The sequence below is a fragment of the Aureimonas sp. D3 genome (assembly GCF_001463805.1).
GTDB classification, from domain to species: Bacteria; Pseudomonadota; Alphaproteobacteria; order Rhizobiales; family Rhizobiaceae; genus Aureimonas; species Aureimonas ureilytica_A.
The window spans coordinates 168,586-221,763 of sequence record NZ_BBWM01000002.1; the positions used below are offsets into that span (position 1 = coordinate 168,586).

63 protein-coding genes and 1 tRNA gene (2 of these 64 cut by a window edge) are annotated in these 53,178 nt (G+C 66.8%); 18 read left to right on the top strand and 46 right to left on the bottom strand.

Annotated features, from left to right (window positions below):
- The 23 genes from AUL36_RS00910 to AUL36_RS01020 all read right to left on the bottom strand — a co-directional run.
- Positions 1-1,082, bottom strand: the 5' portion of a protein-coding gene (locus AUL36_RS00910) for an ATP-binding protein (RefSeq protein ID WP_244496993.1). The gene continues 322 nt to the left of window position 1, outside the view; the window shows 1,082 of its 1,404 coding nt (coding positions 1-1,082); its start codon is at positions 1,080-1,082; the stop codon falls past the left edge of the window.
- Between the two features lie 5 nt (positions 1,083-1,087).
- Positions 1,088-1,750 (bottom strand): response regulator transcription factor, encoded by a 663-nt coding sequence (locus AUL36_RS00915; protein WP_058600709.1) that lies wholly within the window; start codon positions 1,748-1,750, stop codon positions 1,088-1,090.
- Positions 1,751-1,785: 35 nt separating this feature from the next.
- Complete coding sequence (locus AUL36_RS00920) at positions 1,786-2,109, bottom strand: hypothetical protein (RefSeq protein WP_062216999.1); 324 nt, start codon at positions 2,107-2,109, stop codon at positions 1,786-1,788.
- 82 nt (positions 2,110-2,191) lie between these two features.
- Positions 2,192-2,398 carry a hypothetical protein gene (locus AUL36_RS00925; protein ID WP_058600711.1) on the bottom strand — a complete coding sequence of 69 codons (207 nt, stop codon included), beginning with the start codon at positions 2,396-2,398 and terminating at the stop codon, positions 2,192-2,194.
- Positions 2,399-2,420: 22 nt separating this feature from the next.
- A complete protein-coding gene (locus tag AUL36_RS00930) occupies positions 2,421-6,296 on the bottom strand; it encodes a baseplate multidomain protein megatron (protein ID WP_062217001.1) in 3,876 nt (1,291 codons plus the stop codon).
- A 3-nt stretch (positions 6,297-6,299) separates the two neighbouring features.
- Complete coding sequence (locus AUL36_RS00935; protein WP_062217003.1) at positions 6,300-6,737, bottom strand: NlpC/P60 family protein; 438 nt, start codon at positions 6,735-6,737, stop codon at positions 6,300-6,302.
- On the bottom strand, positions 6,737-7,624 hold the full coding sequence (locus AUL36_RS00940) for a DUF2163 domain-containing protein (RefSeq protein WP_062217006.1): 888 nt from the start codon (positions 7,622-7,624) through the stop codon (positions 6,737-6,739). Before AUL36_RS00940 ends, AUL36_RS00935 begins: the two co-directional genes overlap by 1 nt.
- Positions 7,621-8,244, bottom strand: coding sequence for a DUF2460 domain-containing protein (locus AUL36_RS00945; RefSeq protein ID WP_062217177.1), 624 nt, complete (start codon positions 8,242-8,244; stop codon positions 7,621-7,623). Before AUL36_RS00945 ends, AUL36_RS00940 begins: the two co-directional genes overlap by 4 nt.
- A gap of 5 nt (positions 8,245-8,249) precedes the next feature.
- Positions 8,250-8,855 carry a phage tail tape measure protein gene (locus AUL36_RS00950; protein WP_244496994.1) on the bottom strand — a complete coding sequence of 202 codons (606 nt, stop codon included), beginning with the start codon at positions 8,853-8,855 and terminating at the stop codon, positions 8,250-8,252.
- Between the two features lies 1 nt (position 8,856).
- Positions 8,857-9,084: a phage tail assembly chaperone gene (locus AUL36_RS00955; RefSeq protein ID WP_058600715.1), complete on the bottom strand. Its 228-nt coding sequence runs from the start codon at positions 9,082-9,084 to the stop codon at positions 8,857-8,859.
- Entirely contained in the window at positions 9,081-9,416 is a 336-nt protein-coding gene (locus tag AUL36_RS00960; protein WP_062217009.1) for a gene transfer agent family protein, read from the bottom strand. The genes AUL36_RS00955 and AUL36_RS00960 overlap by 4 nt, the downstream gene beginning before the upstream one ends.
- The gene (locus AUL36_RS00965) at positions 9,416-9,829 is read right to left on the bottom strand and encodes a phage major tail protein, TP901-1 family (RefSeq protein WP_062217012.1); all 414 of its coding nucleotides are present in this window, start codon (positions 9,827-9,829) and stop codon (positions 9,416-9,418) included. Before AUL36_RS00965 ends, AUL36_RS00960 begins: the two co-directional genes overlap by 1 nt.
- 78 nt (positions 9,830-9,907) lie before the next feature.
- On the bottom strand, positions 9,908-10,321 hold the full coding sequence (locus tag AUL36_RS00970; RefSeq protein ID WP_062217016.1) for a DUF3168 domain-containing protein: 414 nt from the start codon (positions 10,319-10,321) through the stop codon (positions 9,908-9,910).
- Positions 10,322-10,348: 27 nt separating this feature from the next.
- Positions 10,349-10,567: a hypothetical protein gene (locus AUL36_RS00975; protein WP_062217019.1), complete on the bottom strand. Its 219-nt coding sequence runs from the start codon at positions 10,565-10,567 to the stop codon at positions 10,349-10,351.
- Complete coding sequence (locus tag AUL36_RS00980; protein ID WP_062217022.1) at positions 10,564-10,896, bottom strand: phage head closure protein; 333 nt, start codon at positions 10,894-10,896, stop codon at positions 10,564-10,566. The genes AUL36_RS00975 and AUL36_RS00980 overlap by 4 nt, the downstream gene beginning before the upstream one ends.
- A gap of 1 nt (position 10,897) precedes the next feature.
- Positions 10,898-11,458 carry a head-tail connector protein gene (locus AUL36_RS00985; RefSeq protein WP_062217024.1) on the bottom strand — a complete coding sequence of 187 codons (561 nt, stop codon included), beginning with the start codon at positions 11,456-11,458 and terminating at the stop codon, positions 10,898-10,900.
- Between the two features lie 74 nt (positions 11,459-11,532).
- Complete coding sequence (locus AUL36_RS00990) at positions 11,533-12,783, bottom strand: phage major capsid protein (RefSeq protein WP_062217027.1); 1,251 nt, start codon at positions 12,781-12,783, stop codon at positions 11,533-11,535.
- Entirely contained in the window at positions 12,771-13,325 is a 555-nt protein-coding gene (locus AUL36_RS00995; protein ID WP_082655396.1) for an HK97 family phage prohead protease, read from the bottom strand. The genes AUL36_RS00990 and AUL36_RS00995 overlap by 13 nt, the downstream gene beginning before the upstream one ends.
- Positions 13,322-13,669: a DUF6107 family protein gene (locus AUL36_RS01000; protein ID WP_058600937.1), complete on the bottom strand. Its 348-nt coding sequence runs from the start codon at positions 13,667-13,669 to the stop codon at positions 13,322-13,324. The genes AUL36_RS00995 and AUL36_RS01000 overlap by 4 nt, the downstream gene beginning before the upstream one ends.
- A 19-nt stretch (positions 13,670-13,688) precedes the next feature.
- On the bottom strand, positions 13,689-14,882 hold the full coding sequence (locus AUL36_RS01005) for a phage portal protein (protein ID WP_062217030.1): 1,194 nt from the start codon (positions 14,880-14,882) through the stop codon (positions 13,689-13,691).
- 54 nt (positions 14,883-14,936) lie between these two features.
- Entirely contained in the window at positions 14,937-16,193 is a 1,257-nt protein-coding gene (locus tag AUL36_RS01010; RefSeq protein WP_062217185.1) for a DNA-packaging protein, read from the bottom strand.
- Between the two features lie 62 nt (positions 16,194-16,255).
- Entirely contained in the window at positions 16,256-16,639 is a 384-nt protein-coding gene (locus AUL36_RS01015; RefSeq protein WP_062217034.1) for a hypothetical protein, read from the bottom strand.
- A gap of 110 nt (positions 16,640-16,749) precedes the next feature.
- Positions 16,750-17,253, bottom strand: coding sequence for a YcgN family cysteine cluster protein (locus AUL36_RS01020; protein WP_082655418.1), 504 nt, complete (start codon positions 17,251-17,253; stop codon positions 16,750-16,752).
- A 166-nt stretch (positions 17,254-17,419) separates the two neighbouring features.
- Between AUL36_RS01020 and AUL36_RS01025 the strand changes: the two genes are divergently transcribed.
- The 3 genes from AUL36_RS01025 to AUL36_RS01035 all read left to right on the top strand — a co-directional run bounded on the left by AUL36_RS01025 (position 17,420) and on the right by AUL36_RS01035 (position 20,866).
- Positions 17,420-19,606, top strand: coding sequence for a transglycosylase domain-containing protein (locus tag AUL36_RS01025; protein WP_062217037.1), 2,187 nt, complete (start codon positions 17,420-17,422; stop codon positions 19,604-19,606).
- Positions 19,607-19,692: 86 nt separating this feature from the next.
- Entirely contained in the window at positions 19,693-20,280 is a 588-nt protein-coding gene (locus AUL36_RS01030; protein ID WP_058600726.1) for a DUF1214 domain-containing protein, read from the top strand.
- Complete coding sequence (locus tag AUL36_RS01035) at positions 20,273-20,866, top strand: DUF1254 domain-containing protein (protein ID WP_062217040.1); 594 nt, start codon at positions 20,273-20,275, stop codon at positions 20,864-20,866. Before AUL36_RS01030 ends, AUL36_RS01035 begins: the two co-directional genes overlap by 8 nt.
- A 209-nt stretch (positions 20,867-21,075) precedes the next feature.
- On the opposite strand, the gene AUL36_RS23600 is transcribed toward AUL36_RS01035, so the two are convergent.
- Entirely contained in the window at positions 21,076-21,273 is a 198-nt protein-coding gene (locus tag AUL36_RS23600) for a hypothetical protein (RefSeq protein ID WP_156418216.1), read from the bottom strand.
- A 311-nt stretch (positions 21,274-21,584) separates the two neighbouring features.
- Here AUL36_RS23600 and AUL36_RS01040 point away from each other — a divergent pair, with 311 nt between their 5' ends.
- Together AUL36_RS01040 and AUL36_RS01045 are read left to right on the top strand one after the other, a co-directional pair.
- On the top strand, positions 21,585-22,649 hold the full coding sequence (locus AUL36_RS01040) for a hypothetical protein (RefSeq protein WP_062217043.1): 1,065 nt from the start codon (positions 21,585-21,587) through the stop codon (positions 22,647-22,649).
- A gap of 116 nt (positions 22,650-22,765) precedes the next feature.
- Positions 22,766-23,503, top strand: a complete 738-nt coding sequence (locus tag AUL36_RS01045) for a hypothetical protein (protein ID WP_062217046.1) — start codon at positions 22,766-22,768, stop codon at positions 23,501-23,503.
- Positions 23,504-23,663: 160 nt separating this feature from the next.
- Here the strand turns inward: AUL36_RS01045 and AUL36_RS01050 are convergent, their stop codons facing one another.
- The 3 genes from AUL36_RS01050 to AUL36_RS01060 are packed head-to-tail and all read right to left on the bottom strand — an operon-like array spanning position 23,664 to position 26,536.
- Positions 23,664-24,002 carry a DUF1491 family protein gene (locus AUL36_RS01050; RefSeq protein WP_062217049.1) on the bottom strand — a complete coding sequence of 113 codons (339 nt, stop codon included), beginning with the start codon at positions 24,000-24,002 and terminating at the stop codon, positions 23,664-23,666.
- 10 nt (positions 24,003-24,012) lie between these two features.
- Positions 24,013-24,762, bottom strand: coding sequence for a peptidoglycan-binding domain-containing protein (locus tag AUL36_RS01055; RefSeq protein WP_058600732.1), 750 nt, complete (start codon positions 24,760-24,762; stop codon positions 24,013-24,015).
- 46 nt (positions 24,763-24,808) lie between these two features.
- Complete coding sequence (locus AUL36_RS01060) at positions 24,809-26,536, bottom strand: sensor histidine kinase (RefSeq protein WP_062217051.1); 1,728 nt, start codon at positions 26,534-26,536, stop codon at positions 24,809-24,811.
- A 356-nt stretch (positions 26,537-26,892) separates the two neighbouring features.
- On the opposite strand from AUL36_RS01060, the gene AUL36_RS01065 reads away from it, so the two are divergent.
- Both AUL36_RS01065 and AUL36_RS01070 read left to right on the top strand, forming a co-directional pair.
- Positions 26,893-27,645, top strand: coding sequence for a DUF5330 domain-containing protein (locus AUL36_RS01065; protein WP_062217054.1), 753 nt, complete (start codon positions 26,893-26,895; stop codon positions 27,643-27,645).
- 63 nt (positions 27,646-27,708) lie between these two features.
- Positions 27,709-28,134 (top strand): SufE family protein, encoded by a 426-nt coding sequence (locus AUL36_RS01070; RefSeq protein WP_062217058.1) that lies wholly within the window; start codon positions 27,709-27,711, stop codon positions 28,132-28,134.
- 6 nt (positions 28,135-28,140) lie between these two features.
- Here the strand turns inward: AUL36_RS01070 and AUL36_RS01075 are convergent, their stop codons facing one another.
- Positions 28,141-28,611 (bottom strand): DUF6456 domain-containing protein, encoded by a 471-nt coding sequence (locus AUL36_RS01075; RefSeq protein WP_062217061.1) that lies wholly within the window; start codon positions 28,609-28,611, stop codon positions 28,141-28,143.
- Complete coding sequence (locus AUL36_RS01080; RefSeq protein WP_062217064.1) at positions 28,611-29,015, bottom strand: helix-turn-helix domain-containing protein; 405 nt, start codon at positions 29,013-29,015, stop codon at positions 28,611-28,613. Before AUL36_RS01080 ends, AUL36_RS01075 begins: the two co-directional genes overlap by 1 nt.
- A gap of 222 nt (positions 29,016-29,237) precedes the next feature.
- Between AUL36_RS01080 and AUL36_RS23605 the strand changes: the two genes are divergently transcribed.
- Complete coding sequence (locus AUL36_RS23605) at positions 29,238-29,753, top strand: hypothetical protein (protein WP_156418217.1); 516 nt, start codon at positions 29,238-29,240, stop codon at positions 29,751-29,753.
- On the opposite strand, the gene AUL36_RS01090 is transcribed toward AUL36_RS23605, so the two are convergent.
- The 3 genes from AUL36_RS01090 to AUL36_RS01100 all read right to left on the bottom strand — a co-directional run bounded on the left by AUL36_RS01090 (position 29,657) and on the right by AUL36_RS01100 (position 31,957).
- On the bottom strand, positions 29,657-30,043 hold the full coding sequence (locus AUL36_RS01090; RefSeq protein WP_062217070.1) for a winged helix-turn-helix domain-containing protein: 387 nt from the start codon (positions 30,041-30,043) through the stop codon (positions 29,657-29,659). The genes AUL36_RS23605 and AUL36_RS01090 overlap by 97 nt on opposite strands.
- Before the next feature lie 77 nt (positions 30,044-30,120).
- Entirely contained in the window at positions 30,121-30,804 is a 684-nt protein-coding gene (locus AUL36_RS01095; RefSeq protein ID WP_082655402.1) for a dihydrofolate reductase family protein, read from the bottom strand.
- An 85-nt stretch (positions 30,805-30,889) separates the two neighbouring features.
- On the bottom strand, positions 30,890-31,957 hold the full coding sequence (locus AUL36_RS01100; RefSeq protein WP_062217073.1) for an NAD(P)-dependent alcohol dehydrogenase: 1,068 nt from the start codon (positions 31,955-31,957) through the stop codon (positions 30,890-30,892).
- Between the two features lie 213 nt (positions 31,958-32,170).
- Between AUL36_RS01100 and AUL36_RS01110 the strand changes: the two genes are divergently transcribed.
- Together AUL36_RS01110 and AUL36_RS01115 are read left to right on the top strand one after the other, a co-directional pair.
- On the top strand, positions 32,171-33,094 hold the full coding sequence (locus AUL36_RS01110; RefSeq protein ID WP_062217079.1) for a ribokinase: 924 nt from the start codon (positions 32,171-32,173) through the stop codon (positions 33,092-33,094).
- On the top strand, positions 33,094-34,062 hold the full coding sequence (locus tag AUL36_RS01115; protein ID WP_062217082.1) for a sugar kinase: 969 nt from the start codon (positions 33,094-33,096) through the stop codon (positions 34,060-34,062). The genes AUL36_RS01110 and AUL36_RS01115 overlap by 1 nt, the downstream gene beginning before the upstream one ends.
- Positions 34,063-34,116: 54 nt before the next feature.
- On the opposite strand, the gene AUL36_RS01120 is transcribed toward AUL36_RS01115, so the two are convergent.
- From AUL36_RS01120 to AUL36_RS01150, 7 genes are all read right to left on the bottom strand, one after another.
- On the bottom strand, positions 34,117-36,363 hold the full coding sequence (locus AUL36_RS01120) for a xanthine dehydrogenase family protein molybdopterin-binding subunit (protein WP_062217085.1): 2,247 nt from the start codon (positions 36,361-36,363) through the stop codon (positions 34,117-34,119).
- Positions 36,363-37,346, bottom strand: coding sequence for an FAD binding domain-containing protein (locus AUL36_RS01125; RefSeq protein WP_062217095.1), 984 nt, complete (start codon positions 37,344-37,346; stop codon positions 36,363-36,365). Before AUL36_RS01125 ends, AUL36_RS01120 begins: the two co-directional genes overlap by 1 nt.
- Positions 37,343-37,846, bottom strand: a complete 504-nt coding sequence (locus tag AUL36_RS01130; protein ID WP_082640248.1) for a 2Fe-2S iron-sulfur cluster-binding protein — start codon at positions 37,844-37,846, stop codon at positions 37,343-37,345. Before AUL36_RS01130 ends, AUL36_RS01125 begins: the two co-directional genes overlap by 4 nt.
- Positions 37,847-37,983: 137 nt before the next feature.
- Positions 37,984-39,144, bottom strand: coding sequence for an anhydro-N-acetylmuramic acid kinase (locus tag AUL36_RS01135; protein ID WP_062217098.1), 1,161 nt, complete (start codon positions 39,142-39,144; stop codon positions 37,984-37,986).
- Positions 39,145-39,243: 99 nt separating this feature from the next.
- Positions 39,244-40,095: a DUF2793 domain-containing protein gene (locus AUL36_RS01140; RefSeq protein WP_062217100.1), complete on the bottom strand. Its 852-nt coding sequence runs from the start codon at positions 40,093-40,095 to the stop codon at positions 39,244-39,246.
- Between the two features lie 96 nt (positions 40,096-40,191).
- Positions 40,192-41,154 (bottom strand): DMT family transporter, encoded by a 963-nt coding sequence (locus AUL36_RS01145; RefSeq protein WP_062217103.1) that lies wholly within the window; start codon positions 41,152-41,154, stop codon positions 40,192-40,194.
- Positions 41,155-41,267: 113 nt separating this feature from the next.
- Positions 41,268-41,879 carry a DNA-3-methyladenine glycosylase gene (locus AUL36_RS01150; RefSeq protein WP_062217106.1) on the bottom strand — a complete coding sequence of 204 codons (612 nt, stop codon included), beginning with the start codon at positions 41,877-41,879 and terminating at the stop codon, positions 41,268-41,270.
- A gap of 192 nt (positions 41,880-42,071) precedes the next feature.
- Here AUL36_RS01150 and AUL36_RS01155 point away from each other — a divergent pair.
- A tRNA-Met gene (locus AUL36_RS01155) sits at positions 42,072-42,148 on the top strand.
- 167 nt (positions 42,149-42,315) lie between these two features.
- A complete protein-coding gene (locus AUL36_RS01160; RefSeq protein ID WP_062217194.1) occupies positions 42,316-43,272 on the top strand; it encodes a Gfo/Idh/MocA family protein in 957 nt (318 codons plus the stop codon).
- A 7-nt stretch (positions 43,273-43,279) separates the two neighbouring features.
- Here AUL36_RS01160 and mnmA read toward each other — a convergent pair whose 3' ends face one another.
- Complete coding sequence (mnmA, locus tag AUL36_RS01165; RefSeq protein WP_062217109.1) at positions 43,280-44,434, bottom strand: tRNA 2-thiouridine(34) synthase MnmA; 1,155 nt, start codon at positions 44,432-44,434, stop codon at positions 43,280-43,282.
- Positions 44,435-44,688: 254 nt separating this feature from the next.
- Here mnmA and sciP point away from each other — a divergent pair, with 254 nt between their 5' ends.
- Positions 44,689-44,979: a CtrA inhibitor SciP gene (sciP, locus tag AUL36_RS01170; protein WP_026358527.1), complete on the top strand. Its 291-nt coding sequence runs from the start codon at positions 44,689-44,691 to the stop codon at positions 44,977-44,979.
- Positions 44,980-45,224: 245 nt separating this feature from the next.
- On the opposite strand, the gene AUL36_RS01175 is transcribed toward sciP, so the two are convergent.
- A complete protein-coding gene (locus AUL36_RS01175; protein ID WP_058600785.1) occupies positions 45,225-45,584 on the bottom strand; it encodes a flagellar FliJ family protein in 360 nt (119 codons plus the stop codon).
- Positions 45,585-45,958: 374 nt separating this feature from the next.
- Here AUL36_RS01175 and ctrA point away from each other — a divergent pair, with 374 nt between their 5' ends.
- Positions 45,959-46,654: a response regulator transcription factor CtrA gene (gene ctrA / locus AUL36_RS01180; RefSeq protein WP_058600945.1), complete on the top strand. Its 696-nt coding sequence runs from the start codon at positions 45,959-45,961 to the stop codon at positions 46,652-46,654.
- Positions 46,655-46,922: 268 nt separating this feature from the next.
- Here the strand turns inward: ctrA and AUL36_RS01185 are convergent, their stop codons facing one another.
- Positions 46,923-47,297, bottom strand: a complete 375-nt coding sequence (locus AUL36_RS01185; protein WP_058634415.1) for a response regulator — start codon at positions 47,295-47,297, stop codon at positions 46,923-46,925.
- Positions 47,298-47,410: 113 nt separating this feature from the next.
- Positions 47,411-48,046: a histidine phosphotransferase ChpT gene (gene chpT / locus AUL36_RS01190; protein ID WP_062217111.1), complete on the bottom strand. Its 636-nt coding sequence runs from the start codon at positions 48,044-48,046 to the stop codon at positions 47,411-47,413.
- 289 nt (positions 48,047-48,335) lie between these two features.
- On the opposite strand from chpT, the gene AUL36_RS01195 reads away from it, so the two are divergent.
- Together AUL36_RS01195 and AUL36_RS01200 are read left to right on the top strand one after the other, a co-directional pair.
- Entirely contained in the window at positions 48,336-48,929 is a 594-nt protein-coding gene (locus AUL36_RS01195; RefSeq protein WP_062217114.1) for a DUF1134 domain-containing protein, read from the top strand.
- A 162-nt stretch (positions 48,930-49,091) separates the two neighbouring features.
- On the top strand, positions 49,092-50,186 hold the full coding sequence (locus AUL36_RS01200) for a hypothetical protein (protein WP_062217118.1): 1,095 nt from the start codon (positions 49,092-49,094) through the stop codon (positions 50,184-50,186).
- On the opposite strand, the gene AUL36_RS01205 is transcribed toward AUL36_RS01200, so the two are convergent.
- A complete protein-coding gene (locus AUL36_RS01205) occupies positions 50,119-50,943 on the bottom strand; it encodes a TrmH family RNA methyltransferase (protein ID WP_062217121.1) in 825 nt (274 codons plus the stop codon). The two genes, AUL36_RS01200 and AUL36_RS01205, sit on opposite strands and share 68 nt — an antisense overlap.
- 99 nt (positions 50,944-51,042) lie before the next feature.
- Between AUL36_RS01205 and AUL36_RS01210 the strand changes: the two genes are divergently transcribed.
- Both AUL36_RS01210 and AUL36_RS01215 read left to right on the top strand, forming a co-directional pair.
- Positions 51,043-51,765, top strand: coding sequence for a DUF2161 domain-containing phosphodiesterase (locus tag AUL36_RS01210; protein ID WP_244496995.1), 723 nt, complete (start codon positions 51,043-51,045; stop codon positions 51,763-51,765).
- Positions 51,762-52,289: a metallophosphoesterase family protein gene (locus tag AUL36_RS01215; RefSeq protein ID WP_062217124.1), complete on the top strand. Its 528-nt coding sequence runs from the start codon at positions 51,762-51,764 to the stop codon at positions 52,287-52,289. Before AUL36_RS01210 ends, AUL36_RS01215 begins: the two co-directional genes overlap by 4 nt.
- Here the strand turns inward: AUL36_RS01215 and AUL36_RS01220 are convergent.
- Positions 52,272-52,661, bottom strand: coding sequence for a response regulator (locus tag AUL36_RS01220; RefSeq protein ID WP_058634421.1), 390 nt, complete (start codon positions 52,659-52,661; stop codon positions 52,272-52,274). The two genes, AUL36_RS01215 and AUL36_RS01220, sit on opposite strands and share 18 nt — an antisense overlap.
- A 403-nt stretch (positions 52,662-53,064) precedes the next feature.
- A protein-coding gene (locus tag AUL36_RS01225; protein ID WP_244496996.1) for a YbaN family protein crosses the window boundary here: on the bottom strand, positions 53,065-53,178 show its 3' end. 360 nt of this gene lie beyond the right edge of the window; the window shows 114 of its 474 coding nt (coding positions 361-474); the start codon falls outside the window, past its right edge; its stop codon occupies positions 53,065-53,067.

The window sequence follows — 53,178 nt, forward strand, 5'->3', positions numbered from 1 at the left end:
TCCAGATCCTGCTGCTCGCCGGCAAACACCAGCCGCTCCGCCGCCGGATCGATCCGGGCATCGATGCGAAAGCCGGGGTTGAGCTTCACCATCACGCGCAGCAGCCGATCCACGACGGGGCGAACCGGCGTGCGGGCGATCGCGCTTTCGCCACCGGCCGCAATGCGGGCGCGGTCGAGATAGTGCTGGACATGGGCCTGCATCCGCTCGCCCTGCTCGCGCAGCACCCGCCCCCGCTCGCCGCCGATGGCGCCGGCTTCGTTCAGGAGCACGGCAACCGGCGTCTTCAGCGCATGGGCGAGATTGCCGACCTGCGTTCGGGCACGCTCGATGATGCGCCGGTTGCTGTCGATCAGCGCGTTCATCTCGGCGGCCAGCGGCTGAATTTCCGTGGGGAAGCTCCCCTCCAGCCGCTCCCGCTCGCCCGCGCGCACGGATGCCAGCGAGCGCTGGACGACGGAAAGCGGGCGCAGTCCATAAAGAATGGCAAGAGCATTGATCACGGTCGAACCCAGCCCGAAAAGGCCGAGATAAAGGGTCAGCGAGCGGTTGAAGGCCGCAATGTCGGCGTCGAGCGTGCTCGCATTGCCCATCACGCGAAAGCGCGCGGCGTGGTTCTCGCCATCCAGAACCACCTCGGCCTCTTCGACATAAAGCGTCTCGCCGTCGAGCCCGGGTACGCGGTAATCGCGGCGATATTGCATGTCGAAGGGCGCAGCCGTCTCCGGCACGTCGGCGATCCGCGCCCGCCCGAGCGAGAAGGATGTGAGCCGTCCCGTCGTATTGGCGCTGGCTGAGAGAACCTCCCAGTACCAGCCCGACAAGGGCTGCGAATAGGCGAGATCGCCGAGATCGGGCACGCCGCGCAGCGCGCCGTTCTCGTCCACCGTCACGGCGTTGACGAGGTTGAACAGCTGTGCGCGCACCACCGCTTCGAAGCCCGATTGAGCCGTGCGCTCGTAGAGCTGTGAAATCAGGCCGCCGATCACCAGAAAGGCCGCGATGGCCCAGAGGCTCGACATGCCGACGACGCGAACCGTCAGGCTGCGGCCCCAGCCGCCTGGGCCCTTGAAAATCGGCACGGCCCCTATCCCGAGCTCCGCATCCGATAGCCGAGGCCGCGAACCGTCTCGATCAGATCGATGCCGAGCTTGCGGCGCAGCCGGCCGACGAAGACTTCGATCGTGTTGGAATCGCGGTCGAAATCCTGATCGTACATATGTTCCGTCAGCTCGCTGCGCGAAACGATCTCGCCCTGATGATGCATGAGATAGGCCAGAAGCCGATACTCGTGCGAGGTCAGCTTCAGGGGCGTCCCATCGATCGTGGCGCGAGAGGATTTGGTGTCGAGGCGCAGCGGCCCGCAATGAATTTCGGACGAGGCGTGGCCGGCCGCACGGCGGATCAGGGCGCGCAGCCGGGCCAGCACCTCCTCCATATGGAAAGGCTTGGCGACATAATCGTCCGCACCCGCGTCGATACCCGCCACCTTGTCGCTCCAGCGATCGCGCGCCGTCAGAAGCAGAACCGGCATGGTGCGCCCGTCGCGCCGCCAGCGTTCCAGAACGCTGATCCCGTCCATCTTCGGCAGGCCGACATCGAGGATCACGGCGTCGTAAGGCTCGGTGTCTCCGAGAAAATGTCCGTCCTCGCCGTCCGAGGCGCTGTCCACGACATAGCCAGCCGCGCGCAACGCTTCGCCCAGTTGGCGGCTCAGTTGCGCGTCATCCTCAACGACCAAGATACGCATCGGCTCTCCGGTTCGGCGTTTCGATTCGTGCCGATCTATTGCGGAATCGTGATCGTCTGACGGCGGGGCCGGCTGCCATCGCGCGCCGGCACCAAGACCGTGACGACGCAGACCGTCCGCCCGCCTTGATCGGCGATCTGGACCGACAGAACCTGGCCGCCGCTCTGCGCGGCGGCCTGCGCGGCGGCGGCGGAGCAGCCGCCTTGGGCCAGAAGCTCCGGCCGCTCAAAGGTGGCGGCCGGGCCATGCGTCCAGGCCGCCGCCGATCCCGACGCGGACCAGTTCGCGGAGGCAGGCGCGGCCGCCGCCCAAAGCGAAAGGCCGGCGATGAGAAGGGAGAGAGGCGTTCGACGGGTCATCGGCTTTCCCGGTTCATGTCCTCCTTCTTCTAGGCGCTGGCCGCTGAATGTCGAATGAATGTCGGAAATTCGCCTCTTTCCGTCAGCGGATTTCCGATCGCGCCTGGAAGCGCCCGAGGATTGCCACCGCCGCGCCGATCGCCGAGGCCAAAGCCGCCAGTGTGCCGGCCAGCTGGTCCTGCGAGAGCCCGTCCAGTTCGAAGCCGCGCAGCGCCGCGAGGCTCGCGCCCATCGAAACGAGCGCGCCCCAGACCGTCTTGGATTTCCACCAGTCTTTGGTGTCGTTCATATATCCTCCTGAAAGTGCTGTTTCATGCCAATGTTGCAAAAGAGATGCGCCTCGCCTCACCAGGGCCGACACTGGCGCTGACCTGCGCCACGGCGATGTCGAGCCGTGTGCCGCCGGATGGGAGCACCGCGCGCCAGACCGAAGCCTCGACCCGCAAGGCCGGCTCCCCGGCGTCGAGAGCGAGGTTCGAGCCGCCTTCGGCCGACAGGGTTACGCGATAGGCCTCGCGCTCCTCGCCGAGCGGCATGTCCGCCTCGTCCCAGCCTTCGACAGCGGCTCGGCTGCGGCGAACCCATTGGAGCGACAGCGTTCCATCCGCTGCGATCCGCCCGGTCAGATGGCAAGGCGACAGCGGCTGAAGCGCGCGCCGGCCGAGCGCAACCGTCTGCCGGTCGGCCGCCTCGTCACCCAAGGGTCGGCCGGAGGGCGCGGCCAGCCAATGCCGCTCCATCCCGAGACCGGAAACGGCGGCGGGAACCGGCGCACAGGCCCCGTCCAGGAGAACGAAGGCCGCGCCCTTCGGATGCCCGGCCCGCATTGCCGCCTCCGTTCCGTTGAGCGCACGCAGCAGATGGCGCAGGCGGAAGCGCGCCGGCGCGACCTCTTCGGACTCGCCGAACTGGATCACTTCCCAGGCCCCCGAGGCCGAGCGGATCGCCGCCCGGTTCGCGCCCGCCATCAGCGCCGCCTCCGGCACGGAGGACAGGGCACCGAAAGCGAGTTCCACGACAGGTGCATGGGTGCGGTCGAAGACGCCTTCGCGCCCCGCCCCGAGCGGCTGGGCCAGCGCACCGAGCGTCGCGGGTCTCCCGATGCGGGCGAAGCTTTGAAACCCCGTATCCGTCACGGAAGCGAAGAGGTCGAGCGGCACGAAGGGCCGGCTCATGGCCGCCACCGCCGCGCCGCCGATCCCTTCGATCTCGGGCAGGTCCATCCAATGCACCACAGGGCGGGAGGCGAAGGCGGGCTGGACGGAAGCCGGAGCTTGCACATTCCCCGCCTCCACCGGGCGCGGAACGAGACTGCGAAGGCGGGACGCCTCGACGCGCCGAAGCAAGCCATCCTCGATCCGCTCGATCCGCCAGACGTGCTCGCCACCCGGCAGACGAACATGGTCCCCCGGAGACAATCCCAGCGCTGCGGGAGACAGCGCGAAGCTTGCAGTCTCGCGCTCGCCTGTTTCCCGGTCGAGAAGATCGGCGGCGAGCCGCCGGGCCTGCCCCTCCGAGAGAACGATCGGCAGTTCGACATCGACCTGCTTCGGCCGGTCGGCATCGCCGAGCGCCGCTTCCGCCACGCCCGATTGATAGGCCCGCGCCGGGTCGCTGAAGCCGACCAGAACCTCCTCCGCCATCTCGCTCGGCTCGGCTCGGCGAACCTCCAGGGGCGGCGCATCCCCCTCGTCCGCCAGCGCCTCCAGCAAGACGTCCCGCCCCCGCCGCGCCATGGAGCGAAACCGCAGGCGACCGCCTTCCGACCGTGCTTCGACGCCCGCTAGGCGCAGCAGTTCTTCCAACTCGGCCCGCGCCGAGCCCGGCCCCGGCACGAGAAAGCCGCCGAGATCGCCATCGACCTCCGCCGTATCCCCCAACGCGAACCCGTGATCGTGCAAAAGATGATCGATGAGCCCGTCCAGCGGCGCGCGGCCGAGACGGCCGGTCAGCCAATGGCCACGCTCCCAATTGCCGCCATCGGCCCAGACATCGGCCCGGTCGGGAAAGGCGGGAGCCGGCCGCGCGTCCCAGCACCAGACATGAATGGTCTCCGGCGGCACCATGCGGCCGCCATAGATCGGCGACACCGGATTGTTAGCCGCCTCGAAGCCGGCCGCCGCCGGGTTCCAATGGCGCAGATGCGCTTCCAGAAAGCGGCGCTGCGCGAGATCGTCCCGCCCGCCGTTGGAGAAATGCGGCCAGGCGCTTTCCGCCGATTTCGGATCGTAGAAAACGTTGGGCTGGTTCGCCCCTTTGTCGATCGCCGGGCAGCCGAGTTCGGTGAACCAGATCGGCTTCGACATCGGCACCCAGGCCGTCGGTTGCGCCTGCTCCACGCCGCCGCGTCGCTCCACATGCGGGTTCGACCACCAGCTTTTCAGATCCTTGGCACGGAAGACCCAAGGCTTGCCGAGCCCGTCGCTGATCGGGCTGCGCTGCCCCGCGCGCCGCGCCGCTTCGCTCGGATAGAACCAGTCGAAATATTCGCCGCTTGCGACCCCCTGTCCCAGCGCCTCCCGATCATAGGGCGACGGCATTTCTCCCGCCGCGTCGCCGTCGCGCCAGTCGGCGAGCGGCAGGTAATTGTCGATCCCAATCGCCCCGATCGCCGGGTCGCTCCAGAGCGCATCGAGCTGAAAGAACACGTCGCCCGAGCCGTCCTGCGGCTGGTAGCCGAAATATTCGCTCCAATCGGCGGCATAGGTGACGAGCGTCGCGGGCAGAAGCGCCTTCACCTCCCGCGCCAGCGTCACCAGCCCGTCCACGAAGGGAAAGCGTCCCGCCTCGTCGCGCAGAGACGTGAGCCCGCGCATTTCGGAGCCGATCACGAAGGCATCGACCCCGCCCGAAAGCTTGGCCAGATGCGCGGCATGCAGGATCATGCGCCGGTAGGACCATTCGGGCGCGCCGCCATAGGTCACCTCGCGTCCCGCCACCGCGAAGTCGGACACCTTCGCCTGTCCCAGAAAACGCGCGATGTCGCCCCGTGCCGCAGCCGTCCGATCAGCCGAGCCTTTGCGACCCGGTGCCAGATCGAGCGTCATCCGGCCGCGCCATGGATAGGGTGACTGCTCCGCCCCACCATAGGGATCGGACTGTCCATTGCCAGCCGGCACGTCCATCATCAGGAAGGGATAGAGCGTCACCTTCAGCCCGCGCCCGCGCAATTCGGCGATAGCCCGTAGCACGCCCGCATCCGATGGCGTGCCGCCATAGGCCGGCGCGCCATCGATCTGGCTGACGAGCCGCGCCTCGTCCCGCGTCACGCCGCCCCCGCGCCAAGGCACCGTCTCGTCGCGTTGGCGCACCTCGACGCCCGGTCGCACGCTCGCATGGCCGACACGCAGATCGTCCGCGAACCAACTCACCACGAGCGCAGCGCGCTCCAGGCGTGGGCAAAGCGCCGTCAACTCATCCAGCGAGGCAGTGAGATCGCTCGGGCCATGCAGCATATTGCGGTTGATGAGCCGATCCTCGCCGGGGCCGACCCGCTCACGCACGGCCAAGGGGTCGAGCCCGTGTTCCGTCGCGCCGGGAATGATCGTGATGGCCCGCAGCCCCGCTTCCAACTCGCCGACGGGCCGGATCACCTCGCAGGACATCTGCGGAATACGGTTGCCCCATCGCTCCAGCGGCAGTCGCTCGAACACGATATAGGCGAGCCCGCGATAGGCCGGCGCATTGCCTCGCCCCTGCCGGGCCTCGATCAGCGGGTCGGGTTCCTGGTCCTCCGTTCCTTTGTGCAGGCGCCACGTCACCAGCGGTAGGTCGAGTTCCTCGCCATCGGCCCAGATGCGCCTGACATGGGCGATCGGCCCTTCGCACAGGCCGATCGCGACATTGCCGAAATAGCTATAGGTCGTCACCTCGCCGCGCCCGCGCGCGGAACCCTTGCCGCCCGTGCGCTCGGTGGTCGCCACTTCCTCGAAGCGTGTGGTCCAGATCACCTGCCCTGCGATCCGGGCCGTGCCGTAGAGGCGCGCGACGCCCGCCCCCTCGTCCGCCTCCATGATGCGGCTCGCCGTCAGACGCGGCCCCTGCCGCTTCGTGCGTGCGCCAAACAGCGCGCCATCGATGGCCGAGCCGCCCAGCGCCCCGATGGCCCGCCCGGCCATCGCCCCGAAGGGCCCGCCGATCAGGCCGCCGAGCGCGCCGCCGGCCGCCTGCAAGAGGATGGTCGCCATGGATCAACTCCGCTCGATGAACTGGAAAAACCCCGCGATCCGCCCGGCCCAGCCCGGCGTCAGCGGCGAGGAGACGACCGAAGCGCCCTCATAGGCATGGATCAGCCGCAGGCTTGGGCCCGCGCTCTCGTCCAGAATGCCGCAATGCTGCGCCGGCCGGCCGCGCCGCCAGCGAAACAGCACGAGATCGCCCGGCGCGGCCGACGCGCGCTCCACGGGATGAAAGTAGCGACGCGCCGCCTCCATCATCGGGTCGCCCGAACCCGTCTCGGCCCAGTCCGTGCTGTAAGGGCCGGGGCGCTCGGGCTCCGCGCCATAGACCTCGCGCCAGATTCCGCGCACGAGGCCGAGGCAATCGCAGCCGACGCCCGCCCGGCTGCCCTGATGGCGATAGGGCGTTTCGAGAAAGCCGCGCGCGGCGGAAAGAACCCGCGCCCGCATCACGGCACCACCGGCGAGCCGTCATGCAGCCCGTCGCTCTTGGCGATGTTCAGCGCCGCGTCCGCGCCCGGCAGATGCGGGAAGCCGCGAAAGTTCACGCTGTTGCCGAAGCGATCCCGGCAGGTGGCGAAGGCCCGGTCGCAGCCGGCCAGGAGACGAAGCCGGCTGCCGATGGCGGGAACCTGCGCGGGCATCCGCGCGAGAAACGCCAGCAGCGTCCCCACCTCCGCACCGTCCATCAGCCCCCGCAGCGGCACCGCCTCGCCGCTCGCACCCAAGAGAATTCGACCCTGCGCGAAGAGCCCCTGATCAGCTCGCGCGATCGGCTCCACCGGCCGGATCACGAGCCGTTCGGCGCTACCCGCCACGAGATCGACAGGCCGTGTCCAAGGGCCGAGATCGACGCCGCAGCGCCGGTCCCCCAACACAGCGTCGCAGCGTCGGCGATAGGTGCGCCCGCGCTGCCGGTCGAGCCGCGCCGCGAGCCCGCGCAACTCGGCACGAAAGCCACCCGGCCCGCGCGTCACCTCGCCGAGATCGGCGCTGTCCATCAGGACGTGATGGGCGGGCTCCTGCCAATCGACGCGAAACGTCTCGACACTCGCGCCGTCGAACAAGCCCCGCTCCACCTCCTCCTCGCGGATCGCCTCGTCGGCAAAGCCGCCCTCCACGGCCTCCGTTCCCGCGCTTAAGCCGCGCGCCGTCTCGCTTTCGCCCGATGTCCAGCCCGTGCGGGCGCGAAACAGCGTGCCGGCGAATTGGAGGTCTTCGTCATGGTCGGTGAAGCCGAACACCGCTCCGTCCCGCCGCGTCAGACGCCAGGCGCTCGCCAGCGTCGTCGCCGGCTGCTTCAGCCGTGCCTGAAAGGCGTCGGACAGCACTTTCACGGGCGGATCTCCACAAGCGGAATGGACGGAATGTCGCCGGCTTCGAAGGCAGCGAGATTGACTGCGAGATGGTCGATGTCGAAGCGCACGGGCACGTCGAATTCGAAACCCGCCGTGATGGTGCGGCCCGCCGCCGGCGGGGCCTTGAGGGTCACGAGGCCCGTTGCCGGATCGACTGCGGCCTCGGCGGGCGCGCCATCCACCGCGACGCGGACACTGGCCGCGACCGGCGTTCGGATCGGCCTGACATAGGCCCCCTCGCCCTCGCCATAGCGCTTCACGAGTTGGAAGCTCGATGTGGAGCCGTCCCCCGTTCCGATCCGCTGGTCGAGCGCCGTCACGCCCTGCCCCCAGCGCGCGGACGAGGCGTCGAGCGGGTCGCGAAAGCGAAAGCCCACCAGCCGCCCGCGCCGCGCCTCGAAGAAATCGAGAACGCGCATGAGGTCGCCGAGGCTCTTCACGCCCGATCCCGCGTCGTAGCGCCGCCAGGAATGGCGGCCGCGCTGGTTGCGGTTCTCATAGCCGGTGGAGAGGCGCACGATGTCGGTTCGCCGTTCCGGCCCGCCCGAGGTTCCGAAGGCCACCGAAATCGGGAACCGCTCCTCGCTGAAAGAGGCGATGCCCATCAGAGCCCCCGCTGCCCGCGCAGCGCCGCGCGCGCCAGCATGGCCTGAAGCTGCGTTTCGGCCTTGCGGAAGCTTGCAGCGTCCGGCGTCGACACGTTGAAGACGACGGAAGTGACACCGCGCCGACCGCCCTCGACGGCAACGCCGAGCGAGCCGTCGGCGCCGCGCTTCAGCGGCATGATCGCCTCCGCGCCCGCCTCGCCCATCAGCCCGACCTGCCCGCCGGCCGGAAAGAAGCTCGGCGCGCGCACGACGCCGCCCTTGGCGAAGGGCACGATCCCGCCCGTCTGCCCGCCGCCCGGTGCAGAACTCGCACCGCCGGAGAGCCCGGAGAGAACCTGCCCGAACGCGTTGCCAGCCAGTTGCGTCAGCGGTTTCAAGGCGGCGTCCAGCGCGATCGCCGAGATGCGCCCGCCCAGCCCCCTCAAGACGCCATCGAGCGAGCGCCCGCCGCCGACCGCGCCTTTCAGCGCCGTCGAGAGCGCCGCGCCAAAGCGATCGGCGCGGGCGGAGAGATCGGTCAGCGCCCGCTCGAAGCCGCTCGTGTCGGCTTCCACCGCAATACGCATCGTATCGACGGCGTCCCCGCCGTTTCCAACACTCATGTCATCTCCAGTCGGGATAAAGGGCCAAAAGCTGGTCGAGCCGCTCGCGGCTCGGCGCGGCCGCACGGGTTCGGGAAAAGGGCGCGACGAGGGCGGCGAGTTCGCGCGGCGTCAGAGCCCAGAAATCGCGCGGACTGAGGCGAAACGTGCCGAAGCAGAGCGCCATCGCCTCGTCCCAAGGAAAAGCCGCCGCGTCCGGCTGCGGCCCGGCCGGCGCGGCGGCGCTCAAGGGCGGGCGGTGGTGTCTCCCCCCAGCCCGAAGGCCGCTTCCAGAAGCGCGCTCGCCGCCCCTACAGCGCCCGCCGCGCCGCCCTCGAAGCGCATCGCGCCGACCTCCGCATCGCTCACCGCCTCGCCCGCACCGCGAAGCCCTGCGCCGATGATGCGCGTCAGGTCGAAGGCCGACAGCCGACCGGAGCCGAAGCGCGCCGCCAGCGCGGAAATGTCGTCCAGCGCGAAGGCGGCCTCCAGTTCGGCCAGCGCGCCAAGCGTCAGGCAGAGCACGCGCTCGCGCCCGTCGATCACAGCGGCGATCTCGCCGCGCCTGCGATTGGCCGCCATCACAGCGCCTCGAAACTCAGCGCACCGGCTGATTCCAGCGTCAGCTCGAAGGCGATTTCGCCATTGTGCTCGCCGGAATATTCGAGCGCCGTCACCTGAAACGGCCCGCTCACTCGGCCGAAATCGGGAATGATCGCCTGAAAGGCCCCGATCCGCCCTTCGAAGAAGAGCTTGCGCACCGCCATGTCGGAGGCCGCGTCCTTGAAGATGCCCGCGCCCGACAACGCCGCGCGCTGCACGCTCGCCCCGCCCAGAAGCTCGCGCCAGCGCCCGGCGCTGTCGCTATTGGTCACGTCCACCGTTTCCGCGTTGAACGAGATGCGCCGCGAGCGAAGCCCCGCCACGGTCTGAAACGTGCCGCTGCCCTCCGCGTCGAGTTTGAGAAGAAAGTCCTTGCCCCTTTGCGCGCCCATGCGAACCGTCCGAATTCGAGCAACAAAAAAGGGCGGCTCGAAAGCCGCCCTCGCGTGAGATGAAACTGAGTGGAGCGATTAGGAGGCCAGCGGCTCCGTCACCGCGCGAAAGCGCATGATGCCGTGATAGGTCGGCGAATCCGCCTCCTGCCGCGCTTCGGCGAATTGAAGTTGGAGATTGACCAGCCGGTGCGTTTCCAGCGGCAGCGTCGCGTCGTTCAGCCGTTCGGAGATCTTATCCATGATCTCGTAGGTTTCCTGCTTCGACCCGCCCTTGGCCCAGACATGCAGGGTCAGGATATGCTCTGCCCCATCTTCGGTGCCGGTGGACCAGTCGATGACGGCCGTGCGACCCAGCGTCAGATAGGGAAAGCTCGCCTTTTCCGGCACGTGGTCGAACACTTTCGGCCCACCGAGAAGCTTGGTCAGCGCCGGGTCGCCCGTCAGCGCTCCCACGATGGTCGTCTGCAATTCCGCGCTGGGATGCGACATGCTCCAAAGCCCTTCCGATGTCCGCGATCACACCTGATACATTTCATAATATGACGTGACAGTGCCGCCCGCCATGTCCGATTCGTTAATTTTTCGTGAGGGTTTGGACGCCGCATCGGAGGCTGCTGCAAAAGCTGCGGCGCGGCCCGCCTCCTCGATCCGCTTCGCCAGCCTCGCGCGTAGCGCACGTGCCATCGCCCGTCGCAGCGCCTCCTTGCGCAGCGTCGCGCGCACCGCCCCGATCACGCCTCCTCCTCGCAGCGGCACACGAGCCAGCGTCTGGTCTCGTCGGGGTCGAGCAGGCTGCGGATCAGGAGCCGCCGCCCGCGCAGGCGAAAGGCCATGCCGCGCTCCAGCCCGGCGCGAAAGCGCAGCGTCACGCGGTGCGTCAGCGTGCCGATCCGCTGGCCGAACCGCTCCTCCGCTTCGGCCTTGAGCGGCTCCACCCGCACGGAGGTTTCCGCCACCTCCACCCATGTGTCGCGCGCGCCACCGAACGCGTCCGTGACCGGCTCGTTGCGTTCGATCGCCGCGCGCTGCGTGAGAAGGCTCGGGTCGAGAAACTGCGTCGCCATGTCAGAGCCTCGGCGCGCGAAAGGGCGACATCAGCGCCCGCGCCAGCGGCGGCATGAAGGCCGGCTGCAAACCGGAGCCGACCGCACCCCGCGTCTCAAAGCTCGCCGCCGCCAGCCTGATGATGGCGAGCTTCAGCGCGTCCGGCACCTCGGCCTTCGCCTGCCCCGCGCGGATTTCGACCTCGACCCCGTTCTGCGCGCGGTGCGCGAGGCCAGGCGGCAGGATCAGCCTCGCGCCGAAGGGCATGGCCTCCAGACGAAATGAGGCGATGTCGAGCGGAGTCGCGACGCCCACCTCGTCATAGCCCACCGCCCCAATGAGCGCACGCACCGGCCGGCGGCGGATCGCGATCTCATCCTGCGCGGGCTCCACCTCGAAGGCGAGCCGCACACGCCGCTCGGTCAGGACCAGCCCCGTTTCCGCCTCCACCGCCTGCCGCGCCGCGCGAAGGCAGGTGCCGGCCAGCGCGTCTTCGTCGTCGCGGTCGATCCGCAGAAAGGTCTTTAGCTCGGCCAGCGAGACCGGCTCCGTGCTCGCGGTTTCCAGTTCGATCCAGATCATGTTGCGCCAGCCTCCTTATACCAAAGAAAAAGGCCGGGCTTGCGGCCCGGCCTCCTGTTGTTTCGTCGCTCGGCTTAGTTGGCGGAGAAGCGCAGATATTTCGCTGCGTCGAAGTCCTGGATGCCGCCGCCCACGCGCTTGGTCGTGTAGAACAGGACGTAGGGCTTGGCGGAATACGGGTCGCGCAACACGCGCACGCCCTGCCGGTCCACCACGAGATAGAAGCGCGAGAAGTCGCCGAAGGCGATGGCGTTCGCCCCGGCCGTCATATCCGGCATGGCCTCGGCCTCGACCACTGCAAAGCCCATCAGGCTGGCCTTGCCGCCCACGGCGACTGGGGGCTGCCAGAGATAGTTGCCCTCGGCGTCCTTCAGCTTGCGCACGGCGCTCTGCGTGCGCCGGTTCATCACGAAGGAGGCGTTCTGCCGGTAGCCGGCCTTCAGCGCATAAACGAGGTCGATCAGCGCGTCGGAGCCGGACGCGGCGGCGAAATTGCCGGCCGCTCCCGAGGCGACGGTGCCGACCGTGCCCCAGGCCCATTGGGCTTCCGGCACCGTGTCATACGCCATGAAGCCCTTGGGCTTGGCCGCGCCGTCTCCGGTCACGAAGGCCGTGCCCTCCTGCGTGGCGAAGGCCTGCTCGACCTCCTCGCCGATCCACGCGTCGATATCGACCGCCGCGTCGTCCAGAAGCGCATTGGTCGCCGCCGGCATGGCGTAGAGTTCCATGGTCGGGAACACGAGTTCGCCCAGCGCCGGCTGCGCCGTCTGCGGCCGCGCATCCGCTTCGCCGACCCAGCCCGTCTGCGCCCCGGCCAGCGCGAAAGGTTTCTTCAACACCGCCGCCGAGACGGTGCGAATGCCCGCGATGGCGCGGATGGGCGAGGCATTGGCGAGGCGGCGGCCGATCTCGGCTTCCGTCTCGGGCGGCACGAGGAAGCCACCATCCGCGCCGACCAGGCCCGACATGGCCTTTTCCTCCAGCCGGCGCATTCGCCCCTCGTCGCCGGCCCGCACATAGGCCTCGAAGGCGGAGCGATGCTCGCTCGGCAGCGCCTGCCCGCCCTCGCCACCAACAGGCGGGCGCAGGTTGCGCAGCACCAGCTTTTCCATGCGCTTCTCGTGCTCGTCCATCGCCTTGGACAGGCGATCGACCTTTTCCTCCGTCAGCGGGTCGGGGCCCATGCGGCGCTCGAGCTGGCCGAGCCGTTCGTCATTGGCCTCGCGGAAGGCGTCGAAGGCGCGCATGAGCTCGTCGAGCGCATCCGCGCCCTCCGCGCCCGTGCCTGCCTTGGTCTCGATCGCGCCGTTCATCATCGTCTGCATGGAATCTCCTTGAGAGAAGCGGAAAGGGTGGCCTCCGCGATCCGCCGTGCGGCGTCCGCGAAACGGGGAAGGAGATCGCCGCGCGCTTCGCGCACCCGCGCCGCTTCCTGCATGGGGAAGGTCACGATGGAGATCTCCAGAAGGTCGATGTCGAGAAGCAGCCGCCGCGCACCGTCTCGAAGCGGCCGGCTGTGCCGGGCGCGAAATCCGATCGAAAGCCCGTCGAGCGCCTCCTGGCGCAGAAGGGCGAAGGCGTCGCGCCCCTGCGCCGTGTCGAGCGCCAGACGCCCTTCGACATAAAGGCCGCGCGCATCCTCCACGAGCTTGGTCCAGACGCCGATGGGCTGCGCCGGGTCGTGCTGCCAAAGCATCCGGATGCCGCCCGGCCCCCGCTCCCGCAAGGCGCGGGCGAAGGCCCCTGCCCGGATGCGATCGCCCGACAGATCCGTCCGCTCGAAGACGCTGGCATAGCCCGAAACGAAGCCGGCCGGCCGGTCGTCTCCCGGCGCGCCGCCGCGCCGGATGGTCGGCACGCTCCTCACGCGCCGCCCCCGCGCCGCCCGGCGGCGGCCATCAGGCCGTCGGCGAAGCGCTGGAGCACGCCGAGCGCCCACCAGGCGCAAAGGCTGGCGGTGGCCGAGCCGATCAGCGCCATCTCCGCCGCGCCGATGCGCTCGGTGAAGCCCAGATGATCGGACAGGGCGAGCCCCGCCGGCCCGCCGAAGACGAGGCCCGTCACCGCGCCCGCCAGAAACCGCACCGCCGCCTCGCGCCGGCCGGCCGGCAAGAGATAGGCGACCGAAATCACCGAGCCGCCCACCGCTCCGGCGAGCTTGGCGATCCAGAGCGTCAGCGGCGAAACCATCTCGCCCGTCATCGTGTCCATGGTCGATCCTTTCGGGAGGTCAGCGGCGGCGCGGCCCATAGCCGACCGCCTCGCGCTTCTCGTCGTCGTCGAGGAAGCCGGCCGCGCAGAGCCGCGCCCAGAGCGCCTCGCGCTCGGCCGAGAGCCCTTCGATCCGGTCGGCGTCGAAGCCGAGCCGCAAGCGCCGGCCGGGCTCGAACCCCGCGCCCAGCCAGTCGCCCAGCGCCGCCAGAAGGCGCGCGAGAAGCGGCAGGACGGTCAGGCGAAACAGGGCGCGGTTGGCTTCCGCATAATTCGCATAGGTCGCATCGCCGGGAATGCCGAGCAGCATGGGCGGCACGCCAAAGGCGACGGCGATGTCGCGCGCCGCGCCGTTGCGCGCCTCGATGAAGTCCATGTCGCGTGGGCTCAGCGCCATGCTCTTCCAGTCGAGCCCGCCTTCCAGAAGCATGGGCCGCCCGGCGCGCGCCGCGCCGGCATAGCCGCTTTCAAGCTCCGTCTTCAGCCGGTCGAACTGGTCGGACGACAGGGAGCCGCCATCGCCCGGCTGATAGACCAGCGCGCCCGAGGGCCGGGCCGAATTGTCGAGAAGCGCCTTGTTCCAGCGCGTCGCGGCATTGTGCAGGTCGAGCGCCGTCTGCGCGGCCTGAAGCGGAGCGAACCCCTCGCCCTCGCCCAGCGGATGAAACAGTCGGATCGCCAGAACCGGGGCCATCCCCTCCTCGGCCTCAAGGCTCATCCGGCGCAGGCTGGTGCCGGCGCGATATTCCACCGCCTGCGGCCAGCCATCCGCCCCGCAGAGAACGCGCACCCGGTCCGGCCGCAGCGCATGAAGCTGGCGCGGCTGCCCATCGAGGGTCAGCGCCTCGACATGCGCCGTGCCCGAAAGAAGGAGATGCCCGCAAAGCGCTTCCAAAAACCCCGCCCCGTCCTGCGCGGGGTTCGGCCGGCGCAGGAGATCGAGGATCGGATGCGTCTCCACCTCCTGCGCCCCGTCATAGAGCAGCACCGGCACCGCCGCCGCCGTCTCGGCCACGAGCCGGACGCAGCGATAAACGATCGGGTTCTGCATGAAGCCGGCGCGCGACAGGCCGGCATAGGAGCGCTCGCTCCATTGCGCGGTCTCCGCCGCCCCGCCGAAGACGAGCGAGCCGCCCGTCGATTTGCGTTCGGGCACGCGCGCGCCCTCGCCGCCGAGGCGCGTCAGCGCCCGCAGCCGTGAAGAGAGTGTCATGATGTCTCCGCTGTCAAAGGATGGGGCGCGCCGTCGGGCAGCCGCCCGGCCGCTTCAAAGGCTGCGAATGCGCGGCGTCTGCGCCGGCGCGGTCAGTGCCGTCACGGCCCAGACCAGCGCGTCGAGCCGGTCCGGCGAGCGTCCGGTCGACAACCCGTCCGGCCCGAAATCGCACATCTCGTCCTCCAGCTCGGCCAGACTGCCGACATGGTGGACGCGGTTCTGCTCGTAAAGCGCGGCGACGGGCTCGGCCCGCAGCCACTTGCCGCGCATGGCACGAACGCTCGACACGGGCACGTGGGGTGCGACGGCCTGGATCACCGATGTCACCATGTCGCCGCCCTGGTTCACTTCGACCACGAGCCGGTCGGCCTCCAACTCGCCGAACAACGCGACCGCCCGCGCCGCCCATTCGGGCGGCTTCAAGCCGCGCCGGCTGCGATCGGCCAGAACATAGACCTGCCCGTCCTCTCCCAGTCCGGCCGCGACGATGCCGCAGGCGTCCGAGCGATGGGTCGCCGTCGCCGGCGGATCGACAGCCACGACCACGCGCCGCAGCGCCGGCGCGGTGCGCCGCCGGTTGCGGTCGATCGTGGCGCGGTCGAACAGCGCGTCCTCGCGCCCTTCCACAAGCTCGCCGTCGAGTTCCTGCCGTCCGAGCCGCGAGCCGCCATAGCGCGCCTGCATCGCCTCGAAGAAGCCGGGCGCGAGATGGGCGCGGTTCTCGGCCGTACGCATATGGGTCACGCACGTTCCGGGCTCGGCCATCAGGCGTTTGAGAAGCGGCACGGCGCGCGGCGTCGTGGTCAGCGCCATGCGCGGGTTCATGCCCAGGCGCAGGGCCAGTTGCAGATTGTCGAAACAGTCTTCCGCATGAGTCCATTTGGCGAGTTCGTCGCCCCAAGCCGCGTCGAACTGATAGCCGCGCAAAGCGTCAGGGTCTTCCGACGAGAAGATCTGCGCCACCGCGCCATTGGCAAACACCAGCCGGCGGCGCGTCGCCTCGAACACGGGCGGCGTCTCGTAGTGCAGCCTGCGCAGCCCGCTCTCGCCTTCGATCATCACCTCGCGCGCGTCGCCCAGCGTTTCGGCTAGAAGCGCGATCCGTCCGTGAACGCGGCCGGCCAGCGGAGCGAGGCCCAGCGCCAGCGCGCGCACCCATTCGGCCCCCGCCCGCGTCTTGCCGGAGCCTCGGCCGCCGATCAGCAGCCATTGTCGCCAGTCGCCGGGCGGGGGAAGCTGCGCCGGCCGGGCCAGCGCGGCCCATTCCGGCATGGCGCGCGCCAGAACGCGCCGGGGCTGGCGGCCGATCTCCGCTTCCACCGCCTGCCAGAACTCGCCTTCGCTCAAAGCTCCCAGTGCCTCTTCCCCGCTCAAGCGCCGGCACCCGAAGCACCCAGCCCGTCGAACAGGCTCGCGCCCAGCGGCCGGCGCGCGTCGAGCGCGCGCAGGCGCTTCAGCATTTCTTCGCGCAGCCGCTCGGTCGCGGCATCGTCGCCCTCCGCCTGCGCGGTCAGGCCCAGCGTCTCGATCTGGCGCAGTTCCAGAAGCTTCTCCAAACTCCTTGTCAGATGGCCGATCGCCTCGATCCGCGCCTTCGTGTCCGCCGGGCGCGATGCGCCGTCCGCTTCCGTCTCGCCCTCCGCGCCCCGCTTTCGCTTGGTCGGCCGCGCCACCTCCAGCGCCGTCATTTCCTGCGTCAGGGCCCGCAGCAGCCGATCCGACAAAAGCTTGCCGGCTTTGGTTCGTCCCGCCATGCCACCCCCTCGAATGCAAAAAGCGGCTGCTCCTGCCGGAACCGCCGCATTTGAACCCACTCTCTCGATTGTGTCTGAAGACTACCCGAGCACCGTGACGCAGTCAAGGACTATTTTCCTATTTTAGAATCATCGCCCGACAGCTCGCCGACATAGCCATCGCCTGGGTCCTCGCCCGGCCAATCGGCCAGATGGTCCTCGTAGTCCTCGGGCTCCAACCCTTCCTCGCTCACCGTCTGGCCCTGAACCGAGACGCCCGCCAGATGCACGGTCTCAGGGTCGCCCGAAATCAACGGGTGCCACCATCGAAGATCCCGCCCTTCCGCCACCAGCCGATAGCCGCAGCTCGGCGGCAGCCAGGGGATGGAGCGCACCGTCGCGGGGTCGAGCGCCACGCAGTCCGGCACGCTCTCGAAGCGGTTCGCATAATTGGAGCAGCGGCAACTGTCGCCGTCCAGGAGCTTGCAGGCGAGATGAGTCCAGATGATCTCGCCGGTGTCCCAATCCTCCAGCTTGTTCAGGCAGCAGCGCCCGCAGCCGTCGCAGAGGGATTCCCACTCCTCCGACGTCATTTCCTCCAGCGTCTTGCGCTTCCAGAAGGGTATGTTGCTCAAAGACCGCACCTGACGAATTGCTTCATGATTTCCGCTTTCGACCTTGTTCCGCCACGCAATCTCCACACCTCTTCCCTCAGGAAGTATCGCTAGGACAAGGCATTCGATTGTCTCTCGAATCGCTTCCTGTAGAATGAGCCGAAGGGCCAGAGAAGCCTGCCGGAGGATGGTGTCGCCCGTGCCCAGACCAGTTCCCCCCAAGCCCGGAAAACGCAAGCTTCCCTTCGGCCTGATCGAGATCGACGCCTGGCTGGACAGCAGCTTGTGGCGGTTTTTTCATGGCATTTCCAGGTTCTGGGAATCGGTCACGATCTTTTCGCGTCGCTTTCGCGTGCGCGGGCCGAACCGGATTGCTGTCGAACTGTGCTGCGAGGCACTGACGCTCGGCCTCGTCGGCTTCGTCCTGCTGCTCACGCTCGCCCAGCCCGCCATGAAGATGACGCGGCATGGCTTGCCCCAGCAGGCGGATTTCTCCGTTCAGTTTCTGGACCGGCACGGCAACGAGATCGGCCGGCGCGGCATCCTCAAGGCCAATGCCGTTCCCATCGACGAGATGCCCGATCATTTCGTGAAGGCGGTTCTGGCGACCGAAGATCGCCGCTTCTTCGAACATTGGGGCATCGACTTTCTCGGCCTCGCCCGCGCGCTGGGCGAGAACGCGCGCGCCGGCGGCGTGGTCCAGGGTGGCTCGACCTTGACCCAGCAGCTCGCCAAGAATGTCTTCCTGTCCAACGAGCGCTCGCTGGAGCGCAAGATCAACGAGGCCTTCCTCGCGCTCTGGCTCGAAGCCAATCTGACCAAGCGCGAGATTCTCGGCATGTATCTCGACCGCGCCTATATGGGCGGCGGCACCAATGGCGCGGCGGCGGCGGCGGAGTTCTATTTCGGCAAGAATATTCGCGACGTGAACCTGCCCGAAGCGGCCATGCTGGCGGGCCTCTTCAAGGCGCCGACGCAATATGCCCCCCACAACAATCTCCCAGCCGCGCGCGCCCGCGCCAATGTCGTGCTCGGCGCCATGGTGGATGCCGGCTTCATGACCGAGGGCCAGGTCGTCGCCGCGCGGCGTCACCCCGCCACCGCCGTCGACCGGGCCTCGGCGCTCCCCGCACCCGACTATTTCCTCGACTACGCCTTCGACGAAATCCAGCGCATCGCCTCCGACTTCCCCCAGCGCACCTTCGTCGCCCGCACCACGATCGATATGGGCCTCCAGAAGCTTGCGGACGAAAGCGTCGATTTCCACCTGCGCCAATTCGGCAAGACCTATGGCGTGGAAGAAGGCGCCATGGCCGTGCTGGACGACGAGGGCGGGCTCGTCGCCTTGGTCGGCGGCCGGGACTATGGCTTGTCGCAGTTCAACCGCGCGACGCGCGCGCTCCGCCAGCCGGGCTCTTCCTTCAAGGCCTATGTCTATGCGAGCGCGATGGAGAACGGCCACAAGCCGACCGACTTCATCGTCGATGGCCCCGTTCGCGTTGGCAATTGGATGCCGCAGAACTACGGCAATTCCTTCGCCGGCCGCATTCAGATTCAGGACGCCATGGCCCGCTCGCTGAACACGGTCGCCGTCAAGCTCAGCCAGGAAGTGGGCCCCGGCAAGGTCGCCGCGCTCGCCAAGTCCTTCGGCGTCGAGACCCCGCTGCGCGGCGACAAGACGATCGCGCTCGGCACCAACGAGGTCACGGTTCTGGATCAGGCCACCGGCTATTCCGTCTTCCCGGCGGGCGGCCTGTCCTCGCAGCGCCATTCCATCGAGCAGATTTCGCTCGCCGACGGAACGATCCTGTGGGACGCCCGGCGCGATCTTCCCCCGCGCCACCGGGTCCTCTCCGAACAGGCGACCAAGAGCATGAACGAGATGTTCGTGCGCATTCCCGAGGTCGGCACGGCCCGCCGCGCGCGCCTTTCCATGACCCGCGCCGGCGGCAAGACGGGCACGACGCAGGGCTATCGCGACGCCTGGTTCGTCGGCTTCACCGGCAATTTCACCGCTGCCGTCTGGTATGGCAACGACAGTTTCAAGCCGACCAACAAGCTGACGGGCGGCGGTCTGCCCGCCATGACGTGGCAGCGCTTCATGGAATCGGCGCATCAGGGCATCGACCTTCGCCCGATCCCCTTCATCGACAATCCCATTCCCGCGCCGGGCTCGATCGAGGTGGCCAAGACCGAGGGGGCCGGCGACATTCCGCGCATCACCCGCCCGAGCCTCGTCAACAATCAGACGCAGAAGGTTTTGGCCGATCTGGAGCGTCTGATGCAGTCGGCCGCGCCCGTTCCGCCGGGCAAGCTGGCCTCGGCCGCCGCGCGCAGCACTGCCCGCCCCCAGCCCGCTGTCGCCAATCCGTGACGCGTGGTTCGGACAGGCCCATTGCCCTGGCTGGTACAGGCCAGGGCTCTGGCGCGCGGCACCATTCGCGGCGATAAGGTCGGACGATGCGTTTTCTGTTCTTGATCCTTATCGCTCTCGCGATCGCGCTTGGTCTCGGCTCCTACTCGGCCGCCTGGATGATCGATCATTTCGAGGGCACCGAGATCGTCGTGGTCGGCCCTTGGCATGCCGACCGGACGGCCGGCTCGCCCAATGCCGATCCCTATGCCAAGGCGCGTCAGGCGCGTTCGGGCAATCTCACGCTCGGGCTCGGCGAAGGCGTCGCCTTTCGCGCGCGCGTCGATTCCCAAAACCGGGAGTTGCGGCGCGAATGCACGTACCAGCTGGAGGGCGCCTATCCCCCGGCACGCATCGCGACGCTCGCGGCCTATGACTTCGAAGGGCGGCTGATCGAAGCCGGCAACAACCGGCCGAACCACCTCGTCTCGCTCCATTGGATGCGAAACGACCGCAACGAGGCGATCATCTCGGTCGGTCCCGTGGCCCGGCCTGGAAACTGGCTGGCCACCGTCGGAGACGGCGGCTACATCCTGGCCCTCACCTTCTATGACACGCCGGTGAGCACCGACAGCGGCGCCGCGCCGATCGCCATGCCCCATATCGTGAGAACGGACTGCCAGACGAATGGGTAAGCTGCTTCTGGCCATTCTGGTCGGCCTCGTCGGGGCCGGAATCGTCCATATCGCGATCGTCTTCGCCATTCCCGGCCAAGCCGACAACGACGCCTGGAGCCGCCTGTCGCGGCTCGGCCCCTTGTTTCAGACCGTGCGGATCGGCTTCGAAGAACCCGAAAGCGATCGGCACGCGGCCTCCCCCGCCGGCTTCGTCTTCGTGGACCCCGCCTTTATCGACGTCGCCTGCCGCTTCTCCTTGAAGAATGGACCCGCGCGCCTGTTTTCGGACGAGAAGACGCGCTTCTGGACGGCGTCGATCTACGCGCACAATGGCGACAATCTTTATTCGATCAGCGAGCGCGTGGCCCTCGAAGGCCGGCTCGACCTTCTGGTCGGCACCAGCGAGCAGCTCGATCTCGCGCGCATCGAAGGCTCGTCCGGCGATATTCCGACGGTGCCTGTCGCGGTTGCGGGTCAGGACGGCTATCTCACGGTTCGCGTTCTCGTACCGTCCGAGAGCGAGCGCCCCTTCGTGGATCGTTTCGCCCGTTCGGTTACCTGCCGCCCGGCAACGCCCGAGGAAGCCGGCACCACGGAGCCCTGACGGGGCCAGCGCGTTCTGACCACCTCTTTTCAGGCGGCATGAGATATCAGACGCCTCGTCTCACCGCCGAACCAAAACCCACGGTTTTCGGAAGCGCGGGCATGTGGCTAAGCTTCGGCTACCAGCCCCATTCCAATCCTTATCGAGCGAGACGGCCGAACGCTCAGCGCGCCTGCAAAGTTCGCTCGGCATCAGCTCCCTGAGATGGATCAAGCATCCGCTTCGTCCGCCGCCTTGAAGCTTCGGCGGGCCAGTGCGCGCTCGTCGCTGCGGACGGGCACGAATTCGGCGATCCGCTCCCGCCGGATGCACGGCAGGATCACGATGTTCCCGCCTTCCGGCCCCCGCCATGGGCGGCCTGCCAGATACGGTCTTGGCGACGGTACGAGTTGATGAACCTCAGCCATGTGTTTCCCCTCCTTGATTGAGCCTGACGTCCACTCCTTCCAACGACGCCATGACCTGTGACGGAGCCCCTGGATCGGCGGGCTCATCAGTCGAACCGCCCGTCCTTGAGACTCGATTTATGTCCCGCCGATCGGGAAGCAACCCGACGATTGGCGGGGCAAAGCGCGAGACTGAACCCAGCCTTGCAGGCCCGAAAGATCCCCGCCTTTGCTGATGTCGATTACACGTTTGCAAGGTTAACAGGTTGCTAAGAATTTTGCTCTAATCCTGACGGTTGCATGGCCGCCACACCCTACCCCCTCGGAGCACTATGAAGGACGCAGCACCGCGTATCTTCCGATCCCTTGAACGCCAGTTCGGCCAGGGGGAATTCGACACCGTCGTGGCTGCCGCTGTGGCGACCTTCGGCTCGTTGCGAAATCCGAGCGCCGCGCAGGTGGAGGATCTCAGCCGCCTCGTGGTTCCGCTCTGGAACCGCATCCGAACCGAGACCAAGCGCAATCTGGCGGCTTCCCTGTCCCATGCCGGCCGTGTGCCGCGCTCGCTCGTGGAGCTGATGCTGGAAAGCCCGGTCGAGGTGTCGGCCCCCTTCCTCGTGTCGAGCCCTGTTCTCAGCGAAGCCGATCTGGCAACGCTGGCCGCTTCGCCGGACGAGCGCGTGGCGCGGCTGGTGCGCAACCGGGATGCCCGCGGCATCATCCCGCCGCCGGCTTTCAAGCCCTCGGTACAGGTGCAGGTCACGGCGATGCCGCCCGCCGCGCCTTCGCTATCCTCCGAGACGCCCGCGCCTATCCAGGAACCACAGATCGAAGCGCCTTCGCTGGCGGCCGACTTCCTGTCGGAAACCCCGTTCAACGCCCGCACACCCGCTCCGGGCCGGCGAATGCCGCCCCGCAACGCGGACGAGGCCCGCGAGCTTCTGCGTCGTCTGGCGACCGCCGGGCGCGGTCCGGCCAAGCCGCAAGCGGTCCCCGATCTGACGGATCTGATGAATGCCGCCTTCTCGCGAGAAGAGGTTCTGTTCTACGAGATTCTGACCGAAATCTTCTCGCTCGAAACCTCCATGCTGGAGCGCATCGTCTCCGAGCCGACGGGTGAAACCCTGGCAGTCGCGCTGAAAGCCTTGAAGGCCAGCCCCGCCGACGCCTTGAGCATTCTCATGCTCCTGAAGCCGGCTGTCGGGCTGGATGTCGCGACTTTCGATTCCATGGCCCGCTTCTACAAGGCGCTTCCCGCCGAAGAATGCCGCAGCCTCATCGTCAGCGCGCGCCACGCCCCCCTCACCTCGCCCGAGGTCTACCGCAATGTCGACAACACGCGGCGCGATTTCGGCCGACGCATCGCCCGCCCGTTGAACCGCGAGGCGAAGGGCTGAGCCGGATTTGAGACGGAAGGCAAAGTCCTGCTCTTGGATGATGCGCATGCGCCCCGGCATAAGATCGGAGCGTCATCCGACCCTCATGGTCCGGGCATCATAGGAGAGCGTCACGCATGGGCGGCGTTGATCAGCAGGAAAGCGCGGAGGTCTCCGGCAACTGGCCCAATATTCCCAGCGCCTTCCCGAAGGAAGCGACGGACGACGCTCTGACAAGCCGGACGGTGCGCAAATACGCATCCATCGCATCGACTGTCGTGTCCACAGGTCTTTCCGCGACCAGCAACGCCAAGCATCTGGCTCTGGTGGGCGTCGGCGGCTTGGCGATCGGCGGAACAGCCGGTGTCGGTCTTCTGGTGGCTGGCGGCGTCATGACGGCGGCAGGCATGGCCACATCGGCCGTTTCGTTCAGCAGCACGATGGATCATCTGGAAGGCCTGAGCGACATCGAGCTCACGCACAAGATCGGCCGCAAGAAGCACGCCTGCCGATGCCTCGCCCATCACGAGACGGGCGTGCAGGATCACGCCATGATTCTGAATACGGTCTTGCCCTACATCATCGCCAAGAAGAAGGTCAAAGCCGGCAAGAAGGCGGCCGGCATGGTGGGCCTGTCATTGGTGACGGCCGCTCATCGCCTCGGCAAGGCCGTGTACAAGGGCGTGAAAGGCACAAAGGGCAAGAACCGCAGCCATTACGCCAATATTCTGGCGCGGCACGTCGTGACACATGACTGCGATCTGGTTCGCAGCATCGTGACCGAATTGTTTTCAGCCGAGGACTACGAAGCGATCCGCCAGATGGGCTCGACACTGGCGGGGGAATTGATCGCCGGGAAGATGAAATCCGTCTGAGCGCGTATCCTGCGCGCCTATAGCCGGCGTTTGAGGGCGGGCTTTAAGCCGCTGCCGAACAGTTGGAGAGGATGTCGCCTATAGCTCCGGGCGCATGGGAGCGGTTCCTTGAAGGTCTTCTCCCGAGACACCGTTTCCTATATCCGTCGAGGGTTCCCGCCTACCCTTCCTCTTCCACCAGCGTCAGATAAACCTCCGGCGTCTCGGTCTCGATTTCCACCACCCAGAAGTCGGGATCGAAGCGGGCTTCGCGCTCCAGGCGTTGGCGCAACCCGTCCTCGTCGCTCGCCGCCTCGCGCAGGAAGCGTCTTTCGCCGCCTTCGCCGGCCATGGTCTGCGGCGCGGGGCCGAGGAGTTGCAGCGCGCCCGATCGCCCTCGCACCACCACGAAGATGGCGCCCGCCGCCTCCGAGCCGCGCCGCTCGACAGCCGCGAAGCCGCCATCGGCAAAGACGCGGCGCAGGAGCGCCGCGACGAAGATTTCACTGGTGAGCCGCATGGGACCGCCGTCAGCGCGACGCCGAAGCGCCGGTCTCGTTCAGCCGATCCAGCACCTCGCGGCTCGGCTCGCCCGTCACCTCCAGGCTTTCCAGCGCCTGAAAGGTGCGGATCGCCGCGCGCGTGCGCTCGCCCATGATGCCGTCCGCCTTGAGATCGGCGACGCGCGCTTCCGCGAGCTTGGCCTGGATCTGGCGCACCAGGTCCGTATCGGGCGCCGCCCCGATACCGCCCGTGGCGGCCGGGTCCACCGTGCCGCCCGCAGCCAGCCGCGCGATCGGATCGTCGCTCGCGGACGGCGGGTTGGCGGCCTGTCGAAGTTGACTGAGAAGCAGCGGCGTCGCCATGCCATCCACCTTCAGCCCGCGCGCGGACTGGAAGTCGCGGATCGCCATGTCCGTCGCCTGACCCGGCCGGCCGTCGATATCGGCCTTGTAGTAGCCTTGCTGGGACAAGAGCACCTGCGCCTCGCGTACCAGCGGAAACGGCATGATGCGCGGATCATTGGCCACGGCGTTCGAGGGCGCGGCCACGGCGGCGCGCGCGGTCGGCACGGGCGCGGCCTGCGCCGCGCCGGTCAGCCGTGTTTCGGCCAGCCGCGTCGTCTGAGCTCCGCGCGTGGCGAGCATGGGATGGGGATGACGCCCCGCCTGCCGGTTCAGCGCATTGTCGGCGACGATTCCGGCCAGCGTCGAGAACAGCGCGAGGCTGGCGAACAGAACCGGCCGGGCCGCGACGATGCCGGCCCCGGTGCGAAGCACGCGGGCTCCGGCGTGGCCGGCCGCCGCGCCGAGGCCAGGGCGCTTGTCAGGCCGAGCGACGGGTCGGGAAGGCTTGCGAGGAGAGACTGGCTTTTTGACGGGCATGGGTCAGGGCAACGACATTTTCGGATGGGGTTTCACCGGCGCGCGGGCGCTCGGCACAATCGGTGGGGATGCGCACCGTGACGGTGGTGCCGCGTCCCTCCAGGCTCGAGATCTCCATGGTTCCGTGGTGAAGTTCGGCAAAGCCGCGTACGAGCGACAGGCCAAGGCCGGTTCCCTCGTATTTGCGGCTAAGCCCCTGAGAGAGTTGCACGAAGGGACGTCCCAGGCGCGCGATGTCGCAAGACGCGATGCCGATGCCCGTATCCGTCACCTGCATCACCAACTCGTCGCGCTCGACCCGAGCGCTCAGGCACACCGTGCCTTCGTCCGTGAACTTGACGGCATTGGCCAGAAGATTGACCAGAATCTGCTGGCATGCCCGACGATCGGCCGTGACGGTTTCCGCCTCGGGCGCGGTGCGCAGCACGAGCCGCAGCTTCTTGCGCTCGACCTCGCAGCCGACCAGTTCGGCTGCAGCCGCCGCGACATCGGCGACGACGAAGGGCTCCATCGAAAGCTCGTAGCGCCCCGCCTCGATCTTCGAGACGTCGAGCAGCCCGTTGACGATTTCCAGAAGATGCTGGCCCGAGCGACGGATCAGGCCGACATACTCCTTCTGGCGCGGGTCGGGAAACGGTCCGAAGGTCTCGCCTTCGAGAAGCTCGGAGAACCCGATAATGGCGTTGAGCGGCGTGCGCAGCTCATGCGACATGGCGGCCAGAAACGCCGTTTCCATGGTCGGCGCGGCGGGCTCGGATGCTTGTGTCTCCTCCGCCTCGGCTTCCAGAACCTCCAGCTCGATGCGCAGGAGATCGCCGAGCTTGCCGCGCACCGGCTCCAGCCTGATAGCGTGGCTACGGAACGAGCCGGGTTCGGCGCCATGAAGGCGCAGGCGGAGGTTCATTGCGTCGCTGCCCTGGCGCAGGCTGTCCAGAGCCTTCAAGAACAGAACGCGATCGAGAAGGTGCAGCTGCTGGCTGAAGGCGGTCCCCGCCTGGGCTCCATCGAGCGCACGCCCCTCGCCGTCCAGCATCACGCAAGCGCGAGGGCGCACGATCTCCGCACCCGCCTTGGCGCGAAGCGCAAGACGGTGCAGGACGAAGGCGACATAGGCCGTGATGAGAGGCAGCGCGACGACCGTGCCGGCAAAGCCCTGATCCGTCGGGCCCAACCCGTGCAGGGACAGGAAGCCCACGAGACCCGCGCCCAGAAACACCGCTGGCAGCATCAGGCGAAACAGGAGACGCTGGTGCGCCAGCCGCGCCTCGACCGGGCCGACCAGCAGAAGGCAGAGCGGCCAGAAACTATCGATCTCCACCGCGAGAAGCGAGAGCATGGCCGCAACCAGCGTGTAAAGCCCAGCGGTCGCCAGATCGGTTTCGCCCGTCGCCGCAATGGTGACGGCCGCCATCAGCGTCGCGAAGCCCAGAACGAGCGCGCAGGCGATCGGCATGATCCCGAAGCCGGCCACGCCCAGAAGCGGGGCCGCCATGGCGCAGACAAGGCCCGACATCACGAGCCCGCCGCAGATCGAGGCAAGACGGCGCTTGGCGCGCATCGTCGCCGCCGGCACATCGATCATCATCTGACACCGGGAAGCCCAGGCGCTGCCCACGCGGCGAAAGGCACCCGAATGTCCTTCCGTCTGCGCGTATTCCAATGGAATCATCACCGATCCACACGTCCCGGTCGGGGCATCGGGCGTCGTCATGACACCACCGAACCGCACTTCAACATCGGTCGATCTTGGCTCTTAACCTTTTAAGGAAGCCATAAATTGGGGGTCGGGATCGCCGTTTCGGCGCTCCAAAGCCCGATCCCCGGCGAGTTCTCGAAACATGGTTAATGGTGAATTAACAGTGCTTTTCCCTGCGATTACAGCCACTTGAGAATCGCATCCCGTTGAGGTCTCCAAGCCCTACCCCCAGGTTTTCGGGCAGCACCCCCTGCAATTTGAAACGGATTCGAGTCAAAAGGGAGCGACCGGATCATGTGCCGGAACAGGGTCTTACGGGTCGTCCGTCCATGCGCTTCTTGATCAAGATCGCCTTTCTGATTGGCCTGATCGCCCTGTTCCTGCCGGGGCACAGGGACAAGGATGGCGCGAGCGACCCCGGCCTTTCGCCGGTGGTTCTTCTTTATGGCGTGCAGCAGGCCTTCTCGGACCTGGGCGGCTTCTGCGACCGATCGCCGGCGGCCTGCGCAAGCGCGCGGGATGCGGCGAGCTTCGTTGTGGCTCGGGTGCAGGAAGGGGCCGTGATCGGCTATGGCCTGATCCGCGAGAAGATGACCGGCGAAAAGCCCGCGCAGCCTGACCCGAACGACGCGCCCGCGCCGCCCCGCGCCTATACGCCGCCCGGCACGGCCCGCCCCAACGCCTCGATCACGACCGGCAGCGTCGCGCCTAGTGCTTCGGCGGCCCTGTCCTTCGCCGCGCCCGAGCGCCCCGCGCCCACGCCGATAGCGATCCGGCCCGCCCTGCAGACGCCTGCGCCCAACGCGACCGCCGCACGGCCGCTGCCGCAGCCCTATCGCAAGCCCGTGCCGGCTGATGCCCCCGCAGCCGCCAAGGCGCCCGAAGCCAAGACGCCGGCGATGTCCCAGGCGGCGAAGACGGCCGAGGTCGCGCCGCCCATTGCCGACCGTGTTCCGGGCAGCCCCAAGCCGTTTCGGATGCCGGCCATGGCGGGCGGTGCCGACGAGCCGCTCCATCCCGTGCCGCAGGCGATTCTGCCGCCCGAGCGCGCCCCGCTGCCGCGCTTTGCGCCCCGTGCCTGACAAGCCAAGCCCCTCTCCTTATATGGAGGCTTGAAGAGCGGCACACAGCAGGGAATCGGCCATATGAGAACGATCGAAGACATCCAGAGCGATTTCGAGCTTCTGGACGATTGGGAAGATCGCTATCGCTATGTGATCGAGCTGGGCCGCGAGCTGCCGCCGCTGGCGCCCGAAGACATGAACGAGGCGACCAAGGTGCCCGGCTGCGTCAGCCAGGTCTGGCTGACCAGCGCCTGCGACGGCGCGAGCCCGCCGCATCTGACCTTTGCCGGCGCGTCGGACGCCCATATCGTGCGCGGTCTCGTCGCCATCGCGCTGGCGCTTTATTCCGGCCGCAGCGCGCCCGAGATTCTCTCCACCGACGCCGAAACCCTGTTCACGAGCCTCGGCCTGAAAGAACACCTCACGCCGCAGCGCTCCAATGGTTTGCGCTCCATGGTGGCCCGCATCCAGCGCGACGCCAAGCTGGCGCTGGATGCGGCGGCCTGACATTCATCAGCCGGAGCCGGCCTTCCAGCCGCGCAGCCGGCCGCTCCCCTCCCCTGCCTGATGAACGAGGCCATAGTGCCGGGCGAGCGCGCCGAGCCCGGCCCTGAGCAAGAGCTTGGCCGAGCGCACGGGCCATTGGCGCTCGCGCTCCACCTGCTCCGTGCCTTTCAGGAAGCAGCAGATATCGATCAGCACGCCCGATAGTTCCGGGCCGACGGCCTGAAGCGCGGCCTGAACCCGCCGCCGGCAATCCAGCGCCGCGTCGGACAGATCGGCCTCGCCATTCCGGCTGCCGCCGCCGGGCAGACCATCCCAGCGCTGGGTGACCGAGGGCATCATCGCGCCGCGCGTCCAGTCGCGGCGCAGGCGCTCGCCGGCCTCCACCTCAGGCCCCGAAAGCCAGGCTTGCCCATCGGCCCCCTTGCGGGTGGCCAGCCGCGCCAGAGGCGATTCGTCGTCGATCTTGCGAGCGCCCATCAGAACCCCTCCCCATGTTCGCCCGGCAGCGTCAGCTGGCGGCAGGCGCGCGACAATTGCTCCATGCGCGTCAACAGCCGATCGAAATCGGGATCGTCGCGCTCGTCCTCGATCCGCTGCAAGGCATAGGCGACGCTCGTTCGGTCCCGCCCGAACCCTTTGGCGACGAAGACCAGCGGCAGCTGAAAGGCGACATGGGCGAGGTAGATCGCCGTGTGCCGAGCATGGGCGATGTCGGCGCGCGCCCGGCGCGGAGACAGGATGTCGGGCGCGGCAATACCGAAGAAGGCCGAGACGATCTCGGCCGACACCTGGCATTGCAGCCGCTGCTGCTGGGGGGGAATGGGCAGGAAGCGAGGCAGCGGTCGCGGACCCGGATTCGGCCGATGGCTTTGGGGAGGCATGAATGTCCTCTTTGGAATCACAAGGCCGAAGGCTAAGCCATGCCCAGCGCATGTAGGATTATTTTCTTATATGTTCTCTTTTTGTTCTAGCATCAAACCCAGGTCCGCCAAGGGTTTGAGACCCGCTTTTCCACAAGCGCAGAGCGAAAAGCCGGCGAACTTATCCCCCGATCGGCCGATGGCCTCACCTTCGTGGGACATCCCGACCCCGGAGACAGTCCCATGCTGCCCAAATCAGACTCTTCCGCCATCGCGCGTTTCGAAGCCGAGCTTCGTCAGGCGGCGCGCGTCTTTGCGGCCCGCGATCTCGCCCGCCCCGAAACCGGCGAAGCGGCCGCGCTTGCCTTTGCGCGCCGCTTCGGGCTCGTGTCGCTGAAGGAAAACCATTTGAACGAGATCGGCACGGATGTGCGCGCCAAACTCGCGGCCCGTCTGGAAGAGGAAAATGCACGTCTTTTGAGGGCAGCCCGCCGCCAAGCGCTCGGCTATGATCTCAATCGCCACATGACCGTACGCCGAGCTTTGAACGCACTCGTCGCTGGCTGCGCCGCCCCGGCCTTGGCCCAGCCGACGCCCGACAAGCCGCTTTCGGGCCGCGAACTGAACAGCCGTTTCCGTGCCCGTGCGAGGCAGCGACCGGCTCACCCCGGTGAGACGGCGTCCGGCGCGAGCCGCGTCAGCAGCACTTCGAGATCGTCGGCGATCGCCCTGTCGCTGGCCGCCTGCATCGCGCGGTAGCGCATGACGATTTCCAGCCCGAGCGCGGTCAAGGCCGCGCCGCCATGCCCCGCGCCGCCGCGATGCATCTCGACCAGCGGCGCGTCGAACGTGGTGTTCAATTCCTCCACCAGCGTCCAAGCGCGCTTGTAGCTCATGCCCATGCGCCGCCCGGCCGCGGCGATCGAGCCAGTGTCCCCGATGCCTTCGAGAAGATCGATCCGCCCCGGCCCGACGATCCGCCTCTCGCCGAAGACGAATCGCAGGCGCGTGACATGGGAGGCGGTGGGTTTTGGCGTCGTCTCGTCCATGCGGGGCTGCTCGCGGTGGGTCTGCGGGTCGCCAGGCTAACGAGTGTCGCCGCCCCTGCCCAGACCCGCCGCCGGGCTCAGTCGTTGTGGACCCGGTAATGCAGTTTCACGATTCCGTCCTGGCCCGCCTCGCATGAGAGAAGCTCCAGCTTGCGCGAGCCGCGCCAGTCCGGCCTGATATCGAAGAGGCTCGGCGCGTCCGGCCGCCCGTCCGTCAGCGGCAGGACGAACTGCACGATCTCGTCCACCAGCCCGGCATTCAGCACAGATCCGTTGACCCCGCCCCCGCCTTCCAGAAGCAGGCGCTGGATGCCGAGATCGCGCGCCAGCGTGTCCATCACCTTCGAAAAGTCGATCTCGTCCTTGCCGCCGAAGATATAGGACACGCCGCGCTTGCGCAGAAAAGCGAGGTAATCGTCGGACACCTCGTCTCCGAGAATCGCCACGAAATGCTCGCCGTCGATATGGTCGCGCTTCCAGTTCAGCTTGCCGGTGCGATCGACCGCGATGGCGAACTTGCCCGCCTTCGGCTGGGCATACCAGTTCGTGCGCTCGAGCGGCCCCGTGGCGAGCCCCCGCTCCCATTCCCCGCCCGCATCGAAATCCTCTTCCATCGTGACGCGCCCGACCAGCCAGGCATCGCCCTTCAGCTCTTCATGGGCCGATTCGAAGATGTCGGAAGGCGCTTCGATCGCCCAGTCCTGCGTGAGGACGCGGCCGTCGATGGAGGTCATCATGAGGCAGAGAATATGAGGCTTCACGGAGGATCACTTTCCAGAACACAAGTGAAAACGAAAACGCCGGCCCGAAGGCCGGCGTTCCCGAACTCGAAAGGCGGATGGCCGATCAGGCCGCCTGTTTGGTCTCGGCCAGCGAGGCCATGTCGATCACGAAGCGGTAATGCACGTCGCCCTTCACCGTGCGGTCGAAGGCTTCGTTGATTTCGGCGATCTTGATGGTCTCGATGTCGCAGGAAATCCCGTGCTCGGCGCAGAAATCGAGCATTTCCTGTGTTTCGGCGATGCCGCCGATCAGCGATCCCAGCACCGTCTTGCGGCCGAAGATGAGGTTGACGCCGCTCACCGGCGGGTCGAGCGGGCCGATCACTCCGACGATGATATGGGTGCCGTCGCGCTTCAGCGTCGCGATATAAGGGTTGAGGTCGTGCGGCACGGGCACCGTGTCGAGGATGAAGTCGAACGTGCCGGCGAGCGCCTTCATCTCTTCGTCGTTGGTCGAGAGCACGACATGGGTGCAGCCGAGTTCGCGCGCTTCGGCTTCCTTGGAGGCCGAACGGGTGAAGAGCGTCACCTCCGCCCCCATGGCGACGCCGAACTTGATCGCCATATGGCCGAGGCCGCCGAGCCCCACCACGGCCAGCTTCTGGCCCTTGGCAAGTCCGACATGCTTCAGCGGCGAATAGGTCGTGATGCCCGCGCAGAGCAGCGGGGCTGCGGCGGCGAGATCGAGATTCTCGGGCATCCGCAGAACGAACGTGTCGCGGACGATGATCTGATCGCTATAGCCGCCATAGGTCGGTTGCCCGTCGCGACGATCCTCACCGGCATAGGTCGGCGTCATGCCGTTCTCGCAATATTGCTCCAGCCCCTCGGCGCAGGACGGGCATTCCTGGCAGGAATCGACCATGCAGCCGACGCCGACCTTGTCGCCGACCTTATAGGTGCTGACAGCCGATCCGACCTCGACCACGCGGCCGACGATTTCGTGGCCCGGCACCAGCGGGAAGGTCGCGACGCCCCAGTCGTTGTGGGCCTGATGGATGTCGGAATGGCAGACGCCGCAATGGGTGATCTCGATGCGGACATCATCCTCGCGCAGGTCGCGCCGCTCGAAGCTCCAGGGCTTCATCGGGGCGCCGGCTTCCGTGCAGGCAAAACCGTAGCTGGGTGTCATGGTGCAATCCCTCCTGGCGCATCGGCTGTCACAACCGGTCGCGCGCGAAATATATGCTGCGATCGCCGCCCGGCCAGTGCAAAACGAAAGCTTGGCTGACGACCCCGGCCCCGCGCGTCTGTTCTCCACGGCTATTCCTGCATTCATGCCGCTTGTGGCGTTCGCCATTGTTGTCTAGCGATCAAAAGCATCAGGCTTGGGAGGCATTCGCCTATGATCGTGGTTTTCGGCTCGTTGAACGTCGATTTGGTCTGCCGGGTCGAGGCGATCCCCAAGCCCGGCGAAACCGTGCTCGCGCCGCGCTACGAGCGGATGCCCGGCGGCAAGGGCGCCAATCAGGCGACGGCTGCCGCGCGCGCCGGTGCGCAGACGCTCTTCGCCGGCGCGGTCGGGCGCGATTCCTTCGGCGAGGAAGAAGCTGCGATCCTGGAGCGCGAAGGGATTGACGTGTCCGCGCTCGCCCGCGTCGAAGAGGCGACGGGTTGCGCCTTCATCACGGTGGCGGCCGATGGCGAGAACGCCATCACGGTGGCAAGCGGCGCCAACCGCTTGGCCGACGCGGCGAGCCTCGCCTCGGTCTGGGCCAAGGCCCCCTCGGCCCTCGTGCTCCAGATGGAGCTGCCCTTCGAGGAGACTTTGCGGGCGGCGCGCGAGGCGCGCGACCATGGCGTGCGGGTGGTTCTCAATCTCGCCCCCGTGCCGGCTGTCGATTCGGCTTCGCTGCGCGCGCTCTTCGCCGCCAGCGACATTCTGATCGTCAACGAGCATGAGCTGGCCGAATCCGCCGCGATCCTCTCCGTGTCGGGCGGCGACGCCGACGCACTCGCCAACGCTTTGGCGACCGAGGCAGGCATCACCGTTCTCGCCACGCTTGGCGGCGACGGCGCGCTGATCGCGACGGGCCAAGGCGTCAGCGAACGTTTCCGCGCGCCTCGCATCGAGCCGGTGGACACGACCGGCGCGGGCGACACGCTCTGCGGCGTTCTGGCCGCCGGTCTCGACGCCGGCCTGTCGCTGTCCGACGCCACGCAGCGCGCTGTGGCCGCCGCCTCGCTCGCCTGTCTCTCGTTCGGCGCGCGCAGCGCCATGCCGAAGGCGGAGGCGATCGACGCGTTCCTCGCCGGGGGAGAGGCCTGATGGCGGGAGCCTCCAAGCCGCGTATCGCCTTTCTCGGCGAGTGCATGGTCGAACTCTATCACCGCCCCGGCGACGAGGTCGGCGTCATGCGCCGCACGGTCGGCGGCGACACGCTGAACGCCGCCGTCTATTGCCGCCGCGCGCTCGGCGAGACCGGCGCGGCCGATGTCCATTACGTGACCCGCGTCGGCGACGACGCCTTCGGCCTCGAAATTCCTGCCTTCATCCGTGACGAAGGCGTCGAGACGGAGCATGTCGAGATCGCCAAGGGCGAGACGACCGGGCTCTACGCCATCTCGCGCGACGACAAGGGCGAGCGGTCCTTCTCCTATTGGCGCTCGGCCTCGGCCGCGCGCCGCCTTTTTGCCGAGGGCCGCGACGAGGCACTGGAAGCGGAGCTCGAAACGTTCGACGGGCTCGTCTATTCCGGCATCTCCCTCGCCATTCTCTCCCCCGAAGGGCGTGAGCGGCTTCTGGCACTCGCCGGCCGCATGAAGGTGGCGGGCCGCATCGTCGCCTTCGACGGCAATTATCGCCCTCGCCTCTGGGCTTCGAGGGAGGAAGCGGCAGAGACCATCGCCCGCGCCCATGCCCATGCCAGCCTCAGCCTGCCGGGTCTCGACGACGAGCAGGTTCTCTATGCCGACGCCGATGCGACCAGCGCCGTTCGGCGGCTGCTCAAGCTCGGCGCGACCAGCGCCATCGTGAAATCGGGCGGCGAACCGGCCCTTCTGGGTGACGCCACGGGCCTGCGAGAGGTCGCGGGCGTCCAAGCGCCGCGTATCGTGGACACGACCTCGGCCGGCGACAGTTTCAACGGCGCGGCCCTCGCCGCTCTCGTCAGCGGCGCGAGCCTGGAAGAGGCCGCGCGCGCGGGCCATCGCATGGCGAGCGCCGTGATCGGCGAGTATGGCGCGATCGTTCCGCGCGAGGCGACATGGTGGGCTGAGGGTCCGCGCCAAAACTAAAAAAAGCAAAGGCGCCGGATCGCTCCGGCGCCTTTTCATTTCAGGCCTTGCCGTTCACTCGGCCGCGATGCGATGTCCGTTCGTCGGCAGGCCGGCGAGGATCTTGTCCAGCGTCATCGGATAGTCGCGCACGCGCACGCCGCAGGCATTGTAGATCGCGTTCGTCACCGCCGCGCCGACGCCGCAGATGGCGAGTTCCCCGATGCCCTTGCCGGCCAGCGGGCTTGCCGCATGGTCGCGCTCCGGCATCAGAACCACCTCGAGCTGCGGAACGTCCGCATTCACCGGCACATGATATTCGGCCAGGTCGTGGTTCACGAGAAGGCCGTTGCGCACGTCCACCACCAGCTCTTCGGTCAGCGCCGTGCCGATGCCGAAGATCTGCCCGCCATAGCACTGGGACGTCGCCGTCTTCTCGTTGAGAATGCGGCCCGCCGCGCCGACCGTCAGGAGCCGGCGCACGCGCACCTCGCCGGTGACGGCATTGACGCCGACCTCGCAGAAATGCGCGCCATAGCTCGCCTGATGGGTATTCTGAGACGTCTTGCCCGGCTTGAAATTGCCGGTCATCACGATCGGGCCGTCGGACAGGACCTGCGACAGCGGCGTCTGGCGATTGCCCGAGATCACCGTCCCGTCCTTCAGCGTCATGTCCTCGGCTTTGACGCCGAGCTTCTTGGCCAGCGCCTCGACGATGCCCTGGCAGGCCGTGTAGACGGCCGAGCCCGAGGAGTTCGCCCCCCAGGAGCCGCCGGAGCCTGGTGCCTGCGGCAGGCGCGAATCGCCGAGGCTTACCTCGACATTCTCATGCGGCAGACCCAGCATCTCGGCCGCGATCTGCTGCAGGATCGTGTAGGTGCCGGTGCCGATATCGGTCATATCCGTCTCGACGCTGGCATGGCCGCTGCCGAGCAGCGTGACGCGAGCGGACGCTTGCTGGAGCATGTTCTTGCGCGAGGCCGCGGCCATGCCCATGCCGATCAGCCATTCACCCTCGCGCCGCGCGCCGGGCTTGGTCGAGCGGTTCGCCCAGCCGAAGCGGCGCGCACCCTCGTCCATGCAGTCCACCAACATGCGCGAGGAGAAGGGCAGCCCGTCCTGCGGATCGACCTCCGGCTCGTTGCGCTTGCGGAACTCGATCGGGTCGAGACCCAGTTGCTCGGCCATCTCATCCATGGCGTTTTCGAGCGCCAACATGCCGACCGCCTCGCCCGGCGCGCGCATGGAGGAAGAGAGAAGCAGATTCAGGTTCACCTTGCGATGCGTCACCTGCCGGTTCTCACCGGCATAGAGGAAGACGGTCGAGATGCCGGCGGGCTCGAAGAACTCGTCGCCGCGCGAATTGCTGGTGATCGTGTCATGGGCGATCGCCTGGATGCGCCCGGCCTTGTCGGTGCCGAGCCGCACGCGCTGGATCGTATCCGAGCGGCGCGAGGTCGCCTGATAGACCTGCTGGCGGGTCAGCATCACCTTGACCGGCCGCCCCAGCTTGCGCGACGCCATGGCGGCGAAGACGCTTTCCGGCCCGATGCCGAGCTTGCCGCCGAAACCACCGCCGATATAGCGGTTCACCATATGCACCTTGGACGCGGAGATACCCAGCGCCTTGGCCAGCTGGCTCACATTGGTGGATACCAGCTGATAGCAGCCATAGAGCGTCAACTCGCCATCCTTCCAATCCGCCACGGCGGAATGGGGCTCCATGGCCGAATGGCTTTGGCTCGGCGTCGTATAGGTGACGTCGAACTGCACCTCCGCCTCCGCAAAGGCCTTGTCGAAATCGCCGCGCTTCACCGTCGAGGGCATGGCGCCCGAGCCCTTGGGCGGCTCGTAGGCGTTCTCCTTCTCAGCCTCGAGGTCGTAGACACCCTCGACCGGCTCGAACTCGACCTTGACCAGACGGGCGGCATCGCGCGCGATCTCGAAGCTCGTCGCGACGACGAGGCAGATCGGCTGACCGTAATGCACGACCTCGCCCTTGATCGCGGCCGGCATGTTGTCGTTCGGATCGGCCGAGGCGCGGGGTCCGTCGTCCTCGTAGATCACGTCGAGCACGCCGGCCTTGGCGAGCGCCGCCATCGTGTCGACGCGCTTGATGCGCCCCGCGCCGGTTCCCGCCGTGACGACGAAACCATAGGCGACCTCAGGCCCGGTCATGTTCTCGTAGGCGTAGCGCGCCCGGCCTGTGACCTTCAGCGGTCCCTCGAACCTGTCGATGCCCTTGCCGATGACATTCTGAACGCCTGCGTCGAGACGGGTCTCGCCGACCGGCTCGTTCATCTTGAGATTGAACGTATCCATCAGCTCTCTCCACGCGTTGCGTCATGCAGAACGGCCGGCAGGGTGCGGCGCGTCAGCTCGATTTTGAAATCGTTCTCGCCGAAGCCCTTCGCGTCCTTCAGAAGGATGTCGGCAGCCTTGGCAAAAAGCTGATCGCTGGGCGTCTCGCCCTTCAAGGCGTCCTCCACGGCCGCGTCGCGCCAGGGCACGGTGCCGAGCCCGCCGAAAGCGAGCTTCGCCTCGGCGATACGCCCGCCTTCCATCCGCACGATCGCGGCGACGGAGACAAGCGCGAAGGCATAGGACGCGCGGTCACGCACCTTGCGATAAAGATGCACGCCGTCCACGGGCTTGGGCAGGCGGACGGCGGTGATGAGTTCGCCAGGCTCCAGGTTCGTTTCGATCTGCGGGGTGCCGCCGGGCAGGCGATGAAGCTCCGCGATCGGAATGTCGCGCGTCGAGCCGTCGCTTTTCTGCGTTTCGATCACGGCATCCAGCGCCCGCATGGCCACCGCCATGTCGGAGGGATGGGTCGCGATACAGGCTTCCGAGGTGCCGAGAATGGCGAGGATGCGGTTGAAGCCTTCGCGCCCGTCGCAGCCCGAGCCTGGCTGGCGCTTGTTGCAGCGCGCCGTCGTCTCGTAGAAATAGCCGCATCGCGTGCGCTGGAGAAGATTGCCGCCTGTCGTCGCCTTGTTGCGCAGCTGGCCCGATGCGCCCGCCAGAAGAGCGCGGGAGAGAACTGCATAATCGCGCCGGACGCGTTCGTCGGCCGCCAGCTCGCTGTTGGTCACCAGCGCGCCGATGCGCAGGCCCCCATCCGCCTCTTCGATCGATTTGAGCGCGAGGCGGTTGATATCGACCAGCTTGTCCGGCGTCTCGATCTGGAGCTTCATCAGGTCGAGAAGATTGGTTCCCCCCGCGATGAACTTGGCGCTGGCCTCGGCGGCGATATGGGCGGCCTCGCGCGGGTCGCTCGCGCGCTGATACTCGAACTGTTTCACGCCGCGTCCCTCCCCTTGGCGGTGCGGATCGCGTCCACGATGTTGGGATAGGCCGAACAGCGGCAGATATTGCCACTCATGCGCTCGGAAATCTCGGCGTCGGTGAGATCCACCTCGCCGTCCAGCGTCTCGGTCACGTGGCTCGGCCAGTTCTCGCCGGCCTCCTTCAACATGCCGACGGCCGAGACGATCTGGCCCGGCGTGCAATAGCCGCACTGATAGCCGTCGTGATGGAGGAAGCTTTCCTGCATCGGGTGCAGATGGCCGGGCTCACCCAGACCTTCGATCGTGGTGATCGCATCGCCCTCGTGCATGATGGCGAGGGTCAGGCAGGAATTGATCCGCCGGCCGTTGACGAGAATCGTGCAGGCGCCGCACTGGCCGTGGTCGCAGCCCTTCTTCGTTCCCGTCAGCGCCAGATGCTCGCGCAGAGCGTCGAGCAGCGAGGTCCGGGGGTCGAGGTCCAACTCGTGGTCGGCTCCATTGACGTTCAGTCGCATGACCGATGCCGCTCCTTGTAACGTTTCCAGATTGGACAACGCAGCTAGGGCGGCTTGGGTGCATGGAAATCCGCGACGCGGGTCGTCGGGGGTGACCTTTTGTCTTCAAACGCTTAGGCACGACCGAACACAGACGCTTAGAAGCCGTCCGTCAGCTCGCTCGGGGCGGGCTGCGCGCGGCCGGGCGGCAGGGCGAGACGCCCGCCTGTCATCGGCTCGGGCGCGCCTGTCGTGGTCGGGAAGCTGATCGGCAGGCCGCGCAACGAGCGCACGGCGAGATAGGCGAAGCATTCGGCCTCCACCGTGTCGCCGCGCAGGCCCAGCGCGTCGGCATTCTCGACCTCGACATGCGCGCGCTCGGCGATCTCGCGCATCAGAACCGGATTGCGCCGCCCACCACCGGCGACGACAAGCCGCGTCGGCCGATGCGGCAGAAGATCGAGCGCGCGGCCCACCATGCCGGCCGTAACGGCAGTCAGCAACGCCGCGCCGTCCTCGGTGGACAGGCCCTCCGCCATGGCGGCGGAAAAGTCGTTGCGGTCGAGCGATTTCGGATAGGGCCTCACACAATAGGGGTTGGCGAGAATCGAGGCGAGTCTCGCCTCGTCCACATGGCCCTTGGCCGCCGCCACGCCGTCGCGGTCCATCTCGGCGCCCAGGCGCCGGCCCATCCAGTCGTTGAGCGGAGCATTGGCCGGGCCTGTATCGAAAGCCTGCATCGAACCATCGGCCGCGACCCAGGTCACATTGGCGACGCCGCCGAGATTGAGAAAGGCCGTCTCCTCGCCCGCGCCGATCCGCCGCAAAAGCGCGCGGTGATAGAGCGGCGCGAGCGGAGCCCCCTGCCCGCCCGCCGCGACATCGGCCGAGCGGAAATCATAGACCACGGGAATGCCGAGCCGACCGGCCATCAGCTGGCCGTCTCCAAGCTGGCGCGTCGCGCCCAGCCGCTCGGGCGTGCGCGCCCGGTGCAGGACCGTCTGGCCATGAAAGCCGATCACGCCGACATCCTCGGCCGAGATGCCCTCATCCTCCATCATGGCGGCGATGGCATCGGCCTGGGCGATCGTCAGCGCGCGCTCGGCCTCTGCAAAGATCTCCGGCTCCGGCCCTTCAAAGCCCCATTCGGCGGCCTCGGCCAAGGTTTCCTTGAGAAGAGGACGGATGTCGCGGCGATAGGGGGCGAGCAGGGTCGGGCCGAATTCCTCGATCCGCTCGCCGTCCGTGCGCAGCATGGCGATGTCGACATTTCCGTCCAACACCGTTCCGGTCATCAGACCGATCGCCCAGATCGCCATGGCTGCCCTCGAATCACTCACGAAAATGCTGCATGTGATGGCAGGCAGGCTTCGCGCCAAGCTGACCTGACGCTTTTCGCGGTGAGAGCCAAGTCACGTCTAGCTCACGACCGCGCGATCCGTCACCCGCCGCCAGGACGTTCCGTCGCTGAAGGCCAGAACCGCGCCACCCGCCTCATCCGAAACATGGACGATCTGCCCAGCGCCAGCGGAGGCCGTCGGCAGGGACGCCTTGACGTAGCTGCCGACGCGCAAGGCTCCGCCGAGGTCGAGTGCGCAGACCGGCGCGTCGCTTCGCCCGATAGCGACACGGCCCGAGCCGGCCGCAACGCGCACAGCATCACGAAAGCTCGCGCCATCGGCCGAGACGCGAATCGTCAGATCGTCGCCGCCCGTCAGGCCGATCTCGGCGCGGCCCGACCAGTTGGTCTGGAACAGGACCGACGCCGTCCGGCCGCTCGCGGCCTTGTTGATGATCTTTCGCGCGTCGCCGCTGCCGGGTGTTCGCGCGTCATGCGTCAGAAGCTCGCTATCGGCGGCAACGGTGAGGCGGTTCGTGCCGGTCGCGTCCGCATTGATTCCCAGCCGATCCGCCTGCCGCGGGCGGAAGGGGCGGTCGGTCCAGCCGGCTCCATCGAACAGAAGAAACGCGCCGGTATCGCCGATATAGGCCACCTGCCCCCCGACCGGGCTCACCTCCACGAAGCCGCCATCCTCGAACAAGGCGAGCGAGCCCGCTTTCATCCCCGCCCAGTGCGCGCCCTTGGCCGAGGGCGGCAGAATGTAAAGCTCGCCCTCCTTGGCGCTGGCGGGCTCCTGCGCCAGCGTCGCCGAGACGACGGCGGTCTGCACGAGCACATCGAGCCGGCGCATCGCGTCGTTCACGGTGACGTGCTTTTGCGCCTGCTGCGGCAGAACGAAGGGAAGGTCGAGGCGGGGCGAGGCAGACATGGCGGCGCGTCCTTGGCACGGGTTTCGTCGCGCCGAGCTTAGGTTTGCGCCGTCAGGGCGGGGATAGATGGGGGATAGTTCGCGGAGAGTTTCGCCTCAGCGTGGCTCCGCCTCGTCCACGATCTGCACCGCATCCGGCGCACCGGACACCGCAGCGGCCCCCGAAGCCGTGGTCGAGACGGCCAATTTCTGCTCGCGCAGGAAAATGAACACGCCCGACGCCGTGATGATCGCCGCGCCGAGAAGCAGGCTGACCCTCGGCGTTTCCCCAAACAACACCACGCCGAACAGGATCGCCCAGACAATCAGCGTGTACTGATAGGGCACGACGACGGAGGCCGGCGCGATCAGGAGCGAGCGGTTGACGCAGACATGCGCCACCATGGACACGATGCCGAGCAGGCAGAGAAAACCGAGGTCGAAGGCGCTCGGATGCACCCAGCCGATCGGCGCCAGCACCATGCCCGCGATCAGCGCGGCACTTGTCTGCCAGGCGATCAGCGTCACCTCCCCGCTCTTGGCGAGAATGCGCGTCGAGATCATCAAAAGCGCGTAGCAGAAGCTCCCGCCGACCGCGATCAGCGCCGGCCAGCCGGCATTCACGAGGTCCGGCCCGAGCGCGACGAGCACGCCCACGAAACCGCAAAGCACCGCGCTCCAGCGCACCCAGCCGACGCGCTCCTTCAGAATCAGGGCCGACAGCGCCGTCACGTAGATCGGCCCGGCCAGATAGAAGGTCATGACATTGGCGAGCGGAAGATAGCTCAGCGCCCAGTAGAAGAAGCCGACCTCCAGCGTCGAGCCCAGAGCGCGCGCGATCTGGAGCCTCGGCCGCGTTGGCCGGATTACGCGGCCCCAGCCCTCACGCTGGACGAAGGGGGCGACCACGATCAGCGCCGCGATGCTGCGCAAAAGCAGAACCTGGCCGACCGTATAGGTGCTGACCAGCCATTTGCCCATCGCGTCGTTCACCGCGAACAGGAATACGCCCAAGAGCATGAAACCGACGCCCAGAAGCGCGTTGGACGAGGCGGAAGAGGAAGCGGGCTGCGAACTCATAACGGACGGACATCCAGGCGGGCACGTGCTTCGGGCGTGAAGCGCAGGTTGCGCCTATACCCCCGGCGGCACGGTTCCAAGTGGAATCGCGACCTCGATCGGACGCTGCTTCGTTAGCCGCATCCGGGCGGCTCGGCGCGGGCCTCGCGGAAGGCGCGGCTGAGATAGGGCGAGCCGGTCAGCCCGAATCGCCAAGGCTGTTCCACGCCCTTGGTGATGCCGATTCGCGGCCCCGTCACCAGCCGGTGCGGGCCGACCGGCGCCGTCAGGCGAAAGGGTGGTATGGACAAGTCGAGGCCATCCTGACCCCGATCGATCCCGAGCGCCTGCGTCAACCGCCCTGGCCCCGAGCACAGAAGCTTTGGCGCGTGCGTCCCCCTTCGCTCCGCCATTACCTCCAGTCCCGCCAAAGGCTCCAGCGCCCGAATCAGAACCGCGCTGCCGCGTGTCCCGGCATCGCAGACGATATTGAGGCACCAATGGATGCCGTAGGAACGGTAGACATAGGCGCGCCCGACCGGGCCGAACATGGCGCGGTTGCGCTCGGTCTCGCCGCGAAAACTATGCGAGGCCGGATCGTCCGCCCGGTAAGCCTCCGTTTCCACGATGCGCCCGCCGACGCCCCGCCAGAACAGCTCCGCCCCGATCAGCCGCGCGGCCAGCGTCACCGCATCGAGGGCCAGCCATTCGGCCGGGAAAAGAGGAGCATCAGCGGCGTCGGACATGCGGGCTCGGATCGTTCGATGGGCATTGCCTGCAAGTCGGCCTCCCTTTCAGAGCTTTCAACCCGATTTTCTCCGGTCGAGAAGCGAAGCAAGCGTCTTGACAGGAGGCGCCATCGATCCGTATATGCCGCCCATGCTCGAACGGCCCAACGGCCACGGGCGCTTGCGGCGATACGCCGCTTGTTTTGAAGTGGCAGTGTAGCTCAGCTGGTTAGAGCGTCGGATTCATAACCCGAAGGTCGGTGGTTCAAGTCCACCCACCGCCACCATTCAAACTTCCACCCCCTGCTTATCCATGACAAGATGATGCGAGTTCATGCCGATCGCATGTGCTGAATCATCTGGCATTTCCTCACCTGCACGGCCAATAGAGACTCATGCGATGCCGCGCGAAAGCGCGGGGTCGCTGCAGATGCAGCGCATGAGGACATCCAGCATGACCATTCGGATCGCCGTGATCGGCTGCGGCCAGTGGGGGCAGAACCACGTTCGCACCCTCAAGGAAATCGGTGCCCTCGCCGCCCTGTCGGACGGCAATCCCGAGCGGGCCGCCGCCCTATCCGAGCGATTCGACGTTCCGGCGCGCTCTACCGACGACATTCTGGCCGACGAGACGATCCAGGGTCTCGTTCTCGCCCTGCCCCCGCGCCTGCATGGGCCGACGGCGCGGCGCGCCTTTCAGGCGGGCAAGGATGTGCTGATCGAAAAGCCGATCGGGCTCGACCTGTCAGATGCCGAGGAGACCGCGCGCACCGCCAAGACCGAGGGCCGGCTTCTCATGGTCGGGCATGTCCTGCGTTTTCATCCCGTGTTCGAGGCTTTGGATGCGCTCGTGCGCGCGGGCGTGATCGGCGAGCTGCGCCATATTCTTTCGACCCGCCTCGGCCTCGGCCGGTTCCTCGGCATGGATGCCGTCTGGGATCTCGCGCCGCACGATCTATCTCTTGTTCTGCATATGGCGGGCGGCGCGCCGGAGTGTGTCGAGACGCTGCGCCGCACCGTGCTCAGCGACGAGACGGACGCCGCCGACATCGCGCTTCGGTTCGCGAACGGCCTGACCGGCGAGATCCACGTCTCGCGCGTCTCGCCCTATCGCGACCGGCGCTTCTCGGTGATCGGAACGGAGGGGATGCTGACCTTCGACGATCTGGCACCGGAAGGGCAGAAGCTCGCGCTCTACCGACACAAGGTCTGGCGGGACGGCGCGCATTTCGCCTTCCAGGGCGCCGACGCTGATTACCAGCAAACCGAGCCCGGCCTGCCGCTCGACCGGGAACTGCGCCATTTCATCGACTGCATCGCGACGCGCGCCGAGCCGCGCACGGGCGCGGCGGAAGCGGTCGAGACGGTGCGTATCCTGAACATCGCCTCGCCCCGCGCGCCGACGGCCTGACGCGCCCTCAGGCCGCGCGCGACGCCGCCGATACGGGCTCGGTGCGTGCGATGACGCCGCCGCCCAGAACCTGAACGCCGGCCCCTTCGCCGTCGTAGAAGACGCAGGCCTGCCCCGGCGAGACGCCCTCTTCGCCGGCGGCGAGTTCCACGAAGACCTCACCGCCACCCAGCCCAAGGCGGGCCGGCGCCGGTGGGCGGGTGGAGCGAATCTTGACGAAGAGCGACCGCTCACGCGCGGCCGCCTCGTGCAAGGGCTCGCCGCCCAGCCAGTTGACGTCGCGCAGCGCCAGACGGCGCGTGGCCAGCGCCTCGCGGGGGCCGACGGTGACGGTGCGCGTCCGGGCGTTGATCGCCACGACATAGAGCGGCTCGCCGGCGGCAAGACCCAGGCCCCGCCGCTGGCCGATCGTGAAGTTCACGATGCCCGCATGTTCGCCGAGATGACGCCCGTCCACATGCACGAGATCGCCCGGCGCGCCCGCATCGGGCTTCAGCTTGGCGATCACATCGCTATAGCGCCCCTTAGCGACGAAGCAGATGTCCTGGCTGTCGGGCTTGGATGCGACACCCAGATCGAAGCGGGCCGCGATCTCGCGCGTTTCCGGCTTGGTGAGACGGCCGAGCGGGAAGCGCAGGAAATCGATCTGCTCCTGCGTCGTCGCATAGAGAAAATAGCTCTGATCGCGGTCGAGGTCGGCGGGGCGATACAGGCTGCGGTGCGCCCCGTTCAGCCGCGACTCGATATAATGGCCGGTCGCCAGAGCGTCGGCCCCCAGATCCCGCGCCGTCGTCAGAAGATCGCGGAACTTCACGGTCTGATTGCAGGCCACGCAGGGAATCGGCGTTTCGCCAGCCAGATAGCTTTCCGCAAACGGATTGATCACCGACTGACGAAACTTGTCCTCGTAATCGAGGACATAGTGCGGAATTCCCAGAATCTCGGCCGTGCGCCGGGCATCGGCGATATCCTGTCCCGCGCAGCAGGCGCCGGCGCGCTTGGGCGTCGCACCGCCATCATAGAGCTGCAAGGTGATTCCAACGACGTCGTATCCCTCCGCCTTGAGAAGGGCGGCGGTGACGGACGAATCGACGCCGCCCGACATGGCGACGACAATTCGTGTCTCGGCGGGCGCCTTCGGAAGATCGAGGCTGTTCAGCATGGCGAAGACTCTCGCGAAGTTCCGCGCGTGGCGGCCAGTCAAAGCCCGTATGTAAAGGCTGCGACCGCCCCTGCCAACCGCCTGATCGGGAATGGCTTTTCACCCATTCCGAGAGACCGCCCAAACAGGCCATCCTTGCGCCGGACTTGAGACAACCTCTTATCAAAGTGTTTCAAGGGGCTTAGCGGATTTTTTAGATGCTCAGGGCTAACTTACGACAGCGATTAGGTCTTTGCGTGAGTGTAGAGAGTTCAATGACCGATCAGGTTAGACCAAGAGTGAAATACGTCATCGGGCCCGACGGCAGCCCCCTGACGATCGCCGATCTGCCGCCATCCAACACGAGACGTTGGGTGATCCGTCGCAAGGCCGAAGTCGTGGCAGCGGTTCGTGGTGGGCTTCTCAGCCTCGACGAAGCCTGCTCGCGTTATACGCTGACCGTGGAAGAGTTCCTGTCCTGGCAGGTGTCGATCGACAGTCACGGCCTGGCCGGGCTGCGCACGACGCAGATTCAGGAGTACCGCAAGAAGGCCGATCTCCACTAGGGAGACGAGCCCCTTCCCTCATGATGAGGCAGGACGACGGGACTGGCGAAAGCCGGTCCTTTTCGTTTTTTTGGCCTCGAGGGTTTTCGCATGTGACGTGCGACGAAGTCCTCGGACGGCGGCTTTGCACGGCCTTCGTCTCGCTGGTGTTTAGAATCGCAAGCTTGCTTCAGGCTTGAACACGAAAAAAGGCCCGCGCCGGAGCGCTAGGCCTTTGTAACGCGATCGAAGGCTCGCCTCGAATGTCAGGCGACGGCGGAGCGCCGATCATCGGTCGATTCGCGCTGTTCGAGTTTTTCGGCATTGGCGTATTCCGCCTCCGCCTCTTCCAGCGAGATCCGGGCGGCGTTCATCTGAATGCGCAGGTCGCCTACGGAATTCATCAGATTGTCGCGGCGGGTCCGGGCGGCCTTGGCGAAGGTCGGATAGGCGAAATGGGCCATATCCGTAATGCCGGACTTCTTTTCTTCGTTGCTGATCTGAGCGTCCAGTTCGGCCGCCATGCGCTCGAATTCATTGAGCATCAGTTGGAGCTGCTCCACCTGCCGCCGCTTCTCCGTCACCTTGAAGCGGCTCAGGCGCATGATATTCTCACGTTTCGGCATCACGCTTCACTCTCCTCTTCCATAGGGCCTCTCACATGTGGCCCCGTGACGCGTCGCGAGGTGAGGTTTCGGGCAAGCCTCGAAAGCTAGCTTTAACCACCTGTTTACGCGCACCGTTAATCATATGGGGCGAGGATTTAAGGCCCAGTAAATCGAACGGTTCAAACACACGTCTTCTTTGTTTCTCAGCTCGCAGTTTGTGGCTTCAAGGTAACACCGACGATCTTAAGCAAAAGCTGCCACAACAATTCGACAGGAAGCCAGAAATTGAAGCGATTGTTAACCATTCGATGCGAAGCTCGATCCAGCAGAACACGAACTCCAACCTCGTCGGTTTCAAGGCGATCGACTGGGCTGACGCAGAGGAATAGATGATGCGCGTTCTTTTGATCGAGGATGACAGCGCCGTCGCGCAAAGCATCGAACTCATGCTGAAGTCCGAGAGCTTCAACGTGTATACGACCGACCTGGGCGAGGAAGGCGTAGATCTCGGCAAACTGTATGATTACGACATCATCCTGCTGGATCTGAACCTCCCCGACATGTCCGGCTATGAAGTTCTTCGGACGCTTCGTCTGGCCAAGGTCAAGACGCCGATTCTCATCCTGTCCGGCATGGCGGGAATCGAGGACAAGGTTCGCGGCCTCGGGTTCGGCGCGGACGACTATATGACCAAGCCCTTCCACAAGGACGAGCTGGTTGCCCGCATCCATGCGATCGTGCGCCGCTCCAAGGGCCACGCTCAGTCGGTGATCGTGACCGGCGATCTGACGGTGAATCTCGATGCCAAGACCGTCGAGGTCAACGGCCAGCGCGTCCACCTGACGGGCAAGGAATATGCCATGCTGGAGCTGCTTTCGCTCCGCAAGGGCACGACGCTCACCAAGGAAATGTTCCTGAACCATCTCTATGGTGGCATGGACGAGCCGGAACTGAAGATCATCGACGTCTTCATCTGCAAGCTGCGCAAGAAGCTGGCGACCGCGACCGACGGCAAGAACTATATCGAGACAGTCTGGGGTCGCGGCTATGTGCTGCGCGAGCCGGACGCCGATACCCGCGCAGCCTGATTTCTCCAGGTCTGCCGCCAACAACAAAGCCCGTGAGCCCATGAGGGGCCGCGGGCTTTTTGCTGTGCCCGCTCATGGGTCCGTCAGCTTCGGAAGGGTCGCATGCGACGGCCTTTGCGCCCTGCTTCGAGCGCACGCGTGCTGGCAGCCGGCGTGGAAGGCGAGACGACTTCGAACGCCATCGACGCCCCGTTCCAAGCCTCGCACCCGAATCACGCCGTCCGTTTTCGTCAGGACAGGCCTTCATCGCTTGGGAGCTGCCGGAGCCTCAAGCGGCCACGGGGAGATAGGGCTGGACCCAGGCCGTCAGCGTCGCGCGATCGAAGGGACGAAACAGGAAACCGCTGGCGCCCGCGCGCTTGCTGCGGGTCATCAGTCCGAGATTCGATTCCACCAGCGAAACGAGAATCGGTGCTCTCGGCACCGCGCCGGCGCGCAAGGTTCGCAGCGCCACATCGACCGGCATATCGGGCATGGTGGCCGACAGGAGAACCAGATCGAACCCATTGGTTCTCTGATCGAGAGCCGCCAGCGCCTCGTTCATGTTGAGGGCGCCCACCGTCTCCGCACCCAGGCCGGATAGAACGCGGCTGGCGACCTTCAGGACGATGTTGTTCTCGTCGATCACAAGACAGGAGGGCATGGCGCGGGACTCTCGGCACGGGGGCAATACCCCACCCTAGAGCCTCGCGCTTTTCCGTTCGGTTCCCAAACGCGGCGAAGGAAGCGTAAAGGAAACCGGAAAAATGAGGGCGATCAGTCGCGCTCGACGCTGAACACCGCCGTTTCGCCTTCCTGCGCCAGGGTGATCGTCGCCCCGCACTCGCGAGCCAGAAGCAGCGTGTAATATTGCTGGACGCCATGGGCGTCGATCGGCTCGGCCATGGTTTCGCCGCCGAGCAGCGCGCGGAAGGTCGCCGGCACGCGCAAGGGCTTGCCACTGGCCGTCAGGGTGATGCGAAGGCGCGGCTCCAGTTCGTCGACGCGCACGGTGACGGTGCGCCCGCGCGGCACGGAGGCATTGGCGATCACGATCAGATTGAGAACCAGCTTGGCGACGTTTTTAGGAACATAGGCGCGCTGGCCTTCCCAATGGAGTTCCGCCTTCTCGAAGGACATGAAGCCTTCGGCCACCGTCTTCGCGTCGCCCATATCGATCTGGGCGACGGTGGAGCCCGACGAGCCGTAGGCGATGCGCGCGAACTGGAGCTTGGCGACGGCGCTCTGCGTCGAACGCCGCACCAGGGCCATGGCCTCGGGATCGTTCGGCATCTCGTCCAGAAGTTCCAGACCGGCCTGCACCGCACCGACAGGAGAGATGATGTCGTGGCACAGACGGCTGGCGAGAAGAGCGGCCAGATCCGCAGCGGACAAGTCGGGCAGGTGCGTCATCTCGGCTCCGTGCGTCCTGATGGTTAAAATTGTCTGATACGCCGCCTAACATGTGGCGGGCCGCCACACGAGGGCGGATCGCGGCTTCCTCCCATTTCAGCCGCTCGCGTGCGGTAACGGCAACAGGCGAAGCCCACCGCGCGGATGCCGCTGTTCGTCGTTCGGGCGCTCCGCACACGGCTTTTGCGCTTTTGTTCCGCCATCTTAGGATTTCGGAAACCATGTCAAATCTAGGCTGTGCCGAACATGCGCAGCCGCACGCGCCCGCTCGTTCCGAGGGATACGATCCATGCAGCGCCTCCTCCGGCCACTTCGCCTTCTGTCTCTCGCCGCTCTGACGATGGGAGCCACTCTGTCGCCTCCGCTTCTCGCGCCCGCCTCGGCTCAGCAGAAATCGGGCGGTGGCTATACGATGCAGGAGATCGTCACCGAAGGGCACCGCTTCTTCGGCGCGACCGCAGGGGGCCTTGCCACCGTCGTCGAGCGAGCCTTCCAGGAGCGCGGCCTGCCGAACGGCTATATTCTCGGCGAGGAAGGCTCGGGCGCCTTCATCGGCGGCCTGCGCTACGGCGAGGGCACGCTCTTCACCAAGAACGCGGGCGAGCATCACGTCTATTGGCAAGGTCCGTCGATCGGCTTCGATGCCGGGGGCGACGGGGCGCGCACCATGATGCTGGTCTATGATCTGCCCTCGGTGAACAGCCTCTACGGGCGCTATGCCGGTGTGTCGGGCAATGCCTATCTCGTGGGGGGCGTCGGCATGACGTTGCTCCAGCGCGATTCCATCACGCTCGTTCCGATCCGCACGGGGCTCGGCGCGCGTCTGGGGGTCAATATCGGCTATCTCAAACTGACGCCGGCGCCCACCTGGAACCCGTTCTAAACCGCTACCCGAAGCCAATCCGGCTGCCATATAACGACGTCTAGTCAATGCGGCGGGGCTCGGCGTAAAAGGCCTCGGCCGGCTGCGTCGCGGCCTGCGCCAAGCCCATTCGTTCCCTTTCCGAGGGACAAGGCCTGCGCGCCGGGGAGCGCTGGGATAGTGATGATCGCGACAGCCCTTATCTTTCTGCTCGGCGCGCTGACGGCGACCTTGATCCTTCTTCTGCTGATACCGCTCGTCTGGCGGCGGGCGCAGCGGCTGGCCCGGCGCGAATTCAATGCCACGATCCCCACCAGTGTGAACGAAATCCGCGCCGAGATGGATCTGGTGCGCGCCACCTCCGCCTTCGACATCCGTCGCGAGGAGCGCCGCGCGCAGGAGCTGATGGAGCAGGCCGTGCGCGAGCGCGGTGAAGCCGGGCGGGTGATCGTCGAGAACGGCCACCTCGTCACGCGCGGTCGGGAGCTGGAAGGCCATCTTGCCGAGCGCGACAAGACGATCGCCAAACTCGAAGAGCGTCTGCACACCGTGATCGCCGAGCGGGACGAGTTGGTGCAGCATCGCCACGACCTGCGCGCCAAGCTTCAGGCGCGGGCCGAGGAGATGGAAGCGCTGGCTCTGCGCCATCAGGCTCTCAAGGAACGCTCCGACGAACAGCGCCGGCATATCGCCGCGGCCGATGCGCGCGTGTTGGACCTGTCGGAGGCGCTGCGCGCCGCGCGCGAACGCGTGCCTGCACGCGCCTCGCAGCCCGAAGGCGCAGTCCCTCCAGTCCCCGCTCCGATCGCCGTCGTCGAGCCCGACGCGGCGCTCGCAGCCATGGCGACGTCAAACGCCCGCCCCAGCGGCAGCGCCCGTCTTCGAGCCGTGTTGCAGAGCAATCAGGCGACCACCGACATCAAGTCTGGCCCGGAGCGCGGCGATGGGAGTGAGAACGCCGAGATTCGCAAGCGGATCAGCGACATCGCGGCGCGCGTCATCCAGAAGGAAATCGAGGCCGAAGGGCCGAACTCGCGCTTGCGCGAGATGATCGAGCGGCATGAGCCTCCGCGCGAAGGCGGCGTGCCCAGCTTGGCAGCCCGCGTCCGCTCGCTTCTCTCCGACACACCCGCAGTCTCGCCGACGCCCGTTGCGAACGCGCCTGCCATGGCGGCGACATCGCCTGCGGAACCCGAACCCACACCTGCGGTCAGCTCGGCTCGAACCGCCGGGAAAAGAAATGGTGGAGGGCGATCGCGGCCGAAGTCGCGACGTTGAGACTGTCGAGACCGGGCGCCATGGCGATGCGCAGCGAGCGCACGTCACTGAGCAAGGCCGGGTCGAGCCCCTCGCCTTCCGTGCCCAGGAACAGAGCCCGCGGCCGATGGGTCCCCAGTTCATGCAGGGCGATGTCGCCGGCCGGCGACAGGCACAGGCATTCGAAGCCCAGGCCCGCCAGCCAGGCGTGAATGGCCCGCACCCCCTCCATCCGCCGAAACGGGATGGTTAGGACCGAGCCGACGGAAACGCGGATGGATTTGCGATACAGCGGGTCGCAGGCCGTCTGGTCGAGGATCACGGCGCCCACACCGAACGCATCGCCATTGCGAAACAGCGCTCCCATATTGTCGTGGTTCGACAGGCCGCAGGCGACGACCACCAAGCCCTTGTCACGCTGGATCGCGGATAGACGGGCGTTCCAGTCCGCGTCGGTTTCCGGCTCGGCGGCGACGCCATAGGCCAGAACGCCGCGATGAACCGGAAAGCCGGCGATCGCGTCGAAGACTTCCGAATCGGCCACATAAATGGGCACGTCCGACCCGAAGCTCGCCAAGCGTGGCTCCAATCCCGCCAGGCGATTGCGCAGGATGAGAAGCGCACCCGCCCGAAAGCGCTCCGAGCGCGCGAGCTGATCCAGCACCACGCTTCCTTCCGCCATGAACCCATCCCGTCCGCGCAGGTCGCGGTCACGCACATCGCGAAAGGGCTCGATCCGTGGATCGGTGGGGTCGAAGATCTCGATGATGGGGGGCATGGCTGTGCCGTCTTCCCTTGTGCTGCGACAGGGCGACGCGCCTCGGCCGGAGCCGAAAGGCGGGTGCCACGGCAAGGCTTGTCCTGTATGCCGGGGCACATGTCCACTGCGCCTGCCGCCATCGGCGAAACCGCCCTGTATCTGCCGGTCAAACGCTTTCTCGAAACGCTGGGCTTCAGCGTGAAGGGCGAGATTGGATCCTGTGATCTTCTGGCGTTGAAGGACGGCGAGCCGCCGATTGTTGTGGTCTGCGAGTTGAAGCTTCAGTTCAATCTCGAACTCGTGCTGCAAGGCGTCGACCGCGCGCCCATGGCCGACGAAATCTGGTTGGCCGGCCCGTTGTCGGCCCGCGGCAAGGGGCGCGAGGGCGATCGGCGCTTCCGTGATCTGTGCCGGCGGCTTGGCTTCGGCCTGCTGGCGGTGGATGGCAACGGCGGCGTCCATGTTCTCCTGTCGCCTGAATCCCCCGCTCCCCGCCGCAATGCCAAGCGCCGCTCGCGCCTCGTCGCCGAGCATCGACGCCGACGCGGCGATCCGGCAACCGGCGGTGCCACCCGCCAACCGATCATGACGGCGTACCGGCAGGAGGCATTGCGCTGTGCGCTGGCGCTCGAAAACGGCCCGAAGCGGCCGAAGGACCTGCGCCCCGCCTGTCCCAACGCGCAGAAGATTTTGCATCGAAATGTCTACGGCTGGTTCGCCAGCCCCGCGCGCGGCACTTACGAGCTGACGCCGGCTGGCTTCGAAGCGCTGAAGCGCTGGCCGCAGGAGAGAGATGGGATCCCGAACGAAGCGCCGGCCAGCGCGTTGCAGGAGCCATGATCTTCTTCACCGCCGACACACACTTTTCCGATCCGCGCATTCTGCGCTTGGACAAGCGCCCCTTTCCCAACCTCGCCGCACATGACGACGCGCTGATCGAACGATGGAACGCGGCGGTCAGACCGGAGGACGAGGTCTGGCATCTCGGCGATTTCGCCAAAGGAACACCCGACGAAAAGGCCGCCCTTCTCGCTCGGCTCAACGGGCGCAAGCATCTCGTTGCGGGCAACAATGACGACGAGGCGACGCTGAGCCTCCCCGGCTGGAGCAGCGTCTCACCCTATCAGGAACTGGTGGTGGACGGCCGAAAGCTGGTGCTCTGCCACTACGCGTTTCGAACTTGGAACGGCAGCGGCAAGGGCGCGCTCAATCTCCACGGACATTCGCACGGCAAGCTGATGCCGATGTCCGGTCAGTATGATGTCGGGGTGGACGTGTTCCCGTTTCGGCCCGTGACACTCGGCGACATTCTCATATCGCGACGGCGGCGAAAGCCGGAAACGACATCAGTTGGCGAACTTTGAGGAGATGTTCCGCAGCGCCTGCACGATCGAGGCCGGCGGATAAGGCTTGGCGAAGAAGAGCCCGTTTTCCGGCAGGTCTTCGTCCGTCACCTTCACATGGCCCGATGCGATGAAGATCGAGACCGGAGGCCAACGGTCGCGCACCGCTTGGGCCAGCTTCAATCCGTCCATGGAACCGGGCATATCGACATCCGTAAAGAGGACGCGAATGTCGGAATGACGCTCCAGAAGCCGGATCGCCTCGTCTGCGTTCGAAGCCGCATAGGCCTTGAACCCTGCCTCCTCCACGAGATCGACCGCGTCCCACAGCAGAAGAGGTTCATCTTCCACGACGAGCACGGCGAAATGGTTCGGGTCGAAGGATTGGGCCATGATGAGAAAATGCTTGGAACGGGGCTCTGGTTCAGGACGCAGTGACGGACGATAGAAGGATTTCAAACTGAGCCTTCAAAGGCGTAAACACGGTGCTGTCGCAAGTCCCGCGAGGGATCTTTCAAACAGGAATATGAGCAGCCAACCATGCGCCTCCCAGGAGGAGCCGGCCCGATCGTCGCGGTGTCGCGCATGGGCATCCTCCCCTTTTCAAACTTCTGCCTCCGTCGCTCTCACGTTTGACAACGGGCGTGATCTAATCGTGATCTTTCGCGAAGCGACCCTCTGCCTTTCACGTATTCGTGAGATCTAGAGAGAAGATGAGGATTCCAGCCCCTCGGAACAAGAGGCTGACTTGGGATCGAAGACGGGATTGTCGGGGACGAAACTTTGCCGACCATCATCACGCGGACGGCCGCGTCACGAGATAGGACGCCACGCAGACGAGAATGAGACCGACGGTCCAGAGCGCGAGAGCCGGCGAACCGCTGACGAACAAGAGCCCGTAGCTCAGCGC

Bases quoted from the DNA above. Each gene is read 5' to 3' on its own strand.
- AUL36_RS00915 (WP_058600709.1), bottom strand. From the start codon at position 1,750: ATGCGTATCTTGGTCGTTGAGGATGACGCGCAACTGAGCCGCCAACTG.
- AUL36_RS00920 (WP_062216999.1), bottom strand. From the start codon at position 2,109: ATGACCCGTCGAACGCCTCTCTCCCTTCTCATCGCCGGCCTTTCGCTT.
- AUL36_RS00925 (WP_058600711.1), bottom strand. From the start codon at position 2,398: ATGAACGACACCAAAGACTGGTGGAAATCCAAGACGGTCTGGGGCGCG.
- AUL36_RS00930 (WP_062217001.1), bottom strand. From the start codon at position 6,296: ATGGCGACCATCCTCTTGCAGGCGGCCGGCGGCGCGCTCGGCGGCCTG.
- AUL36_RS00935 (WP_062217003.1), bottom strand. From the start codon at position 6,737: ATGCGGGCGCGGGTTCTTTCCGCCGCGCGCGGCTTTCTCGAAACGCCC.
- AUL36_RS00950 (WP_244496994.1), bottom strand. From the start codon at position 8,855: ATGAGTGTTGGAAACGGCGGGGACGCCGTCGATACGATGCGTATTGCG.
- AUL36_RS00960 (WP_062217009.1), bottom strand. From the start codon at position 9,416: ATGGCGGCCAATCGCAGGCGCGGCGAGATCGCCGCTGTGATCGACGGG.
- AUL36_RS00965 (WP_062217012.1), bottom strand. From the start codon at position 9,829: ATGGGCGCGCAAAGGGGCAAGGACTTTCTTCTCAAACTCGACGCGGAG.
- AUL36_RS00970 (WP_062217016.1), bottom strand. From the start codon at position 10,321: ATGTCGCATCCCAGCGCGGAATTGCAGACGACCATCGTGGGAGCGCTG.
- AUL36_RS00980 (WP_062217022.1), bottom strand. From the start codon at position 10,896: ATGGCGACGCAGTTTCTCGACCCGAGCCTTCTCACGCAGCGCGCGGCG.
- AUL36_RS00985 (WP_062217024.1), bottom strand. From the start codon at position 11,458: ATGATCTGGATCGAACTGGAAACCGCGAGCACGGAGCCGGTCTCGCTG.
- AUL36_RS00990 (WP_062217027.1), bottom strand. From the start codon at position 12,783: ATGCAGACGATGATGAACGGCGCGATCGAGACCAAGGCAGGCACGGGC.
- AUL36_RS01000 (WP_058600937.1), bottom strand. From the start codon at position 13,669: ATGGACACGATGACGGGCGAGATGGTTTCGCCGCTGACGCTCTGGATC.
- AUL36_RS01005 (WP_062217030.1), bottom strand. From the start codon at position 14,882: ATGACACTCTCTTCACGGCTGCGGGCGCTGACGCGCCTCGGCGGCGAG.
- AUL36_RS01015 (WP_062217034.1), bottom strand. From the start codon at position 16,639: ATGGCGGGACGAACCAAAGCCGGCAAGCTTTTGTCGGATCGGCTGCTG.
- AUL36_RS01025 (WP_062217037.1), top strand. From the start codon at position 17,420: ATGGTGTCGCCCGTGCCCAGACCAGTTCCCCCCAAGCCCGGAAAACGC.
- AUL36_RS01030 (WP_058600726.1), top strand. From the start codon at position 19,693: ATGCGTTTTCTGTTCTTGATCCTTATCGCTCTCGCGATCGCGCTTGGT.
- AUL36_RS01035 (WP_062217040.1), top strand. From the start codon at position 20,273: ATGGGTAAGCTGCTTCTGGCCATTCTGGTCGGCCTCGTCGGGGCCGGA.
- AUL36_RS23600 (WP_156418216.1), bottom strand. From the start codon at position 21,273: ATGGCTGAGGTTCATCAACTCGTACCGTCGCCAAGACCGTATCTGGCA.
- AUL36_RS01040 (WP_062217043.1), top strand. From the start codon at position 21,585: ATGAAGGACGCAGCACCGCGTATCTTCCGATCCCTTGAACGCCAGTTC.
- AUL36_RS01045 (WP_062217046.1), top strand. From the start codon at position 22,766: ATGGGCGGCGTTGATCAGCAGGAAAGCGCGGAGGTCTCCGGCAACTGG.
- AUL36_RS01050 (WP_062217049.1), bottom strand. From the start codon at position 24,002: ATGCGGCTCACCAGTGAAATCTTCGTCGCGGCGCTCCTGCGCCGCGTC.
- AUL36_RS01060 (WP_062217051.1), bottom strand. From the start codon at position 26,536: ATGATTCCATTGGAATACGCGCAGACGGAAGGACATTCGGGTGCCTTT.
- AUL36_RS01065 (WP_062217054.1), top strand. From the start codon at position 26,893: ATGCGCTTCTTGATCAAGATCGCCTTTCTGATTGGCCTGATCGCCCTG.
- AUL36_RS01070 (WP_062217058.1), top strand. From the start codon at position 27,709: ATGAGAACGATCGAAGACATCCAGAGCGATTTCGAGCTTCTGGACGAT.
- AUL36_RS01075 (WP_062217061.1), bottom strand. From the start codon at position 28,611: ATGGGCGCTCGCAAGATCGACGACGAATCGCCTCTGGCGCGGCTGGCC.
- AUL36_RS01080 (WP_062217064.1), bottom strand. From the start codon at position 29,015: ATGCCTCCCCAAAGCCATCGGCCGAATCCGGGTCCGCGACCGCTGCCT.
- AUL36_RS23605 (WP_156418217.1), top strand. From the start codon at position 29,238: ATGCTGCCCAAATCAGACTCTTCCGCCATCGCGCGTTTCGAAGCCGAG.
- AUL36_RS01090 (WP_062217070.1), bottom strand. From the start codon at position 30,043: ATGGACGAGACGACGCCAAAACCCACCGCCTCCCATGTCACGCGCCTG.
- AUL36_RS01100 (WP_062217073.1), bottom strand. From the start codon at position 31,957: ATGACACCCAGCTACGGTTTTGCCTGCACGGAAGCCGGCGCCCCGATG.
- AUL36_RS01110 (WP_062217079.1), top strand. From the start codon at position 32,171: ATGATCGTGGTTTTCGGCTCGTTGAACGTCGATTTGGTCTGCCGGGTC.
- AUL36_RS01115 (WP_062217082.1), top strand. From the start codon at position 33,094: ATGGCGGGAGCCTCCAAGCCGCGTATCGCCTTTCTCGGCGAGTGCATG.
- AUL36_RS01120 (WP_062217085.1), bottom strand. From the start codon at position 36,363: ATGGATACGTTCAATCTCAAGATGAACGAGCCGGTCGGCGAGACCCGT.
- AUL36_RS01130 (WP_082640248.1), bottom strand. From the start codon at position 37,846: ATGCGACTGAACGTCAATGGAGCCGACCACGAGTTGGACCTCGACCCC.
- AUL36_RS01135 (WP_062217098.1), bottom strand. From the start codon at position 39,144: ATGGCGATCTGGGCGATCGGTCTGATGACCGGAACGGTGTTGGACGGA.
- AUL36_RS01140 (WP_062217100.1), bottom strand. From the start codon at position 40,095: ATGTCTGCCTCGCCCCGCCTCGACCTTCCCTTCGTTCTGCCGCAGCAG.
- AUL36_RS01145 (WP_062217103.1), bottom strand. From the start codon at position 41,154: ATGAGTTCGCAGCCCGCTTCCTCTTCCGCCTCGTCCAACGCGCTTCTG.
- AUL36_RS01150 (WP_062217106.1), bottom strand. From the start codon at position 41,879: ATGTCCGACGCCGCTGATGCTCCTCTTTTCCCGGCCGAATGGCTGGCC.
- AUL36_RS01160 (WP_062217194.1), top strand. From the start codon at position 42,316: ATGACCATTCGGATCGCCGTGATCGGCTGCGGCCAGTGGGGGCAGAAC.
- mnmA (WP_062217109.1), bottom strand. From the start codon at position 44,434: ATGCTGAACAGCCTCGATCTTCCGAAGGCGCCCGCCGAGACACGAATT.
- sciP (WP_026358527.1), top strand. From the start codon at position 44,689: ATGACCGATCAGGTTAGACCAAGAGTGAAATACGTCATCGGGCCCGAC.
- AUL36_RS01175 (WP_058600785.1), bottom strand. From the start codon at position 45,584: ATGCCGAAACGTGAGAATATCATGCGCCTGAGCCGCTTCAAGGTGACG.
- ctrA (WP_058600945.1), top strand. From the start codon at position 45,959: ATGCGCGTTCTTTTGATCGAGGATGACAGCGCCGTCGCGCAAAGCATC.
- AUL36_RS01185 (WP_058634415.1), bottom strand. From the start codon at position 47,297: ATGCCCTCCTGTCTTGTGATCGACGAGAACAACATCGTCCTGAAGGTC.
- chpT (WP_062217111.1), bottom strand. From the start codon at position 48,046: ATGACGCACCTGCCCGACTTGTCCGCTGCGGATCTGGCCGCTCTTCTC.
- AUL36_RS01195 (WP_062217114.1), top strand. From the start codon at position 48,336: ATGCAGCGCCTCCTCCGGCCACTTCGCCTTCTGTCTCTCGCCGCTCTG.
- AUL36_RS01200 (WP_062217118.1), top strand. From the start codon at position 49,092: ATGATCGCGACAGCCCTTATCTTTCTGCTCGGCGCGCTGACGGCGACC.
- AUL36_RS01205 (WP_062217121.1), bottom strand. From the start codon at position 50,943: ATGCCCCCCATCATCGAGATCTTCGACCCCACCGATCCACGGATCGAG.
- AUL36_RS01210 (WP_244496995.1), top strand. From the start codon at position 51,043: ATGTCCACTGCGCCTGCCGCCATCGGCGAAACCGCCCTGTATCTGCCG.
- AUL36_RS01215 (WP_062217124.1), top strand. From the start codon at position 51,762: ATGATCTTCTTCACCGCCGACACACACTTTTCCGATCCGCGCATTCTG.
- AUL36_RS01220 (WP_058634421.1), bottom strand. From the start codon at position 52,661: ATGGCCCAATCCTTCGACCCGAACCATTTCGCCGTGCTCGTCGTGGAA.